Consider the following 57,671-nt stretch of genomic DNA (forward strand, 5'->3'; position numbering starts at 1 on the left):
ACATTTCTCCATTGGCATCTTTGCCCAATCGAAGATCCACCCTTCTGCTACCCGATAATTTGGAAAGAGGAACAGAAACTCCTTCATACTCGACTGTCCATTCATAAATTGGAGCTTGTTTGCCAATTTTAAGATCAGCAATATTCACATAAAACAGTCTACCTTTTGTAATATCTCCAAACAGGTATTTCCCCTCAAGACCCGGTACTTCAATACCTGTATATTCATAACCTCCGGAAATAGCATTGCCTTCATCGTGGTCATACATGGCTACCGGGTAAGAAAAGCCAAAAGATTTTTCATTTTCAGGCAAAGGAAAAACCATATTGGAATCATCTTCAGGTTTTAATTTAAAAGTACCCTCCCTGACAGGCCATCCATAATCAGCTCCCGGACGAAGCATATAAAGGGATTCTATTTGGCCTTGACCGATATTTGAAACGAGTATCTCTCCTGATTGGGTCCATGAAATTCTATGCGGATTTCTAAATCCTTGTGCATAAATTTCCGGCAACCAGCCCTTATCATTGCCTACAAACGGGTTGTCAGTTGGTATTCCATATTGCCCATTTTTGCTATTGTTTCCTTGCGGGTCTATTCTAAAAACTGAACCCCAGGCCTGAGTGCCACCATAAGATATCCAGGCATGTCCTCTTCCTTCCGAACCACCATCTCCAATTCCTATATACAGCAGTCCATAATCCTTTTCTCCTTTTTTGGCATAAGGGTTAAAAGTAATCTCTTGCATCCCATGAATCCCGGAGGCCATATCAATTCTAAAAAGCTCTCTTTTGCTTTTGGCTTGAAAAGGTACAGCCATGGGGTTTTCCGTTTTCCATTCGGTTACTACCCACTGAAGATCGCTTTTGATACTATCTCCAAAGGCAAAATCTGCAGGTTTTGTGTGGGGTTTTTCGGTATGATTGGTATAGAATAGGCCATTCTCACCAAACTCAGGGTGAAAGGCAAAACTACCAAAACCAGTAGCCAAGCCTGGTTCATTAATGAATTCGGGCATTTCCTTGGACATATCGAGGAATAACTTTGTTTTTGCCCCTTCCATAAGGTACATTTTACCTCTTAAATCCATCATGTACAACTCCTTGCTTACCGGATGGAAATCCATTTTCGCAATACGGGTAAGGGGTTTCTTTTCTGCGGAAGCAGGGATTGTACTGATTAGCTCTAATTTCACAACCAAATCTGACAAGGGAATTTTTTCAGGAATCGGGTTTCCTATGGAATCCAATACAACTTCTAAATTTTCTTGAGGAGCTTCATGCTGGTGCATGAAGGCAATTATATTGTCTATTTGACCTTGCTCTAGATGCTTAAAAGAAGGCATGTAGGTTTTGTATCGCTCAAAAACCTTACGGGCCCTTTCATCTCCATTGTCAATCATCTCAGCAGGGTTTTGGATAAAAGCGCGCAACCACTCTAAGGACTGCTCTCTGGTAATCCCACCCAAATGGGGACCAATACCATTTTTTTTGAAGGAATGGCAACTGCCACAATTGGTTTGAAAAAGGTCTTCTCCGGTCTTTAGGCTTGTTTGATCCATTGGTATTAATTCTTCCAATGGCTTGTCTCCGGATTTACATGACCAACAAATAGCAAGTACAAACAAGAGAAAAAAACGGTTGATATTTGGATTCATAGATTAATGGTACTGTCAAAATACAATTTATACAATTATAATAATGAAGCCAATCTACTTTATTCCTATTAAATAAAAAAAAACTTATTTATCAATGGTCAAAAAATATCATTTCTCGACTCCTTTTAATTTTAAATAAAAAAAGGGTGCTATTTACAACAGCAATCTTTCTAAATTTTATGGACAAAAATAATTACCAGCCCTTATTTTGCTCAATTCCTGAGGAGCTAACTACTCTTGTTGGAATTGGCCAAACACCCATAACATCGGCATCAAAATTTCTTGCAGGCCAGATTTCACCTATTACAAAGTCAGAATTCGGATCAATCCTAGCCATCCCCATTCTAACTCAAAGCTTATGTCTATCAATTAGATGGAACATTCATGTAAAAAAACAAACTTCCTTGCCCTCGATTTTTTATATTTGTCGCTATTTAATTATACCAAAATATCCACCATGAAAAACATTAGCCTATTAAGTCTATTGCTAACATTTTTAGCTTTCCAGCCTGCTTTTTCACAATCTTCCAATTATGGAGAAATCCAAGGAAAAGTGATCGATGAGGATGGGGGCAGCCCGCTAGGGTTTGCTACCATCAGTGTTTTTTCTCTGGAAACCGAAGACAAAAAGTTAATCAATGGGGGTATCACCACAGAAGACGGCAGCTTTTCAATCGGACTTCCACAAGGCACCTTCAATGTATTGGTTGAATTTATGGGCTATAAGGCTACCGAATTAAACCAAATCACCATCAATAAAGAAAATAGAAAATTAAATTTAGGTGAAATTGGGTTATCCCCAGACACTGAAAGTTTGGATGAAGTGGTGGTTCAAGGAGAAAAAACCATGATGGAATTGTCCTTGGACAAAAGAATATTCAATGTCGGAAAGGACTTGTCCAATGCAGGCCGCACGGCGAATGATATTTTGATGAATCTACCGTCAATATCAGTAGACCCGGAAGGAGGAGTTAGCTTAAGGGGCTCAAGTAATGTAAGGATTTTAGTAGATGGCAAACCATCCGGCCTGGTTAGCTTTAAAGGAAGTAGCGGTTTACAACAATTACCTGCCAGCATGATAGAAACAGTAGAGGTCATCACCAACCCTTCTGCACGCTATGAAGCCGAAGGTATGGCTGGGGTGATCAATATCATATTGAAAAAGGAAAACACCCAAGGTTTTAATGCTTCCTTTGAAGGCACCGTGGGGAACCCGGACAACTTTGGTTTGGCAGCCAACCTAAATTACCGCCACAAAAAGATCAACTGGTTTATCAACTATGGGGTAGCTTACAGAAAGGTGCCAAGAGAAGGCACCATCAACCAAGAAGTAAGCAATGAAGACACCACCTTTTATTCACATCAAACCACCACAGGCACCGTCAATGGTATCAACAACAATATTCGGGCTGGCTTGGATTACTTCTTCAATGAGAACAGTATTTTGACAGGGTCTTATCTCTGGAGACGGAGTGATTCAAGAAGATTAACAAATATTAGGTACAACGATTATGAGCTTGAAGGTGGGCCCTTACAAAGTTATACCCTACGTACCCAAGATGAGGATGAAAAAGAGCCTAATTCTGAATTTAACCTTACATATAAACGTAGTTTTGAACAAAGTGGGCATGAGTTAACCGGCGCCATTACCTACTTGGAATATTGGGAAAATTCAGACCAGGTTTATACCCAAGATGGATTTACACCGTCTGGAACTCCCATTGCCGGAGCATCAATTTACCAAACATCTGTAAACGATGAGTTTGACAGGCAGTGGCTCTTTCAATTGGATTATACTAAACCTATTGGCAAGGAGGGGAATTTCGAGACGGGATTCAGAAGTAGTTTCAGAAACATGGAAAATGATTTTATCGTAAGTCAAAGACTGGAATCGGGTGAATTTGAAGCCCTACCCGGATTGGATGACATCTTCCTTTATGATGAAAACATTCATGCTGCCTATGCCATCTTGGGCAATAAACATGAGAAATTCTCTTACCAAGGAGGGCTACGTGCGGAATACACTGATGTCACCACCACACTGGTAAACTCAAATGAAATCAACCCAAGAGATTACGCCAACCTCTTTCCTTCTGCTCACTTCACTTATAACCTCAGTCAAGACGATGCTTTTCAAATGAGTTATAGTAGAAGAATCAGGAGGCCCGTTTATAATGACTTGAGTCCCTTTATGACTTTTTCTGATGCGAGAAACTTTTTTAGTGGCAATCCGGATCTCAACCCTGAATATACAGATGCCTTCGAAATAGGCCATATCAAATACATGGACAAAGGATCCATTTTTTCTACCGTTTACTATAGGGATACCAAGGATAAAATTGAAAGAATAAGAAGTGTGGACGCAGAGGGAAATTCTACAACTATCCCGGAAAATTTATTAGGTGAGCAATCCATGGGTTTTGAATTCACTACAGATTACATCCCTGTGGATTGGTGGAAGTTAGATGCCAATTTTAACTTTTTCTATGCCAAAATAGATGGAAGTAATGTATTGGATACTTATACTACCGACACTTATTCTTGGTTTACCCGACTTACTTCTCGATTTACCTTTGCCAATGGCCTGGATCTTCAAGTTCGGGGAAATTATGAAGGCAGAAGAAAAGTGGCCCAAGGAGTACAAAAAGCCATGGCCTTTATGGACATATCGGCAAGCAAAGACATTATGAAGGGCAGGGGAACATTGATTCTTAATGTTTTGGACGTATTTAATTCAAGAAGGAGCCGATACATTTATGGAGGACCGGGTTTCAAAACAGTAGGAGATGTATTCCCTAGGAAAAGACAAATTAACCTTACATTGAATTACCGTATCAAACAATCCAAAGCTCAAAGTAAAAGCAAGCTTATGGGGGCTGAATAATTATTTTACCATTGGCCAATGGGTTCCTTGTTGGCCAATGGTAAATTTCCATTTTTCACCGGAAGGACACATTAGTTAGAGCATATAAAGGAATGCTATTTGGTTTAATGAACTACTTTGCCATTGCTTTCACTTCTAAATGCCGGAAACACTGGACCATGTGGTCATTCACTATTCCTGTGGCTTGTAAATGTGCGTATACAGTAGTACTTCCTAAAAATTTAAAGCCATAATTCTTCAGTTCTTTGGCCACTTTATTGGAAAGGTCTGTAGTGGACGGAACTTCTCCCATGTTTTTCCAAGCATTTTGTATTGGTTTTCCATCTACAAAATCCAGCATAAATCCGGTAAAGGTTCCATATTTCTCTTGAACCTCAATAAAGCGCTGGGCATTGTTTACAGCGGCTTCAATTTTCATCCGATTGCGAACGATACTTGGGTCGGCCGTTAATTTATCAATTTCTTTAGGGGTAAAACGTGCTACTTTTTGGTAATCAAAATCTTTAAATGCTTTTGCATATCCTGCCCTTTTCTTTAAGATGGTGGCCCAACTTAATCCTGCCTGAGCACTTTCTAAGATCAAAAACTCAAAGTGGGTTCTATCACTATACACCGGAACTCCCCATTCTTCGTCATGATACCTGATATAATCTTCAAACCCAAGACACCATGGGCAACGAAATTTTTGGGTCTGATTATGCATGTAATCGCTCATATGGTTACAGGATTTCTAAGAAATATAGTCAATTCCAAGATCAACATGGCATCAAATCCCATGAAATCATGCAATTAATAATTGGTATCAATAAAAACCAGACTCCGGAAATACCAAACCCTTAGCCGAAGAATTCAATACTGAAGCTAATTTCGTTAATTCATTCTTCCTATTCAATCCCTTTTACTACTTCTTTCTTAGGCATGGCAATGCTCCACATCCCTCTTAAATCACCCACTTGATAGTTAATCGCCTTGTCATCAGGGTAAAGATTTTTAATTTTTTCCACTGTCCCTTCTTGGATTTCCTTGCCGGGTTGTCCATGACAATTGAGGCAAAGCCCATTGGGTATGGTGATTGCCTTGGTAAATAGCAAGACCTGCCCATCTTCAATTTTCTGAATATTGGCTTGGTTTTCTATCTTATTTTCACTGTTATAAGCATAAGCATCCAGTAGTTCCTTTTCTTTTTCATTGGGAACATTTTTCGGATTGCGATTTTTCACAGAAACCCTCTTTATCGTCACTTTGTATTTATCTGCTACTTCTTTGGTTATGCCTAAGGCCTCCACATTACAAAAGCTTACCGCACCTTCCGGTCCTTTTTCCTGAATGGCTTTTTGCAAAGTCCCCATCAAAGCCTTCTGAGCTTCCATACTGATCTTTTCCCCCCACTTCATGGCATGCGTTGTAATTTCAGCTTCACTTAGTTTTTTCACCTCATTGGCTTTGTTTACCTCATCTACCAGTTTACGGTCAATTTTTTTTCCATCATTGCAACTGCTAATGCCAATGATCAAGGAAAGTCCTAAAATATACCAATTGTGTTTCAAACCCATCATCGTTGTAGTGTGTTTTATTATTAAATATAAGGACTTATCAAAAAAAAGACAACCTAATGAGCCACCTTTGCTGAAGAGCTTAAAACAGATCACCAATCCATTCTTAGCAATGTTAAATCTTAATTTCACTTTTACAAACTGCCTTTTTTGGCCCCTCAAACATATAAAATAAATCTGTGTCGGGTAATCATCAACATTATTGCTTAATTTTGCCTTCCAAATACAACAAGCATGCTGGACAAACTTGAAGCAATTAAAGATAGATTTGAAGAAGTTTCACAACTCATCATCCAACCGGATGTAATGAGTGACATGGGAAATTACACCAAATTGTCTAAAGAATACAAAGACCTGGAAAAAGTTGTTGCTGCATATGACAGTTACCGACTCACCTTAGAAAATATAGAAAGCACCAAAGCAATTCTGGATAAAGAGAAAGATCCGGAATTTCGTGAGATGGCTAAGGTGGAGTGGGAGGAATTGAAAAACAAAAAAGATGAGATGGAAGAAGATCTCAGAAAAATGTTAATTCCTAAAGACCCCAATGATTCCAAAGATTGTATCCTGGAAATTAGAAGTGGAACAGGAGGAGATGAAGCAGCCATCTTTGCGGGAGATCTGTTTAGAATGTACCAAAGGTTTAGCGAAAAGCAAAACTGGAACCTTACCATCCTGGATTTGACTTTTGGAACTTCCGGAGGTTATAAGGAGATCATTAGCTCCGTTTCCGGTGCGGATGTGTATGGAATGCTGAAGTATGAATCCGGCGTTCATCGGGTTCAGAGGGTTCCTGCCACAGAAACTCAAGGTAGGGTACATACTTCAGCAGCCACTGTTGCTGTTTTGCCTGAAATGGAAGAAGTGGATGTGGAAATAGACATGAATGAAGTTAGAAAAGACACCTATTGCTCCTCAGGGCCGGGTGGACAATCTGTAAACACCACTTATTCTGCTGTACGGCTTACACATGAACCTTCAGGTATTGTTGTGACCTGCCAAGACCAAAAATCGCAAATTAAAAACTTTGAAAAAGCTCTCAAAGTATTGCGGTCTAGGATCTATGAAATAGAGCTTGCCAAACATAACGAGGAAGTTGGAGCTCAAAGGAGATCTATGGTAGGAAGTGGGGACAGGTCAGACAAAATCCGAACCTACAATTACCCACAAAGTAGGGTGACAGATCACCGCATCAATAAAACCGTTTACAACCTCCCGGAAGTAATGGAAGGTAGTATTGAAGACTTTATAAGTGCTCTTAGATTCGCTGAAAATGCCGAAAAAATGAAGGGCGGAGGAATGGAAGATTAGTTGCTAATCAGCTTCCTTTGAAGTCCGATGATCAGAATTTATGTATTATAGCTTTTTTATTAGTTGCTACAAAACCTTGACGAGAAAACTGTCAAGGTTTTCTTTTGTGTTCAATCAAGCTCTTAAAGGACAAGAATTTTTCTTTTATACTCTTTTGTTCTGGTACGAATTACTAACACATGCAATCCTTTAGGCAGGTCATTGATAAAATAGACAAATTTCCCGGAAGAAGTGGCTACGTCTTTAATCTTCATTCCCATAGAATTGTATATGCCAATGTACTCCAACCCGGCTATTCCTTTTACAGAAACATGAATATCTCCGGTGAAAGAAGGGCTTGGAAAAACTTCAATATTCGCATCAGCTGCCTCTTCCTCTATAGAAGTGATAAGGTTAACATTTACCGAAAGGACTCTGCTGGGGCCTTGGTCACATGCATTTACCGGTGTCACTTGGATCACATGGTCACCAGGGCTCGTCCAGTTAACACGTAAGGAAGAGGTTCCTTGTCCGCTAATAATTTCTCCACCTCCGGAGATCGACCATTGATAGTTGATATCTTGTTCACCAACTACCTCATAATCTGCTTCTTGAAAACCGACCTTAACGGCACCTTGAATTTCGGAAGGTTGGTCAGGAACAGTTATTACACGGACAATCTTTTCGGTGGTAGGACCTTCACCGCAAGGGTTCCTACTTGACACTTTCACAATATGTTCATCTAAATTGGTCCATTCAATGGTGACTACAGCGGTACCTTGTCCCTCCCTTACTACTCCTCCTGTGGCTTCCCAGAAATATTCAGTACCCGGAACAGCGTCTACAAAATATTTTTCCAAAGTATTGACACAGACCACCCCTTCTCCTTGAATCACAGAGGTCTTCTTAGGCTCTTCTGAAACCACCACCTCCAATGCAGTGGTTTCTCCATTTCCACAATTATTAGCTCCCCTAACCATTACAGCATTTCTTCCCGGAGTATCCCATCTTATCACCACTCTGGTACTGCCTTGACCTTGAATTACGGTGCCTCCATCAACCCGCCAGTTGTATTCCACTCCTTCCAAGCCAAAGTCTTGAATAGAATAGATTTGCTGACTAATACAAATATTATCCTCCCCAAAAATGGTGGGAATAACATCGGGCACTTGACAGGTATATTGGTAAAGCAATCCATTTTCCCCAACTGCATAGCCTACATTCAAATCCCCAAAGCTAATACCGGTGAAATTTTGAAAAGTAGCTGTTTCCAATTGTTCCCAATTTTCGCCTGCATCAAAGGTGCGTAGAATCAAACCATTATCTCCGGTTATAAAGCCCACAGATTCGTCGAGAAATTCAATATCAGTTAAAGAGGTGTTGAAACCTGTTTGGATTTGTACCCAATTCAAGCCCTTGTCAACAGTTTTAAAAACAGCGCTTCCTGGACTTACGGCTATGGCAGTGTTTTCATCCAAGACTTCAAGGGCAATTAAATCTACACTGCTGCCTATGCTTACTTTCTGCCAATTTAAGCCGGCATCTGAGCTAATTAATACCATACCTTTTTCACCGATGATCAGCCCATCGTATTCATTGAAGAATGAAATATCATTCAGATTCACATCCTCGTAACCGGAAGATATTTCTTCCCAGTTTACCCCTTGATTATCGGTTTTAGTAATTAACCCTCTATCACCTACGGCAAAACCACTATTAAAATCGAAAAAGTATAGTCCATTTACATTCTTTATTGTACCGGGGTTCAGGGTAGTCCAGGTAACACCTGAGTTTCTTGTAGAAATAATATTCCCATTATTTCCCGATACAAATCCGGCAGTATTGGTAACAAAATACACAAAATTAAATGGCAAAGAAATAGGTCTGGAGCGATCTACCAAGCGAGATCCTCCGTTTGTAGTAGTTATTATCAGGCCATTTTCACCGACAATATAACCTTTTTGGTCTGTCACAAATTCTACCCCCTTATAATCGTTTGCATTTCCGAATAACCTCTGACTCCAGGTAGACCCGGTATTATTTGAAGAGATTAAGACCCCTCCTGATGCAACAGCCAAAACATTATTGGTTTCGGGCCGAATAGACAAGCGCTCGATATTTTCAACCGTCCTTGAGATAGCCCCTATAAAAGTAAGCCCTCCATTCGCTGTACGTAAAACAGTCCCCCCATCTCCACTTACAACCCCTATCTGGGGATATGAGGGATTGAAAATCACATCTTTAAGGTCTGTATCAATGCCACTATTTATAAATTGCCAAGTCTGAGCACCATTTTCTGTTTTGATAATGGCACCTTCATTACCTACAGCGTACCCGGTAGTGTCGTCCGTAAAATGTATAGCATTTAAAGGTACATCAAATCCGGAATCAAACAATTCCCAAGTCAGGCCGGCATTTGTTGTTTTAAGGATCTCCGAATCGGCGGTTACTGCATAACCAAGAAGTTCATCAACGAAAGACACTTTATTGATTGATGCTGCCGTTGGAACATTCACTGCCACCCATGTAGCCCCACTATTGCTTGAGCGTAAAATAGTACCGTTATCACCACTAATAACCATAATGTTTTCATCAACGTGAATAACATTATTTAATTCTTCCCCTTCAGTATAAGTAGGTTTTGCCCAACTAAGTCCTCCATCTGTGGATCTGTAAATGAGCCCTGCATCTCCTAGTAAGACCCCATTTTGGTCATCAAAAAATGAAACATCATTGACATTCATTCGTGCGGGGAGTTCCATTTCTATCCAGCTAAGCCCTCCATCTATTGACTTAAGCAATATGTTTTCTCCGCCAATATACCCCACATTTGTGTTTACCCATTGAATAGATTTGTAGTCATTTCCCCAGCTCCCTACTCTTCTCCAGCTTTGCCCAAACCCAATTTGAAAAAGTAAAAAAGTAAAAAAACATAAAAGTAAACCCCGCTTCATATAAATGCCTAAGTCTAAATAAATTATACTTACAAAAATAATATATAATTCAGCATATAACAGTAAAAAGAAACTTAATATGCTCTCTCTATCTGAAAGACCTTTTTCCTATTACAAAATCAAAAAATAAGGATATAAAAAAAAGGGCTAAAAAGCCCTTTTTGTAAAACTTAAAACAAGTTTCAATATTATCTATCTTTGCCTCCAACTGCAATCATGGCACATCTAAACCCAATATGGTTGGAAGAAGAATCTTGGTGCATGAATCTTCTGGTACCTGGAGCAAGCCAATAAGCTACATCTCTCCAAGATCCACCTTTAAAAACCCGGAAATTATCGTCAATCAAAGTGGTATTGTAAGTATCCTCTTCATCATTTGTTCCATCTTTTCTAATAGGGTTGAGGTCATCAAAATCTTGAAAGGAAAGCGGCCTGTAGACATCTTGTACCCACTCATTCATATTACCTGCCATATTGTACAAGCCAAAATCATTTGGAGGGAAATCATATACATTAGTAGGGATAATCTCTCCATCGTTTGAGACACTACCTGATAGACCTGCATAATCCCCTCGGCCTCTTTTAAAGTTGGCCAAGAAATCCCCTTGTCTGGATTTTCTTTTGATATTGTATGGGTTTCTAGGACCTCTTCCGTCCCAAGGATAAATCCTACCATTCTCTTGGTTTTCATCCATGTATTGTGTCCCAATCATCGCTTTGGCTGCAAATTCCCATTCTGCCTCATTCGGAAGTCGATAATTTGGAAATACCACACCTCGTTCTATTAACTGATCAAAAGAGAGTTCAGCAGTTTCTTCTTCGTCATCCTTTTTCTTTTTGCCTCCAAAATTTCTTTCCCGAGCCAGCTCGTTTACGTATTGAGTTCTCCAGGCACTGTACGCATTGGCCTGTGTCCAGCTTACACCTGCTACAGGATAGAAGTTAAATCCAGGATATCGGAAATAATAAGTGGAGTAAACATCATTGTAGGACATTGCATTTGCCCATACATTTTCATTTGGTTCCAGCTTTTTAAGAGAATCTGCACTGACACTGTCAGCTATATTAAAAAGAAATTCTTTATAATCTACGTTGGTAACCTCCGTTTCGTCCATATAAAACGAAGCAATTGTCACTGTTCTTTCCACATTATCGCGGAATCCCATTATGTCTTGTTCCTGCGATCCCAAGACTGCTCTTCCTCCTTGAATGAAAACCAATCGTGGTCCGATAACCTCTCTTGGCAGCCTAAATACCTGAAAAGCAGAATCCTCTTCATCAAAACTGTATTTAGCTCCGGTTGATGCACTTACACCCCCGGGATTGCTAGCTGTCCTTCTTGAGCTTTGTTGGCCACAAGATGACACCAATAATCCCAGTAAAGCGACTGCAACAAAAAAACTAAATTGAAAATTTTTATTCTCAAATTTCATGCGACAAGTTTTAAGTTTTGTCTTAATAAAACGCTAATATATGACCAATAATATATTTTAACAATATTCTTTTTTTTATCAAACCAAAGATTAAAACCGACTAGATCTTTTTTTTGTTAAAAACGACAAAAAAAATTGTATAATCTCAACAAACCTCCACACGAAATTTCATCTTAAATTTTAAAAAAAAGAAGGAGTTATTTTTTAATCATCCACTCTAACCCTTTGTTTATTAAACAAATCTAGATTTTAAGCTAAATAATTATTCATTTACTGTCATTTCAGCAAGCCAGTTTTGGGCTTTCTGAATAGTATCCACTCCTTTCACTATAAGGATCAAACGATCTTTGGTCTCCTTTATTTTGCAAAGCCTACTTTTTGATTGAATAAATTTAATAATATTCATGAAAACAGGAGAGCTAAAATAAGGATCTTCTTTTGATGAAACGAAGTAACATTTCATTTGTTCATTTTTCAAAGAAAGTTTTTCAAAACCAAGGTTAACGGCCATCCACCTGAGCTCAACTGTTTCAAGCAATGCCTGAACTCTTTCCGGAATCTCACCAAATCTATCTCGGATCTCTTTTCTGAATTTATCAAGGGATTCCTCTTCTTTAATATTATCCAATTTGGAATACAAGCTCAACCTTTCTGAAATATTGCTTACATAACTTTCGGGTATCAAGAGTTCCATATCAGTTTCTATTACACAATCCTGAACCAATGGTGCCACCACCTTTTTCAAGTCTTGCTCAAAAATCGATGCAAATTCAGTTTGCTTAAGTTCCTGTACAGCATCGTCAAGTATTTTATGGTACATTTCAAAACCCAAATCAGAGATAAAACCACTTTGTTCGGCCCCTAATAAATTCCCGGCTCCTCGAATGTCCAAATCCCTCATGGCTACTTTAAACCCGTCTCCAAGATCGGAAAATTCTTCCATGGCTTGTAACCTTTTCCTGGTCTCTGGGGTCAATGTAGAAGTTGGTGGGGTTAACAATATGCAATAGGCTTTTTTATTGCTTCTCCCTACTCTACCTCTCATTTGATGCAAATCACTCATGCCAAACATATTAGCCCGATTGATAATTATGGTGTTTGCATTGGGAATATCAAGCCCTGATTCAATAATATTGGTAGACACCAACACATCATAATTACCTTCTATAAAATCTACCATAATTTTCTCAAGTTTTTTCCCATCCATCTGCCCGTGAGCCCCTATGACCCTGGCATCAGGTACCAGTCTCAAAATCAAGTTGGCAATGGAGTCTATTTCCATGACCCTATTGTGAACAAAAAACACCTGGCCTCCCCGGCCTAACTCAGTGGCAACCGCATCTCGGATAACATCTTCCCTAAAAGTATGTATCTCGGTTGTGACCGGCTGTCGATTAGGTGGAGGAGTAGCAATGACGGAAAGGTCTCTGGCACCCATTAATGAAAAATGAAGGGTTCGGGGTATTGGAGTAGCTGTCAGAGTAAGCACATCCACATTGACTCGAAGCTGCTTTAGCTGATCTTTGACCTTGACTCCAAACTTTTGTTCCTCATCAATGACCAACAAACCAAGGTCCTTGAAACGCATTGCTTTGTTAACAATTTTATGCGTACCAATTAGAATATCTATTTCACCACTTCCTACTTTTTCTATGATTTCCCTAACCTCTTTGGCCGTTCTGAACCGGTTGATATAATCAATGGTGACGGGAAAATTCTCCAACCTTTCTTTGAAAGTCTGGTAATGTTGCATGGCCAAGATGGTGGTGGGTACCAATACCGCCACCTGCTTTCGGTCATTTACTGCTTTGAATACCGCCCTTACAGCTACTTCCGTTTTGCCAAAACCCACATCTCCACACACCAGCCTATCCATAGGGTAAGGCTTCTCCATGTCTTGCTTAACGTCAGCCGTAGCAGAAGCCTGATCTGGAGTATCTTCATAAATAAAGGAGCTTTCCAACTCCACTTGGAGCACACTATCTGTAGAAAATTTATGCCCGGAAGCAGCCTTCCTTTTGGAGTATAACTTGATTAAGTCTTTGGCAATATCCTTTACTTTGCTCTTGACCCTTTTCTTTTTATTTTCCCATTCCTGGGTACCCAGCTTAGACATAATAGGCATCGTGCCTTCCTGACTGCTGTACTTAGAAATTTTGTGTAAAGAGTGAATATTCACATAAAGCAAGTCATCGTCTCTAAACACCAATCGAATGGCTTCCTGCAACTTACCATTTACCTCCACTTTTTCTAACCCGGCAAAGCGACCGATTCCATAATCCACATGGACAATAAAATCTCCCGGATGCAGACTTTTAATCTCTTTTAAGGTAAGGGCCTTAGACTTGGAAGTTTTTTTGGTTGTTTTGTACCTGTAAAACCTTTCAAAGATTTGATGGTCTGTATAGCAGGCAATTTTCAAAGAATTATCAACAAACCCTTCCTTTAGGTTAATAGGCAATGTTTGAACCGATAGTGCGGGGTCTAATTCATGGAAAATATTGGTCAGGCGACTTACTTGCTTCTCGCTTTCAGAGCAGATGATATTCGCAATCCCTTTGGCCGAATTTTCATTGAGGTTTTGCACCAGGAGTTCAAACTGCTTGTTAAATGAAGGCTGCGGCTGTCCTTTAAATTGATATTCAGGAACACCTTTCCATTCAAACACATGACCAAAGGCTAGCAAGGTGAAAGGTTCTATTTGGGCTTCAAAAATCCTTTCCTCAAGAAACAGTTTTTCCGGTGCCATAAGTAAAGAACTATTCTCTCCGGAATCACCATAATGCTTACAAGCTTTTTCATACAATTGCTTGATGGTATTGGTAACATGCTTGAAGTCTTTGATCCAAAAACAAGTATCTTCAGGAAAGAAGTCCATGATGGATTGCCTAATTTCCTTTTCCATTGTGGTCTGGATATTGGGCAATATACTGATTTGATCCACAGTGCCTGTTGACAACTGGCTTTCCGGGTCAAAAGTCCTGATGCTATCTATTTCTTTACCGAAAAGTTCCAGCCGGTAAGGCAAATCACTGGCATAAGAAAAAATATCGATGATCCCTCCCCTAACGGCAAATTGACCGGCTTCATACACGAAATCAGCTTTCTCAAAACCATATGCACTCAATAGTTCTTCAATAAACTCCAGATCTACCTTTTCTCCCACCTTTACTGCAAAGGTGTTTTCTTTGAGGCTTTTTTTGTTGATAACCTTCTCATATATCGCTTCCGGGGAGGTGATCAGCACCTTGCCGGTCAAACTTTCATCAGACAGCCGATTGAGGATTTCGGAACGCATCAATACATTTGCATTCTCCACTTCTTCATGGTGATAGGGCCTTTTGTAACTGGCCGGGTAATGATAGGCGGTTTCACCGGCGAAAGTTTGCCAATCACTTGCCAGGTAAGCAGCTTCTTCCCGATCATTGGCCAAGACAAGATGAAAACCACCGTTGAGCTTGGTGATGGCATGAACGATCAACATGTCCATGCTGCCCGAAAGCCCTTTCACATTTATTTTCTTTTGTCCTCCGGAACCAATACTTAATGCAAGATTCTTTACAAATGGATCCTCTTCGTAAAGTGATAAAAACGATTGCTTGTCCAACTATTCTCCTTTATGATGCCCCGGGACGGGGCTATACTAATTACATTTTAAACAACTAATAATAAACCAATTAAAAGCAAGCCTTCTCTTCCTCTTCAGCATTTTCCACAGCCTCTAATAGACGACCATATCATTAAATCGTTTATTTATTTACAGCATCTATAAACCCATTTTAGATTTATAAATTAAGTGGATGCAATTTATTAAATATCATTGAAACCCCATTAGGGCTCAAAGGATATCTAGATTAACAAATGGTAAACATTGAAAAAAGTTTAACTTTTTACTTATTTGTGACAACGTTATCCCCTTTTCATTTGTTAATCCTATCATGAGCCTATCAAAAGAAAGGGAATCAACCCATTGGTTTAAAAAAATAGAGCAGTTACACCCCTACCGTATGCTAATTTATTTGGCGATGTTTAGTAGTGGGTTGGTCTTTTTTTTCTTGGCAACAGCATTTGTACTTTCTCAGACGACATCCAATTCCCTTGGACAATACCAAATGCCAAAATCATTTATTATTAGTAGTTTTATGATCATAGGGAGCGCCTTTATTTCGGCGCAGATCATTCCTGGTTTCTTGGCCCAGGATTTAAAGAAAACCAAACGTAACCTTGCCTATACACTAGCCTTGGGCATATTTTTTGCCCTATTCCAATTCAAAGGCTGGCAAGAGTTGGCTGCATCAGGTATAGATTTCACAGGTTTACCTTCAGGTAGTTTCCTCTATTTGCTTAGCGGTATTCACCTTTTTCACCTTGCCGGAGCCATGATTTACGCAATAATCTTATTGGTATCATTGCAAAATAGTGAACAAGACCAGGTGAAATCATTGTTAATTTTAACAAATCCTTATGAAAAAATGAGACTAGAATTGTTTAGCATTTACTGGAAATTTATGGACATTGTCTGGCTTATATTGTTTGGACTTTTCCTATGGGTATTTTAGCTTTGAAGAAAGAAGAAAAAGGGACTTAACCATTTTAATTTAAGTGGCTTAGGAATCTCTCTAAGTCAAAAAACTGCAATTACATCTAATATAAAAGTTTGGTTGCTCAAGCCTCAGGCCAACGAATCCATCCTTTATTATTTAATTGAGGAAATGAAAAATATTACGGAAGGTATTTCTATCAATTAATCGTAAATTGCAAAAAAAGTAAACTTATGTCAGAAAAACAATTTGAAATAAATATCGATCCCGACTGGATAAAAAAGTATTTGTCCAAAATCATCTTCGGATTGGTAGTAATTATCATGGTGTTTTCAGCTATTAAAACAGTGGGCCCGGAAGAAGAAGGTGTAGTGATTCAACTTGGTGAATACAACCGTACAGTTTCACCAGGATTAAACTTTATCATTCCTTTCGTGGAAACCATGTATAAGATACCGGTTCAAAGGCAATTAAAGCTGGAGTTTGGGTTTCGTTCCACTTCCACCTCAAATGGCCAGTCTCAATATGCTAAATCCGGCTTTATAGACGAGAGCATGATGCTGACGGGAGACCTTAATTTAACAGATGTGGAATGGGTGGTCCAATATCGAATTGTAGATTCTTACAAATATTTATTTAAAGTAAGGAATGCAGAAAAGACATTGAATGACATGTCTGAGTCTGCCATGAGAAAAATTGTGGGAGACAGGACGGTCAACGAAGTGCTTACAGTGGGTCGTCAGGAAATTGCCACCAGTGTAGAAGTTTTGTTGCAGGAAATGTGTGATGAATATGAAAATGGGATTAGGGTAGATCAGGTTGTATTACAAGATGTCAACCCGCCTGAACCTGTCAAACCAAGTTTCAATGCCGTAAATGAAGCCCAGCAGGAGAGGGAAACCTTGATTAATCAAGCAGAGGCGGATTATAACCGAATTATCCCCAGAGCAAGGGGGGAGGCTGAAGAAACCATACAATTGGCAGAAGCCTATGCATTGACAAGGGTAAATGGAGCCAGAGGTGAAGCTGAAAGATTCAATTCAATTTTCAAAGCTTATATCAAATCTCCCGAAGTGACCAAGCAAAGAATTTATTTGGAAACGCTTGAAAAAGTGCTGCCAAAAATTGGCAATAAAATCATCACTGATGAAAAAGGAAGCAATGTATTGCCATTATTAAACCTAAATAAAGCTGCAACTCCTACTCAGTAAGTTTTCAAAATAACCTCATCTAAGCATGAAAAAGAGCAATTTATTCTATATAATACTGGTAGTAGTCGCAATCATTTTATCAGCTCAAAGCGTATTTATACTAGACGAAACCCAACAAGCCATTGTTACACAGTTTGGCAAACCTGTAGGTGAACCAAGAACCAGCCCTGGAGTAAATATTGTCGTTCCATTTATACAAAAAGTACAGTTTTTTGACAAACGATATCTTGAATGGGATGGAGACAAAAACCAGGTTCCAACCAAAGACAAAAAGTACATTTTTGTGGACACCTATGCCCGCTGGGAGATTACCAACCCACTTCAATTTTTTATCCGACTAAGAGACGAAAGGTCTGCTCAATCAAGGCTTGACGACATTCTCGACGGAGAAACACGAAATGCAATTGCAAACCACAACCTATTAGACATCGTTCGCTCTACCAATAGAGAGCCGGAGGTAACCGAAGAATTTATGGAGGAGCTTGAAGTCCTTGAAGAAATTGAAGTAGGTCGAGACAAAATAGAAGAAATCATTTTACAGAAAGCCAATGAAAGGACTTCTGACCTAGGGGTAAGAATATTGGATTTTCGTTTCAAAAGAATGAACTACGTAGATGAAGTAAGAGACAGGGTTTACGACAGGATGATTAGTGAGAGAAACAGGATTGCAGACCAGTTCCGATCAGAAGGACAAGGGGAAGCCAGGAAAATCCTTGGTGACAAGGAAAGAGATCTAGCCCAGATTCAGTCAGAAGCCCAAAGACAAGCAGAGGAAATCAGAGGACGTGCCGACGCAGAAGCTACTGAAATATATGCTTCTGCCTATAATCAAAACCGTCAATCAATTGACTTGTACAAGTTCCTTCGCTCAATGGAAGCTCTCGAAAATTCCCTTGATGAAGAAACCAACCTGGTAATTTCTTCTGATAGTGACTTGTTCAATTACCTAAAACAAATGAATTAATCACATCTTTAGCGATTGATGAAAATTAGCCTTAGCACCAAGGTAGGCCAAAACTACCTGAAAGTAAAAGAAGGATTTAATGCCGAATTGTTTACGGCATTAAATCCCCCTTTTCCTCCTGTAAAATTGCTCCGCTTTGACGGGTCCTCTACGGGAGATCTGGTGAGTTTATCCCTAAATTTCATCTTTTTCAAGCAGGTGTGGACCAGTAAGATTACAGCGGATCATTTGGATGAAAAAGAATTTTTTTTCGTTGATGAAGGAATAAAGCTACCTTTCTTCCTCAAAAAATGGCGACATAAACATCGAATAGTGGCCGATGGTAGTGATCAAAGCATAATCATTGATGAAATAAATTTTTCATCTCCAAACCGACTCTTAGACTATCTTATGTTCCCGGTCTTATACTTCCAGTTTTCATTGAGAAAACCAACCTACAGAAAAACCTTTTCTAAAAAAATATAACTTGAGAACAAAGAGCTGAAAGAAATCCAGCTCGACGCCTTGATTAATGTACCGGCAAGTTTTCACAATTTCGAATCTGGCAATCTCCGTAGAGCACCAATGAATGACTGGTAATGTTTGAGGAAAAAGCTTTCCCCATATCTTCTTTAATCAGGTTAATTCTTTGGTCAGAAAATTCCAAAATTTTCCGACACTGATTACAGACGTAATGGTCATGGTGTTTATAAGTCAGCGCCTGCTCATACAGGGCAACTTTATCCTTAAACTGGTGTTTTACAGCCAACCCACATTCCACCAATAAATCTAAGGTATTATATATGGTTGCCCTACTAATAGAATAACCATTGTTACGCATTCTTAAAAATAAACCTTCAACATCTATATGCTCATCTTGAGGCAAAGCATATAGCTCATCTATTACAGAAAACCTTTCAGGGGTTTTACGGCTACCTTGTCTAACAAGGTAGTTTTCAAAAATTTTCTTCGCTTTCTCAATGATAGACTTTTCGGCCATGATTTATTTATGTAAAGAATAAAGATCAGCTATTTTTTAGATTTTTCAAACCATAAAACTTTTGAATCGATAAAAGACCAGTTATTTTCAATGGTTCTAAATTAGTATCGACTTAAATATTATATCAATATTTTATTTTAACCCATCCATTTCAGTGGATTAACACTTTTTCAAATTTCCAAGAGTAGTGGAGCTTCACTACTAAAGAACCCGTTAAAAATGAGCCTTAAAAACCTTTTCGCATAATTATTGTTCAACTTCCAGCACTGAGTCAGAAAAATCTAATACTCAACTAAGACAATTAAGAACTTCTTAAATCAAAATTATTTTATATATTAAAGGAACAATAAATCATCATGCATAATAGGAACCAGTGGCTTATCATTCTTCTTATTTGGTCTTTACCAGTTTGGCCTGTAAAGAGTCAAGTCCCTGGTTTTTATATGAAAAGAGCGAAAAAGAAAATAACCCTACCTTTTATAGATTCAAACAGTCTCATTATCCTTCCCGTATCCATCAATGGTGGACCACCGGTAAATTTCATTTTTGACACCGGTGTAAAATCAAATATTTTTTTTAGCAAATCTATAGCTGATGAATTGCAAATGCATTATACAAGAAAACTCAATTTGGTGGGTGCAGATGGACAAACCGTCTTGAGCGCCTCTGTATCTCCAAACAACCATTTTGACTTGGGCCCCATTGAGGGAATTTTTCAGGCCATTCTGGTATTGGATGAGGATTTTTTAGAGTTAGAGAAAGTCCTTGGCGTACCTATTTATGGGGTAATTGGACATGAGTTTTTCAAGAACAACCCAATAAAAGTTGATTATGATAATGGATGGATCACTTTTTATGAAAGGCAAGCATTAAAATGGAAACCTTTTTGGTATAGAGAAATCCCCATAGAATTAATTGGCAATAAACCTTATGTACTTACTAGTATAAAGCAGGCAAATGGACCTGATTTGGAAGCCAAACTACTCATTGATACAGGAGCTAACCATGGCTTACTTCTCAACCAGGAAACCAGTGAAGACATTGTTCTTCCAGAACCCAACCTAAAGAGCAGTCTAGGTAGATCTCTAGGGGGAGATTTAAAAGGTTTTGTCGGAAGGGTAAAGAAATTATCTTTAAATGGCTTGAACTTTAGAGGTGTGATCACCTCTTTCCCTGAAGAAAATGAGTTTTCTGAAGTTCTGATAAATACGGGAAGAATGGGTAGCCTGGGGTCTGAACTCCTCAACCACATGAAGATTATTTTCGATTATCCGAGAAACCGAATATTATACAAGAAAAGTGCTAAATACAAAACTCCTTTTAAATATGACATGAGTGGTCTTAGCGTTCGGGTAAGTTCTTTAGAAGAGAAAAGATACTATATCCACGAGGTTCGTGAAAATTCACCTGCTTACCGACAAGGTGCTAGAGAATTGGATGAGATTCTTACCATCAATAAAATACCAGCCATGTTTTGGGAGCTCTCGGATATTACAGAATTGCTAAGATCTAAGGAAGGGGAAGTGATTTCTTTGGAGCTTTTAAGAGCAGACCCGGAGGGAAATTCAAAAGACCGTATTCACAAAGTTACTTTTTTACTCGAGAAACAATTATAGGAAAAATAAAATGTAAGTATAATAACGAGTTTTATATAATGAATTATGAATTTGATATCTTTTTTTGTATTAAGCCCGTATTTTTTTATAAATTTAGTGAAGTTTTCACCTAGTTTTTAGTCTTTCACTCCACCAACCTGATGTTTGAAAATATTTTCAAATCCCAATTACTGACTTTTAAAAAATTACATGATGGTGAAATTGAGGTTCTTTATCAATCCAATGACACCATTCCCTGGGAGGACCGGGAGCTCAAATCCTTAAACAAAGATATACAGAATGATATTTATTCAACCCAAAATGTCTCCTTACTAATCGGTATATTTAATCAATTAAGGAAAAGTGATCATTTCGAAACTTTTCTTTTATTGGACAGACATTCTTTTGTAAAGGTAAAAATTGAAGGGTGTATTGTTCCTCATGGAGAAAATGAATTTTTGGTGAATGCCATGGTCAACCAAATACCTTGCAATTCCGGCAGGTCTTGGTTGATTTATACCGAAGGACAAAGGGTCCTTACAGAGCTAGGCAGTCCAAAAACTCATCCCTTATCCAAGGTAAATGATCTTGAACAATATTTATGGGCTGAATATCCTCAACTTAAAGAAAAATGTGGTAGTCTGTTGACCGCAAGAAACCCGGAAAACATCAAGATAGAATCTAAAGGTTTCAAATTCAAAATCAACAATATTTGTTCCAGCTATTATTTGATTTCCGTAGAAGAGCCCCGGACACTTAAGCCTTCTAGTAAAAAGATAAAGAAGCAGGGTAAAATTGTTGATTTCGAACAACATGAAAAGATTTACTTCAAATACCTAAAGAAAACCCAAGAAGTATTGTGGGCCGGTCCATTGTTTAACCTACTGGGCTATGAAGATGGGAATTTTCGAAGTTTTTATATTTGGGATTGGCTAAATTTGATCCACCCCGAGGACAAGCAAAAAGTAGAAGATTTTATATCCCAAGACCAATACGGGAAAAATTACTATTCTATTAATTATAGGGTCAAACACAAAAAAGGGCATTATCAAGAAGTGAAGAACAATGTGCGCTTTTTTCAAAGCCCATATACTTTTGAAGAAGGACTTACAGGTAACCTCATCAACATTTCTGCCCATCAATATAACCCTATCAAACCGAAGAGCAAGGAAGGCCTCATCAAAAAACTTTCCGAGAAAAAATTTATTCAGGGCATGCTGACAGAAGTGTCGGCCATCTCGAGTTTATTTAAAGGAAAAAACTTATTCGAAGAGATTAATTTTCTTATTTATAAAAAGTTAGGATTTAAATATTGCCTCATAGGAAATTTAAGCAACGGAAACAAGAAAATGGAGGTCTTGTCCCTTTGCGATGAAGGAAAAAAGCTTTCAGACAAAGATGGGAAATGGAGCGAAATCCTAAATAAGGAATTGCTATCACTAGACAGCAACAACAATTTTTTGATGATTAGTTCTGAAAATAGTGAGTGCTTAGCAAACATCTCCATCTTGGCTAAACAGCAAATCAGTTCCTTAATTAGGTTAAAACTATACGACACGGAAAGAAATGAAATCGGAACTTTGTGCCTGCTTCATGACCAACCAATAAAAAACAAAACCCATTATAGTGAGCTGTTTGGCATCTTAAGAGATTGGATTAGCAAAGAGCTATATCGTTTCCGATTCGAAACCATGCTTCAAGAAACCAATTATATGCATGATGCAATACTGAACGGTACTGCCTATGCCATCTTTTCTGTCAACCATCAATTTGAACCAATACTGATAAACAATAAGACCCTCCCACTATTAAATATAAAGGACAAAGAAGACTTACTGAAAACCATTCTAATAAAAGACAATAAAAGAAAATCACTTCGTCAGGTAATCATCAATTTTTTAAAAACCAATCGGAAAGTAGCCTACTTCCATCTCCCTTGTAAAGGTAGCCTTGATAAGGAGCTAAAAATATCATTTACCAGGGTCTTGTACGGAAAAGAAAACAAGGAGTCCTATGTAGTTTTTGTAGATGACATTACGGAAAGAACCCTCTCTGAAAAGAAACTTATTGCTTCTGAGCAGCTATATAGAAGTATTGCAGGAAATTTCCCCCGAGGAACAGTAGATGTTTTAGACAAAAACTATTGTTATTTATTCACCGATGGAGAAGAATACAAGTTATCGGGTATAGATCCCAAATCTTTCATCGGAACCAACTTATTAAAACAGTTTACGGGTAAAACATTGAAAGTTGTCAAGAGCAACCTTAGCAAAGTATTAGAAGGCCAAAGGGTTAGTTTTGAGACCGAGACAAAAAGCAATAAATACTTACAAAGTGCGGTACCTTTAATGAACGACGCCAATGAAGTAGACCGTATTTTATTGGTAAAACAAAATATTACGGAAGCCAAAAAACTTGAATCAGATCGACTCAACTTAATCAAAGACTTGAAATCTCATAATGAAGAACTTTTGAGATTTGCTTATATCGTATCACATAACCTGAGGGCTCCTATAGTCAATATTTCATTATTACTAGACTTGTACAATGAGGATGATCCTTCAGATCCAGAAAATCAAGAAGTTTGGGAAAACCTTAAAATCTCAACCAATTTACTAGACTCCACCCTTCAGGATCTCATAGAGGTGGTTTCCATTAAGAAACAAAAAATACCTAAGGTAGAACACATTGATTTTAAGTTGCTTCTCAACAATATTGAAAAAAGCTTATACAACCAACTTAAAGAATCAGGAATAGTCATCAATAAAGATTTTACAGCATTAAATGACATCAATTATATTTATGCACATCTGGAAAACTTTTTGATGAACTTTATGACCAATGCTGTCAAATATAAACATCCGGAACGAAATCCTATCGTCAATATCAAGACCTATAGAGATGGAAAATATTGTGTCATTAGATTTGAAGACAATGGTATAGGAATAGATTTATCCAGATATGGTGATCGTATTTTTGGACTCTACCAAAGATTTCATACCCATGTCGAAGGAAAGGGCTTGGGGCTTTATCTAGTTCGAGAGCAAATCAGGGCTCATGATGGTAAAATAGAAGTAGAAAGCAAAGTTGGCAAAGGAACCATATTTAGAATTTACCTTAGAAACCTAATCATCAATCAGCCTTAACTCTAAACACCGGTTCCTTATTATTCAACTGTTACAATATCATTCGGGTTTCAATAATGCAGCTGCTTCTTCATCAAGAAACAAGGTCGTATCCGAATGGTCTTGAAGAATTGATGCAGGCATCGACTCGGTTATGGGACCATTCACCATATCTCTAATGGCTGCAGCTTTTTTACTTCCGTACGCAATAAGCACTATTTTTTTGGCATCCATAATGGTCTGAATCCCCATGGTTACTGCCTTTTTGGGAACACTTTCCGCACTTTCAAAAAACCGTGCATTTCCATCAATGGTTTCTTTTGTCAATTCGGTCACATGCGTTCTCGTATCGAAAGGAGTTCCCGGCTCATTAAAACCTATGTGTCCATTTGTACCAATACCCAGTAATTGTAAATCAATTCCTCCTGTATTGGCAATTTTGGCCTCATAATCCTCACAAGTTTTATCGACATCCCCTGTCCCGCTAGGCACATTGGTTTGCCCCAAAGGGATGTTAAGCCCATTAAATAAAGAAGTGTTCATAAAATGCCTGTAACTCTGGGAATGAGAACCATCTAAACCGATGTATTCATCCAGATTAAAAGTAACCACTTCTGAATAATCGGTACCATTCTCTTGGTGGTCTTTAATCATGTTTTCATAGGTTTCCAAGGGAGAGCTTCCGGTGGCCAAACCCAATACAATGCTTGGTTTTGCCTTTACAGCATCAACAAACATTTGTGCAACAGCACGGTGTAAACTTTCCTTGTCTTGAAAAATCTGTATTTGCATAATTCAATAGTAATTAAATATAAATGGTTAATGAGATACTCAAATAAAGGTTAAATGACCATCAGTCGGTTTAAGAATTAAAAAAGAAATTAATCATTAATTGAGAATGGGTAAATTAAGCTTGAATCTTACGGCCACTAAGCGGATTATAATAATCAATGCAATAGAAACCAACAGATTTGTATTCCTAACGACACCAAAATAATCCAAAGAGAGATACAATACTGCCCCGGCCAAACAAGCTGAAGCATATACTTCTTTTCTAAATAGTATTGGAATTTCATTGGTCAGTGTATCCCTTATCACACCTCCCATAACGGCACTAAACATACCCATAATGGCTGCCACTTCCGGTCTAAAGCCCAAATTCAAACATTTTTCCACTCCCAGGATTGTAAAAAATGCTATCCCCAAAGTATCAAAGAGGAACAAAGTTTTCCTTAGTTTCGTCATGTGGTTAAAAAATAAAAAAGTTGTGATTAAGCCAGCAAAGATGGCATATAGAAAATTAACGTTTTCAATCCAAACCAAGGGGTAGGAATCGATAAGAATATCTCTCAAACTACCACCTCCAATGGCCGTGATAAAGCCCATAAACCCTACGCCAAAAAGATCTTGGTCTTTATTTTGAATTGCCAAAGCCCCTGAAATCGCAAAAAAGTAGGTTCCCACCAACTCTAAAGCATATTGCAAATCCATTATACCCATTATTTATTCTTGGCTTTTTTCTGAAAAACAAATACTCCCATGGCCCTTTTGTTATGAACCACAACCGATTTTGAAGGTTCAAGCAAACTAAGCAGATGCTCATTCATTATTTCCTTTATCAAGGGTTCCGTTAAAACAAATCGTACAGTTCCATCAGGGAGGTTTTGCACCAATTCTGAAGACTGACCCTCTAGGACAAAAGCACCTCCTGCATCTGTACACGTTCTCAACCAAAAGATCCCGCCTGGCTTTAACACACGCATATGCTCCCGAAATAGTTCAAGAAAATGAGCCTTATTTTTAGCAAAATGCAAAACAGCACTACTAAGTACCGCATCGAAAGCTTCAGAATGGAAAGGGATATCTTCCAAGTTGGCTACTTGAAACCTTAATGGGTCAAAACCTGGATCCATGGTTCTTCCTGAAACCCTGGCCATATTAATTGCTGATGAATTGCCATCCACCCCAACTATACGATATCCTTTCTGAATAAAATAATGTGTATTTCTTCCTTCTCCACAGCCAGCATCAAGGATCATCATTTCTTTGGTAAACCTTCCCTTTAGCAGTTGATCTAAAAGATAAAGGTCTATATTTCCTAGCAATTTATTTAGTTCATTTATCTCCATATTTATGCCTTAATTGCAGCAAATTTCACCGAAGTAAAACCTTTGTTTATTTCATTATGAAACTAAAAATAACAACTCTTAAAAAACAAAGGTCGTTCTTTTACTCGATAAAAGCTCATTCATTTGCGCCAAAGAAATAGAACTAAAAATTAAAAAATGACCACTGAGTTCAATTAAGACATAAAAGCCTCTACCTATACTTTACGCCTTGTCCTTCTAAATGAGAAAATAAGATAAACCCTGACTGGCAAACACGAAAGAGCGTAGCCAGAGCAACAAGAAATCATAATGTATAAAAGCGGATTTAAATAACTTCATATAACCCAGCCAATACTAGAACTCCACGATGACTCCGATAGTTGGCAAGACCGTACCGGCAGGATTTGCTACCTCTCGTATCAAATACCGGCTTGGGTCTTCAGGATCCACAATCAGTCTATCCTGATCATCACGATTGGGAACTAAATTTGCTTGCTGTTCGGCTTGAAAATTATACGCGTTTTGAATATCAAAATACCAATTGAGATTCCATTTACTGTAGTAATACTTTTTATCTACCCTCAGGTCTAACTGATGAAAACTTTTTAATCGCTCGCCATTTATCCTAGTAAAATCAAACCTTCCACTGTTGTACAAATCCCAATTGGAACGCAAAGAAGAGAATTCCAGATCATAAGGGGTGTAAGGAGTTCCACCCAAAAATCGCCAACGAGCTCCCAGTTCCCAATCTTTTTTAAATCGCTTTCCTGCTGTTAGGCTTACAATAAATCGATTGTCCCAAGAAGAAGGAAGGTATCCCGTATTTGGATTGGTAAACTCACTCCTCACAAGTGTAAGTGCCGCAATGCCATAAAAGCCCTTGTACAAACGCTGTTGGGCAAGAAGCTCCAAACCATAGGCCCGACCTTTGGCGTCAGAGGTAACGGGCTCGTTTCCTATCACGCCAAAATCAGCTCCAAGGTTTGCCAAGGCAATTCCATTTCTAATAGAACTGGGATAATTTGCATAACTTTTATAAAAGACTTCCGCAGAGAGTTTTCTGTTCTTTGCGGGAAATTGCCACTCAAAACCTGTGATATAATGTGTGCTCCGCATAAATTTCACATCATTTACCTGATTCTCAAATAACCCCTCATTATTTTGGAAGCCCAAAACGGTATAGGGTGGTTTTTGGTAGTAGATGCCTGCATTCGCATTCCAAAACAAATTGTCTTTTAATTGGTAACTGGTAGAAAACCTGGGACTAAGTTGGTTCAGGGGATTCTTAGCCGTTTCGCCAAAATCACTGCCATCCATACGAAGACCCAAATTCACTACCAACCGATCCTCAAAGTACTTTTTACTTCCCATCACAAAGGCTCCATAGCTATTGAATAGAGAGATGGATGAAACATCCCGGGGAAGCCCGTTTTGATCCGTAAATTTAGTGTCATAGTTTTCTATCAAATACCGACTAAATTCATAATTCACACCATATTGCAGGGTATATCCTTTTGAAAAAATACTGTTTTCTGCTCTAAATTTATTTTCGCTTTCCTGAGAGAGGTAATCGAATTGTAAATTGTCCTCACTGGATTCATCATTCCCCGAATACTTATAAGAACGATTGTTAAGCATATTTCGGCTTACAATAAAAGTCCAAAAGCCATTGTCTCTAAACTTCTTTAATTTAGCACCCATGGCATAGTTCCACTGGGTCGATATGGGCAAGTTGTCCAACAAGTAGAGCCTGTCGTCTCTTTCTTCTTCTGTTTCCTCATCTGGAACGTCAAAATTTAAGGCAAATTGATCGATGGCTCCAACCCCCAACACTGTCAATTCCGTTTTGTCATTAATTTTAGTTTTGGTTTTAAATGTAAAATCGTTAAAAGTAGGTAGGAAAGGTAGCCCAATCAATCTGAAAAGTCCTTGAAGATATGACCTTCTGGCAGAAAAAATATAGGTGGTTTTTTCTCCGATTGGCCCCTCATTGGAGAGGGTTACTTCACTGGCCCCTAAGGTGACCTGAGTGAGCATTTTGTCTCGTCTCCCATCTTTCAGTTGGAACTCGAAAAAAGAACTCAAAGCATTCATTCTATTGGCTGGGAAACCGCCACTTAGTACTTCAACATTTTGTATCAAATTGACATTCAAAATGCCCACCGGACCTCCCGAGGATCCTTGGGTAGCGAAGTGGTTGATTACGGGCACTTCTATTTCATCAATAAAAAATTTATTCTCATTGGGTGCCCCTCCCCGAATAATGATATCATTTCTAAAACTTGCAGAACTTGCCACACCCGGTAAGGATTGTATTACCCTACTTATGTCTCTATTGCCTCCGGGATAACGCTCAATCTCATTGGAATTGAGTTGGCGTGCAGATACGGGAGTTTCTTCCGTCCTGCTGAAGGTTGCATCGACCACCACCTCCTGAAGATTGGAAGCATCTTCTTCTAGTTCAAAGTCCAATTGAACAGCATTGGCTTTGGTAACCTGAACCTCAAATACAGTTTTTGATTTGAAGCCTACAAAAGAAGCCTTCACATTGTACAAGCCCGGCTCTAATCCACTAATGACATAATTCCCCTCCAAGTCTGAAACTGCCCCAACCTCTAGGCCTTGCACAATAATATTGGCAAAGGGTATGGGATCATTATTGATCGGGTTAAGGACTTTTCCCTGTATCACCCCTTCCTGTGCATATAATGTGAGGAAAGTAAAAAACAATAAAGTTGACAATAAAAACTTCTTCATAGCAAGGGAGTATATTAGCCGTCGAACGCGCTTTTGGTGATTTTTTTTAACTTAAATGTTAATTCGAAAGATTTTTGGTTTTCCAAAGCCGCCACCAAGGAGCATTGGGAAACTCATGATGTTCAAAATGATACCCAAAAAAATAACAGGACATAAATGCCCATAAATGGTTTTTTTTCAATGTTCCTGAATGATGTTTATTGAAATGCTTTCCTCTGTGCGGAAGGAAGGTGCCAAAATAAAACAATTGAAAGGTAGACAGAATAGCAGGCAACATCCAAAACAATATCAAATTCGGTACAGGAAAAATGAATTGCAATAGATTAAATGTTATTGCCATTAAAAGAAACTGCCAAATGGTAAGGTAATTCAAAATAAAGCTTAGGTACCAAACAATAAAATTATCTGAAGTATTGAAATCAGGATCTTCCTCAGTTGCCACATGTTGATGATGCTTGTGATGGTTGGGAAATAACCTCCAATAAAAATTAAAAGAGAACAAAATGGCAGCTAACCATCCTATAAAATGGTTTAATTTTTTATGCTTCGAAACTACCCCATGCATGGCATCATGTGCCGTAATAAAAAGGCCCGTATAAAGGTGGGTTTGCACCAAGATACCTAAATACAAAATTGGACTAAAATAATTAACTGGAAAATGCAACAAAAAAATCAAAGACGTTGCCCAAAGCGATATGATCAAAAAAGCGATGAGCACACCTTTTGGATCAATGGAGGTCGACAACTGTCTTTTTGTAGAGTTATTCATTGGAGCTCCTAAGGTTTTTAAGGTCAAAAAATCAAAATGTCTTGATGGTTTCCTCCACCTTTTCCATCAGCCACATCGGAGTGGATGTGGCTCCACAAATCCCTACACTCTGCCCCTCTTTAAACCATTTGGGATCCACCTCTTCAGGACAAGAAACAAAATAAGTTTGAGGATTTTTTTCTTTACAAACATTGAACAGCACCTTTCCATTAGAAGATTTAGTACCGCTTACGAAAACGATATGATCGAATTGAGCCGCAAAGCCTCTTAGTTCCTTGTCACGGTTAGAAACTTGACGACAAATGGTGTCATTTGTATTGATGGTAATCCCATTGTCCGTCAAAATTTTATTGATTTCGTAAAATTTGTCTGTACTCTTGGTCGTCTGACTGTAGAGGGTTATGTTTTTAGGAATATTTTTTAGGTCCAATTCATTGATATCTTGGAAAATGATCGCCTTATTTCTGGTTTGTCCCAAGAGTCCGATCACCTCAGCATGGCCATGCTTTCCATAAATGTAAATGTTTTCATCCTTGTCAAAGGAATTTTTAATCCTATTTTGAAGCTTTAAAACCACCGGGCAACTGGCATCAACCAAGGTAAGATTATTTTTAATGGCCAATTCATAGGTGGCAGGAGGCTCTCCATGAGCCCTAATCAAAACCTTTTCGTTGGTTAAACCTTTTAACTCTTCATGATTGATGATAATTAGTCCTTTCTTTGTTAACCTTTTTACCTCCTCATCATTGTGTACAATGTCTCCCAAGCAGTAAAGATGCCCTTCTTCATTTAAAATGTCTTCTGCCATTTCTATGGCGTAAACCACACCAAAGCAAAAGCCTGAAAATTGATCAATATGTACATCGAGTTTTAACATATATAATAAACCGACTACTTATCCAAATGTTTGTCAATATGCCTATTTAATTTTATAATTTAGGTGAACTAAATCCCAATCCATTAACGCTTTAAGCTACAAAAACAGTTCCTTGAAAATTAGATTAAGAAATGCTTGCCTAGTTTAGGAAATCACTTTATTAACTTCTTAATTCCAGCCCACCTTATAACCAAAGTAGGTACTTATTAGAAGGGCAAATTTCCGGGCATTGGGAATCCTAATTCTCCTTTGGGTAATTGTTTCCGGAGACAAAGATTTAATTTTATAAAATAACTTCAAATAATAGAGATAAGCAATTTTTACTCCTAATTTGGCGCCTCTCGGAAGTTGGTTAATCCCCACCAATGCTTCTTCAAAGTCATGTTCAATATCGGACTCAATTTCCGATTTTACAGTATGGTCAAAAGTTTTGAAATCTACACCCGGAAAATATACCCTACCCCTGTCTTCAAAATCACTTTTTAAATCACGCAAAAAATTGACTTTTTGAAATGCAGAACCTAGTTTACAGGCTGCATACTTCAAATGCTCATATTTTTCTTTGTCTCCATCACAGAAGACCCGCAAACACATTAATCCAACTACTTCAGCAGAGCCATAAATGTATTCTTTGTACTTCGAATCATTGTAGGTAGCAAAATCCAAATCCATTGCCATGCTTTTAAGAAAAGCTTCTATGAGTTCCGTTTCAATATGGTATTTGTTCACAATAAGTTGGAATCCATGTAGCACCGGATTCATACTTATTCCCTCCTCTATTGCTTTATAAGTATCTTTTCTGAAATTTTCCAGCAACTCCTTTTTGTCTTTGTCATGAAATGTATCAACGATTTCATCTGCAAATCTCACAAATCCATAAATCCCATAAATAGGTTTGTGAAGCTCTTTACACAAGGTTTTAATTCCTAATGTAAATGAGGTACTGTAGCGCTGTGTAATTAATTTGCTACAGTCCAAGGCCGTATCGTCAAAAAGTTGCTTCGAATCCATCATAACATTTTCATTGATTGAAAATTTTAATTTTTAAAACACTTTAAAATCTCCTTAGCTACAACCTCACCTGAGATCAAAGATGGAGGGACTCCAGGCCCTGGAACAGTTAACTGTCCTGTATAATATAAGTTAGATAATTTTTTATTCCTAAGGGTTGGCTTTAAAATCGCCGTTTGTTTTAAAGTATTGGCTAAACCATAAGCATTTCCCTTGAAAGCAAAATAATCTTTTTTGAAATCACTGTGCGCATAGGAACGATTGTATACAATATGCGATCTAATTTCCTGACCTGTAATCATTTCCAGTCTATCCATGACTTTTTCAAAGTATTCATCCCTCAACGTTTGATTGTCATTTAGATCAGGGGCCAAGGGAATCAATACAAAGAGATTTTCCATTCCTTCCGGAGCTACTGAAGAATCTGTTACAGAAGGGGCAGAAACATAAAATAGGGGTTTTTCCGGCCATCTCGGATTGGTGTAGATAGCATCTGCATGTGGTTCCAAAGGCTCATCAAAAAACAGATTGTGGTGTTGCAAATTCTTTAAACGCTTGTCAACCCCTAGATAAAACAATAGGGAAGAAGGTGCCAATACCCTGCTATCCCAATATTTATCGCTGTAATTACTATACTCCGGGGCTAATAGGTTCTTATCCACATGATGATAATCAGCACTTGCCACCAGGACATCAAATGAAATTTCTTCTCCGGTAGCCAATTTTACGGTTTTTGCAGCACCACTGTGCGCTGTTATTGCTACTACTTCTGCTTTGTTTCTAAAAACTACCCCCTTATCTTTGGCCAGAGCAACCATTCCTTCAATGATTTTATGCATACCTCCCATAGGATACCAAGTACCTAAGACAATGTCTGCATAATTCATTAGGCTATACAATGCAGGAATTTTCTGCGCTGTTTCTCCAAGAAACAACACAGGAAACTCCATCAGTCTAATTATTTTCTCATTGCTGAAATACTTTCGAAGGTGTTTGGACATGGATTGAAAAATGTCCATTTTCAACACATCTCTAAACAACCTGAAATCCAAAAACTCCATCAGTGAAAGACTAGGCCTTTTGACCAAATCACTAATACCTCTTTGGTATTTGAAAGCTGCTTGTTCCAAAAAAGCATCTAATCTTTTTGATACTCCCGGCTCTAGTTTCTCTAGCTCAGTTTTAAATTCATCCAGTTTTGCAGGAACGTTAATGGTTTCTCCTTTGCCAAAAATAACAGCATAGGAAGGATCTAATCTGATCAAATCATAATAATCAGCGGCCTTTTTACCAAAATTGCTGAAATAATTTTCAAAGACATCCGGCATCCAATACCAACTTGGCCCCATATCAAATGTAAAGCCCTTGGCTTTGAATTTTCTGGCCCTACCGCCCAGAACCTCATTTTTTTCCAGCACGGTTACCCTATGTCCTGCTGCTGCCAGATGGGTGGCTGTAGATAGTCCGGAAAAACCGGAGCCGATTACAACAATCTCTTTTGGTCTCATTTAATTAGTTAACGGTGGTATAAACCTTAAGATCGTCTTTTAATAGCTTCCTTGCAATATGTATCCTATTTTTTACTGTACCAATTGGAATATTTAATTTTATGGCTATTTCATGGTACTTAAAACCTCTATAATGCATTAGGAAGGGAGTTCTATACACCTCATCCAATTGATTGATAGCTTTGGTAATGTCATTCATTGCAAAATCCCCATAAACATCATTTTCAATAATGGTTGCACCGGAATTGATAAAGTGAAGATTTTCGGTAGTATCCACAAAGGTTCCTCTCCTCACCATTCTTTGGTAATTGGTGATAAAGGTATTTTTCATAATGGTATACAACCAAGCTTTTAAATTGGTCCCGTCGGTAAACTTATCCTTGTTGGTAAAGGCTTTCACCATTGTATCCTGTAGCAAATCATTTGCATCATCCATATCCCTTGTCAATTTTAAAGCAAATGGCTTTAAGGAAGGACTGAGCTTTGTAAGCGAATAACTAAAATCTAAAGTTGTCATGGATCCTGTGTTTTGTTTAATCAAACTTACACATTGTTAAACATCATACCAAATATTTTGTGTAATTTTTTTATTTTTTTGTTAAACAAAATTATTAACTAGCTCAATTATAAACAATAAAACCCCTTTCTGAACTAGCAGAAAGGGGTTTTAAAAGCTTTTAACCATGAAAAGCTATATTTTTTTTTGTTTAATCTTTAAAATTAAAATTAAACAAAATGTGATTTATGACCAAGCTTTATTCAAAAATCGCAGCCAATTTTTATGCATTACCTTCTCAATATCTTCTTCTGTATAACCTCTTTTCAGTAACATTCCCGGAATTCTTGCGATATCAGCAATCGTTTCGAGGTCATAAGGACTTTGTTCTCTACCATAAGCACCGTCTAAATCTGTGCCTATTCCAATATGATTGGCATTGCCGGCAATTTGACAGATATGATCCATATGATCCACCACTTTCTCCAGATCGCAATCCATCTCCTTGGGCAAGGACTTCCCTCTAATCCAACCAGGAACCATCATCCAAGCATCTAGAGCACCCCCTATAACTGCCCCTCTATCTATAAGTGCTTTGATCATATCGTCGCTAAACTGCCTATTGTGGTCAACCAGCGCCCTGCAATTATTGTGACTAGCCCAAACGGGACCATTGAAATGATCCAATGCCTCCCAAAAACAAACATCACATAAATGGGTCGCGTCCAAAATAATATTTAGCCGCTCCATTTCTTTGAGCAAGGCCCTGCCATTTTCCCCAAGAGGACCGGAAGCATCGGTACCTTGCGCATACCTACCCGGCCCGTAATGTGCCGGCCCCAGAGCTCTCAATCCATTTTCATAGGCTTTTTCTAGATAGCTTAGTTCTACAATCGAATCGGCTCCTTCCAGGGAAAGAATGTAACCAACCGGTTTTTTATCATTCGGTTCTCCATTCATCCATAATTGGACATGCGCATTCAATTGCTTCTTATTTCTGATTTGAACCATCTCCCCTTTGGCCTCCATGGCCTGATACCAAGCCAGCTGCCCTTGGGTTTGAGCCCAGGCTTGCTCGGGACTGTTCCATCCCGGGAGCGGGTTGTCCGGCGCCACATACCTAGCAATTTGTGTTGCCACTACCAGACCAATATCTCCCTTTCTTAAGGTAGGCAAAGATACAGTAGCATTCCCACGGTCTGTTTTATCGGTCATCCCTTTTTCTCGGGTATTTATGGCTTCCACGGGCTGCGTAAGATCCCTGTTCCATTCAAGGGCATTCATACTTAAATCCAAATGGGCATCTATAGTAAACATCTTAATTTTTGATTTAATGTGGTAATTGAATTCACTTAAAAAGTAATTCTTCTGTCTCTGGCAAGGGTCTTCCAGCTTGCCACTTGTTCACCATCCTGAATAACCAGTGCTTCTTGATAAGAAGCAACTGTGGGACAGATGTGAATTGGAACAGCATATAAAACATCTCCTATTTTATAAGTATGTCCTTCTTTGGCTTCCAAGACCAAGTGTTCTTCACTATGACTTACCGGCTCCAAGTCCGAGGCATTTAGAAATTTCACCCTGTTATCTAAAGGGTTTTCGGAAGCAATTGATTTATAACCTAGGTCCACACAGATGTAGTTCGAAGTAGGCAAAGACACCACCCTACACAACAGCAACGCCGCATATAAGTATGATTGTTCTGGAAGTCCACTTGCATAACCTTCATCCCAATAAATAAATGTACCGGGCGCGCAAGTAACCCTTTCCCTTTTGGAATGAAAAGGGAAGGTGGTTGACCCTCCGGCAATAACATCTAAAGTGACTTGGTGTTTTTTCTCCAGTTTTTCTCGCATTTGGGCAATTGGAGCGAAGCCCGCATCACATGCTTCTTCCCTTATTTTAAGGTTCGGATCTCGTAAATGACCATCATACAAGTGAAACCCCACTGCCTGTATGCCTTTCATAGCTACCAGCGCTTCAAACAATTCCTCAGCAGCTGCTCCGGGAGCAATACCTGTTCTATTTGTCCCAGCATTCAGATCAATATAAACACCAATCGTTTGACCGGCTTCCAATGCTTTTTCATTCAAGGCTTTGGCCGCGTCCACATGGTCAATTAAACACTGAAACTTAACCTCCGGAAACCTGTCAATCAAAGTCAAAAATCGATCAATTTTAGGACCAACCGGCTGATAAGCCATTAATATATCCTTTGCTCCAACAGTAGCAAGCAATTCAATTTCAGCAATTGTCGCCCCTTTAAAGGCTTTAATTCCTGCATCCATCATAAGCTGGCAGGCCTCGGCAGATTTATTGGTCTTTATATGGGGCCTAAGCCGATCAGCCGTCCCTACCTCTTGGATAACCTTCTCAATGTTTTTTTTGGCCCTATCCAAATACACCAGCAAAGCCGGACTATCTATTTTTTCGGGATGGTTTAATTCAAACCAATTGTCATGCATATTGTTTCTATTCATTTAATTCAAATGTGGCCTCAATCTCTACGGATATATTTCCCGGTAAGGAGCCAAACCCTACCGCACTTCTAGAACCAAGACCATTGTCCTCTCCCCAAACATCGGCAAACAATTCGCTACATCCATTGATAACAAAAGGATGCTCTTCAAAATCCAGCGCACAGTTTACCATCCCCAATACTTTGACTACCCTTTTGATCTTATTAAGGCTTCCCAACTGGGTTTGAAGTGTTGACAACATGGTCAAGCCTACTTGACGTGCAGCTTCTTTTCCTTGCTCTTTGTCCAAGTCTATACCTATTTTCCCTCTGATCATGTCACCATTTGGTAAAACCGGACCATGTCCTGAAAGGAACAAAAGATTACCGGTGATAACAATAGGACGATATACACCACCTGGAGGTGGTGCAGGAGGCAATACTAAACCCAACTCTTTTACTTTTGCTTCTGCAGACATATTTTTTTTGTTTATGTTATATAAATAAATCCAAAATCAGCACCCCTAAAAGCCCCAAAATGGACAATACTGTTTCCAGCATGGTCCATGAGAGAAAGGTTTGCTTTATACTTAAATTAAAATATTCTTTCACCAACCAAAAACCCCCATCGTTGACATGAGAAAAAACCAAACTCCCGCTACCAATGGCCAATACCATAAGGTTAGGATCTCCTACTCCTGAAGCAACCAAGGGTGCAATTATACCAGCTGCTGTAAGTGCAGCCACAGTAGCCGATCCTACGGAAATTCTGATTACTGCAGCAATCAGCCAGCCCAGTAAAAGAGGGTTGATGGACAATTGCTGCAATGAAGCCCCAATCTCTCCACTCACCCCACTGTCTACCAACACTTCCTTATAAGCTCCTGCCCCTGCAATGATCAAAAGTATCAGTGCAATATCTTTTACCGCTGAAGCATAACCACTCATAATATCCGCCACTTTAATCTTCTTGAATACACCAAGACTAAAGGTTGCCCAAGTCAAAGAAATCAACATGACAATATTAGGATCTCCAATAAACATCACAAACCCATACGCAGGGCTATCTTTGTCCATTTCCAAGCTTACCAAAGACAATACTATTAGAAGGAAAACCGGAAGTAAAGCGGTAAAAAGGCTATTTGCTAAGCCCGGTAACTCGCTTTCTTCCTTCGGCTTAACATTAAATACATCCAATGGAGTGACCTGCATTTTGCGCAAATAGGGGAGCTTTCCCAACAAAGGCCCACCCAAAATAATCACCGGAATCCCAATAATAAACCCATAGATCAGTGTAGTCCCCATATTGGCCCCAAACTGGGCGACTAACGCTACCGGAGCCGGATGCGGAGGAAGAAGACCATGGGTGATAGACAAGGCAGCAAGCATTGGCATGCCCAAAATCATTACAGGGACTTTATATTGGTAAGCTACCGCAAAGACCAATGGCACCAACAGCACAAAGCCCACATTGAAAAACAATGGAATGCCCACAATAAATGCGGTAAGCCCTATGGCCCAATGGACTTGTTTTTGACCAAAACTGTTCATTAGAAATTGGGCAATTCGCTGAGCGGCCCCACTATCTGCCACGATTTTACCAAGCATGGCTCCCAGAACAATTACAATCACCAATGCTCCCATCAGGTTTCCTATTCCCCTCTGAACAGCAGTTGAAATCTCATCTAGAGGTATTCCTAACAATAGACCCGCTAGGATAGAGGTAATTAGGAATGCTATAAATGGCTCAACTTTGATCCAAACAATCAGTGCAACCAAGAACAAAATACTTGAGGCGACAATTACAAAAGTCATAGTGGTTTTTAAACTAAGCCAAAAATTACAGCATATTCTGCTAAATGCCTATTTCGCTATAAAAAACTTCCATAATTAATTTGACATTTAGCTAGAATGGATGAAGTAACTGTTTTTTGCTTTTGAGCAAACCTATGAAACCTAGGCAGGGACCAATGGCCAAAACTAGAAATATCGCATTGGAGTCAGTAAACGCCATCATTCCAGTGACCAATTGTATGCTAATGATAGATATGGTATATCCTATACTATTCACTAATGTAAGCGCCGTACCTTTGATATCCGCCGGCGCATGCTGTGCCACTAAGGTAGACAGTAATGGAGAATCTGCTATGACCACTATTCCCCAGAAAAAAAGAAAACCAACAAACAGTAATTCATTATTGCTGGAAAGGAATACGGGAGAAAAAAGACAACAAAGGCCTGATAATAGCAAAAAGAAAAAAGCTAAATTTTTAACTCCAATACTCGAAGCAAGAAAACCACTAAATACACAGGCCAAACCTCCTACACCAATGATCAGAAAGGAAAGCATCGGCACATTATAAGTCGAACCCAGATGTTCCGCATTAAATTTCAATAAAATCACAGGCACAAAAGCCCAAAAGGTATAGAGTTCCCACATATGACCGAAATACCCAAAGGCTACGGAGCGAAACTTTCTGTTTTCAAAAATTTTTATAAAAGCAGTGATTTTCGCAGGTTGACCGGCTTTGCGAAAAGGGCCATTCGGCACCAAAACCAACATCAATAAGCCACCCAAAAGGCTCAACCCGGAAGTGGCCACCAATACAGCTTTCCATGGGTAGGCGCCATTCATTTCTTTTAACAAATGCGGAAAAGCCGTTCCCATTACCAGTGCTCCTACCAAAAACCCAAGCGACTTTCCCAATCCTTTTTCATAGTAATCAGCCGCTATTTTCATCCCTACGGGATAAATTCCTGCAAGAAAAAAGCCCGTGAAAAATCGCAAAAAAATCAAACTCAGCAATTCATTGCCATCCCAAGTCACGCCTAAGTTGAACAAAGCTCCTATCAAGGCACTGAAAAAAAACACTTTCGAAGGAGAAAATCTATCCGAAATCGTTAAGAGTGCAAAAACCAAGGTACCTATAATGAAACCAAACTGTACGGCTGAAGTCAAATGCCCTAAAGCACTTGGTTTCAAGTCAAAATTGGAGACAAGATCATTGATCACACCATTTCCTGCAAACCAAAGTGAGGTACAGCAAAACTGAGAAAATACGATTACTGGAAGGATTAATTTAGCGTGTTTCAAATGCTGTTTATCAATGGATCCTTGGATGGCTTTATGGAAACATTTTACCTTGACACCAAATCCACTCCTTCTCTAACTTCTACAGCCCAGGTTTCAAGTTTCTTCAAAAGCCGATTACTTAAGTCCGGCTCTTTGGAATGCAAGTCATTCCGCTCTTGTAAATCCTCAGACAAGTTAAAAAGTTCAATTTTCTCACCTGTTTTATCTTCAATTACCACCAACTTCCAATCTCCACTTCTAATAAAACTTTTATTGCCATAAGCAAAGAAAACATCTCTTTCGGGTAGTTTTTTCTGTTCCAGTAGGTTCTCCTTAATACTAATCCCATCTATGGATGAACTGGGTTCTTTTCCTATAAAATCCAACAAAGTAGGTAGCAGATCCATGGAAAGGATCGTTTGATCATTGACTCCACCTCCTTCAATCTCTTTAGGGAAACTGAAGATCGCAGGAACCCTACTTCCACCATCATAAGCACCGCCCTTAAACCCCCTCAACCCTCCATTGTTTCCATAATGATTGGCCCCATTGTCAGAAATAAATACGATAATGGTGTTTTCATACTGTCCGGTTTCTTTTAGGGATTGAATTATTTTCCCAACACCTTCATCCATCACCTCCACCATTTCTTTATAAATAGACGCTATACTGTCTTGAATTACCTCTTGGGTACCTGCTGTTCCAACCTCTCTCAAAACTTTATCAATACGCCTTTGGTAAGGGGAGTGGGGTGCTTCATGTGGCAGGTAAAGAAAAAAAGGGCTTCCTCCCTCGTCCGGATTGTTATCTTGGATATACTTTACCGCATATTCAGAAATTAGATCCGTGGTATAGCCTTCTTCATTTTCAATTTCAGCACCTTCCCACCAGTCAAGATACCCTTCCTGGTCAATGTGCCCATGATAATCAACATTTCCACTAACAAACCCGACAAATTCATCAAATCCTTGAAGTGTAGGGTTGAAAGCTTTGTCATACCCTAAGTGCCATTTACCAAACATGCCTGTATTGTAACCATGCTGTTTCAACTCCTCTGCCAAAGTAACTTCATTTAAAGAAAGTCCTACCTCCCTATGACTTTTGGCCGTTACCACCCCTTCCACTCCCGTCCGCTGCTGGTACTTCCCAGTCATTAAGGCTGCTCGAGTGGGACTACAAACCGAGCCATTGGAATGATAATCCGTAAACAAAATCCCATTGGAGGCCAACAAATCGAAATTTGGCGTATGAATGAACTCATTCCCATAACAGGAGATGTCTCCATAACCTAAATCATCGGCCATTATTAACAGGATATTTGGCTGCATTGGCAAATTCTCTTTATCACCACTACATGATACCATCCAAGCACTTACCAACAAAAGGAATAGGTTATTTTTCATCTTATAAAGGTATGTTAAATTTGAGCAATTAAGGTTTGCCGAAAAAGGGGATATATGATCGGACCCCAAAAGAATTGTCCTTGAATAAAAATCCAACGCTAACCGGAACACCGACCAATGGACCAATCTTCAATACCCTAGCTAAGTTATGAATAGAAAAAACATTTCCTCCTTTTTGAAAATATTCAGTAATAGAATTCCCTATATATAACTTGCCTTCGCAGTTTTACTAAGATTATAACGCTGCTCAGCCCCTAAACTGCTAATACTAGCGATTATAGGGGCTGAGCATTTCCGAAAGTAAAAAGCATCTACTGATCAATAAAGCCTACCACCTCATAGGCCCTGGTCCCATCAATTTGAATTTTTTCATAAAGCACATTGGAAAATTCATAGTAGGTATAACCATCTATGGTGACCTTTTCATGGTCTTTGGGTAATTCATAAATTATTGTTCCAACTTCAGGCGCTACAACTTCATAGGCATTGTCTATCTGAATGTAAAAGATCCCATTGAACCAAAAATAATTTCTTTGCGGGTGTTTAACCCTAATATAACCTATCGGCAGGGTTTTTATACGAAACCATTTTTTAGGAGCAATAGCTATATACCTCCCCCCTGAATAAGTATAGAATTTATTATTGGCATAATAGTAATGAATACCTTTGTGCTTAATAACAGTTCTATCGGGCAAAGTTCTAACGGTAATTACCTTTTTATTGGGTTTTTTGTATACCACTTTTTTGCTTGGAGCCCTTCTATTTTCTTTATTTATGACAACAACTTTTTTTGATTCTCTAGATTTTTGAGCTGTGGCCATTTCGGGAATGGAGACAGAAAGAAGAAATATTAAAAGGCTGGAAATTTTAATTATATTTTTCATAATCTTAAAATTTTGACCCCGTATATGCAATCGTTTTTTTTTGGTAATCAGCCTAGCGTATTCTCAAAGGCAGCAATTCCAAAAGGCAATAAAAAAACCATTGCTTTTCTCGGTGTTAAACATATCCTTTTGACAGCTATTAGAGGGGATGGTTTAATGGGAATAAAAAAAACCTAACTGTCTTATCAAGAAAAGAAAGTAAAATAGGTGCGGTATATGAAAAAACTAACCAACAATGGAAGCATTCCAAGGCTGTCATTTGTAAATAAAAGACAATTAAAATCAATTAACTTTTATCCACCTTAATTTATACCATTTGTTGCGAGTGATAAACTGAATGAAATAACTCCCGGGAGGAAGGCCTTTCAATTCCTCCTCTAACTTAATCTTCCCAAACGAATCTAAGATATTTCCTTCTAAAAACAACAAACCTCCTGAATTCCACACCCTATAAGTGAAATCCCGATGATCCTGTAAGTCGAATAACTCCAAATGAACTTCACCACCTGTGTATGGCATGGGATAAATCCGTGGCTCTTGGTAGAGGAATCTGGGATTATCTACTCTCACAACCGGACTGAAGCTTAACTCTCCTTCTTCATCTTCTGCTTTGACCTGATAATACCAATAGGGTTGATCAAAAGTTAGAAAACCATCTTTAAACCTCACTTTTTCTCCATAATCCTGACTCGATATTACTTCTATTGGAAAAAACTCCATGCTTTGACCATCAGCTCTTAAAACAGTATAGACTGCAGGCAATTTGGTGTCATTCAGCCAAGCTATTTCTACCCCACTCCCTTTAAGCATGGCTTCAAATTCCAACCATTCCAAAGGCAATACACTTAATTCATTGATACTTGCAATAGCAAAGGCATTGTTCGACATTTCCTCCAAAGCCACCGTCCTTCCTGCCCATAATTTACCGGAGCGTTCACTCGCAGGTAAATGCAAGCCTGCTGCTGCCGCTCCATTCCCTGTCAACCTCAAATGATCAACATCTTGAATACCCAGATCATCTGACAAAACCCAGAGGTTGATCGTTGAAGAAGGTCCGGCCACAGCTGTTATTTCAAAATAACTGTCTAACTCGTAAACAATTCTTGTCCCATCTACATCACTAAAGCCGGGGTCATAGGTAACGCCGGGATTATTAAAATAACGAATACTAATACCATTCCCCTGTTCGGGAAGGTTTCCGTCCAATAATAAATGTCGCGGAAACCCTAGTTCATTGTCAAAAAATGGAAATAAGGCATTTTCTTGATCCGGAGATTCGGGAAGATTGTGATAAATTATTTCCGCCAAATTATGCCAATTCCCGCTACTGTAATTGTAGCTTCCTGAGGTCCCAAAATCCAATAAAAGCGAATTGTTTAAAAAATTTATATCTCCGGCGAGTTGCTCAAAGTTTTGAAGAATACTTAGATCATATTCAATAATTAGCATCCCGGAACCTTTATTCACATCCAGTTCAGCCAGTTCAAAAGATGGAATGGATAGCTGCTGGTCAGTAATTCCCTCAACAATCAGGCGGGTTGAGGTGCCGTTGACCATTCCTCCGTCCAAATACACTATGTCTCCTATTACCTTTAATAGTGGTGGCAATACCTTCTCGGCATTACCTGAAAAATACAAATGCTTGTAAACAAAGTCATGCTCAGATGCTGTCATGCTACTTTCTATAAAGCCTTGGGAACTCCCTTCTCCATTATAGATTATATTACCATCCAATTGCACGCTTACCGCATCAATTATGGGTTGCTCTCCCGAAAGCACCAGATTCCCGCCTTCCTCAAGTACAAAAGAACTCGCAGGCCTGCTTTCGGACCTGCGTATAATTTGATTGAAGGCCTTGGTCCCCTCAGAAATTAATGTGGCTCCTGACAATATCCTAAAATCCCCATAATCTTCAGCTCCAAACCCCTCTTGGGTATTGAATGAAAAAGTTGAAGTATAGAATGGAGTCTGTTCCTCGTTGAGGGTTTGCCTTACGGTACCACTTTCTACCACAAAGCTATTCGCTTTAAAAGCCGCATTAACTAGCAGGGTATCTTCCGCATCAGGGGCAAATACTACGCCAAACCGACTGTTTAAATTGCTGGCACTCCATGAATTCCGATCAACAATGGTTCGGCTATTGCCTTTAAAAACGAGGGTTCCTGTTTCCGGATAAATCCAATCTGTAATTCCTGATGTAGCATTATAATACTCAAAAATGCCGGCTTCCTCTGTTATGCTATGCAACTGCCCATAAATCCATAATTCGTAGGTTTGTAAATTAAGCTTTTTACCGGGGTTACTAGGTTCAATAGATTCAGCAAAAAGATATAAACTACCTACCTCTTCTGATTGGGTTAATCTCACTTCTTGTCTCTGCCCAATAAACACCCTGCTGAGCCGGTCCGGATAATTTGTCGCCGGTATCCACTCTGTTCCATTGTATTGTTCCCAAGTATTGGGATCGTCCCAATCTCCCACCCCATCTTCAGATAAATTGCTTCTAAAACAGTTGCTATCAAGGGGGATGGCAGCTAAGGAAGGAAAACTTAAGAATGAAAATAGCGTAGCAAGGATAATGGTTGTTACAAACCGTTTAGGATAATTAGAAATCGCTATTTTATAAAAAATATCCATAACAAAAATGAATAATTAATTAAAATAGTGAATTTATATAATTATTCAAAATATATAATTCAAATAAACTTATATAAACTTCTTTTATATCGCCTTGAACCGTAAAAACAAACGAATCAGTAATCCTTTTATTTAAAGAAAACGGATATCAGGATAACTCAAATATTACTTTAAATTTGTGAGGTAATCTGACATTTCCCTCATACTGCATTTAATATTATGCCATTAGAAATTCTCAAGCACAACTTCCGCAAAACACTCTATTTGGGTATCTTTTTATTTCTAGCTTTTTTTACCACAGTGCCGGCATCTGCTGCGACGTACAAAATTAGCCTGCTTACCTGTGACCCCGGAGATGAGTTGTACTCCACATTTGGCCACAGTGCCATTCGGATTGTAGAATTAGAAAGTGGACAGGATCTGGTTTTCAATTATGGAACCTTCGATTTTAACACGCCATTTTTCTATATTAAGTTTATTCGTCGCACCTTAGATTACCAATTGTCTTTGACTACCACAGCCAATTTTTTGAGGGAATACAATTATTTCAAACGAAATGTCAGGGAGCAGGAATTGAACCTCTCCCCTGAGCAAAGCCAGGCAATTGTGGCTTTTCTGCAAAACAACTACCAGCCTGAAAACAGGAAATACAGGTATGATTTCTTCTTTGACAATTGTGCGACCAGAATTACCGACATGATAGAAAGTGTTTTGGGCCAATCATTAAAATGGAATTACCCTGCTGAATCGGATGAAAAGACTTTTAGGAATTTAATTGATGAGTATGTTTACCCGCTTCCATGGTCCGATTTAGGCATAGATCTTGCTCTGGGTGCAGTGATTGACAGGGAAGCTACTGAGGCTGAAAAAGCCTTTCTTCCGGATTATTTGGAAGCATCATTCGGAAGGGCTACAATCATAGGAGATGGACCGGAAAGGCCATTGGTGAGCCGGACCAACACCATTTATGACTTCCCAAAAACAGCAGATAATCAGGTTAATTTATTTAATCCTTATGTGGTTTTTTGGGTATTTGCGATCCTTGTTGGTATTTTAACCTTTATTGGTTTTAAGAAAAAACGTTTGTTCAAAGGTTTTGACATCAGCCTCTTCACCATTTTGGGATTGTTGGGAGTATTACTTGTATTTCTCTGGTTTTTCACTGCGCATTCTCAAACCAAAAACAATTGGAACCTCTTTTGGGCGTTTCCGGGTCATTTGTATATCAGCTATTTATTGATCAAAAAACCCAATAAAGCGATTTTGAAAAAACTACTGTTAGCCGCAATGATTTTAGCCGATTTGGCTTTGGTGATTTGGTTATTAGGCTTTCAATCATTCCATCCCAGCATTCTACCATTATTGTTGATCGTTATTCTTAGGACAAATTTCTTATATTATAACATTGACCGGTTCAGCTATTTTAGGAAAAGAAACTAAATCATCAAACTATTCAATACCAATCAAGCGTTGTAGGTATATAATTAATAAAAACAGATGAGCTTCAATATTATTTCAGATTATGTCCCAACGGGTGACCAGCCTAAAGCCATCAAAAGCCTAGTAGAAGGCATCAATTCTGCCGAACCCTCTCAAGTGCTGTTGGGAGTAACCGGCTCAGGAAAGACCTTTACCGTAGCCAATGTGGTGCAGGAGGTACAAAAACCCACATTGGTACTGAGTCATAACAAGACATTAGCCGCACAATTGTATGGAGAATTTAAACAGTTTTTCCCCAACAATTCAGTAGAGTATTTTATCAGTTATTATGACTACTACCAGCCGGAGGCATTTATCCCCACCAGTAGTACCTATATAGAAAAAGACCTTTCGATAAATGAAGAAATTGAAAAGCTAAGGCTTTCAGCAACTTCTGCCCTTCTATCGGGTAGACGAGATGTGATCGTTGTAGCTTCAGTTTCCTGTATTTACGGTATAGGAAACCCTGATGAATTTGGTAAAAATGTCATAAGAGTTCAAGAAGGGGACAGAATTCCCAGAAACCAATTCCTGTTCAAATTGGTGGAAGTTCTTTACAGCAGGACCTCAGGTGAGTTTACCAGAGGGACTTTTAGAGTTAAAGGGGATACGGTAGATATTTTTGTGGCCTACGGAGATTTTGCCTATCGGATCTTTTTCTGGGGAGATGAAATAGAAGCCATTCAGCGAGTAGATCCTGTAACTGGGAAAAAACTATCTGACGAAAAAATCATTAGCATTTTCCCGGCTAATTTGTTTGTCACCGGAAGGGATGTGATAGACACCGCTATTCATGAAATTCAAGATGATTTGGTTGCTCAAGTGGCGGCCTTTGAACGGGACATGAAACTGATGGAAGCCAAAAGGCTTAAAGAAAGAACAGAATTTGACTTGGAGATGATTCGGGAGTTGGGTTATTGTTCTGGCGTGGAGAATTATTCTAGATATTTTGATAGGAGACTGCCAGGAACTCGTCCTTTCTGCCTGCTAGATTATTTTCCTGATGATTTCTTGATGGTAATTGATGAGAGCCATGTCACCTTACCTCAAGTAAGGGCCATGTGGGGTGGGGACCGATCACGTAAGACCAACCTGGTAGATTATGGTTTCCGACTTCCATCAGCTTTAGACAACCGGCCTTTAAAATTTGATGAATTTGAATCCCTTACCAATCAAGTCATTTATGTGAGTGCTACCCCGGGGGATTATGAGCTCAACAAGTCTGAGGGAGTGGTGATAGAGCAAATTATTCGTCCAACGGGCCTTCTTGACCCCATTATTGAAGTTAGACCTAGTGCTGACCAGATCGATGACTTGTTGGATGAAATCGACCAAACGATAAAAAATGGTTTCAGGGTATTGGTGACCACCCTTACCAAGAGGATGGCCGAGGAGTTGGACAAGTATTTGGCCAAGGTGGGTGTAAAATCCCGCTATATCCACTCTGAGGTAAAACCTTTGGATAGGGTAGAAATACTAAGGGAGCTTAGGCTGGGCGTTTTCGATGTATTGGTGGGTGTAAATTTATTGAGGGAAGGCTTAGATTTACCTGAAGTGGCCTTGGTCGCCATTTTAGATGCTGACAAAGAAGGCTTTTTAAGAAATGAAAGGAGTCTGGTTCAAACCATTGGCCGAGCGGCAAGGAATGCCGACGGGAAAGTTATCATGTACGCGGATAAAACCACGGAAAGCATGCGATTATCCATTGATGAAACCAACAGAAGGAGAGCAAAGCAACATGCTTATAATGAAGCCAATGGCATTACTCCAAAAACCGTCATTAAGTCACATGACAGGATTATGGGACAAACCAAAGTTGCTGACAGTAAGCGAAACGCCAAAGTATATGTGGAAAATAATCCGGAAGAGATGGATGTCGCCGCAGATCCGGTGATTCAATATTTGAGTAGGGAAAAGCTCGAAAAACTAATCACCCAAACTCAAAAAAGAATGGAAGCTGCTGCAAAGGAATTGAACTTTATGGAAGCTGCCAGGTTACGGGATGAATGGATGGGACTGAAGAAAAGACTGGAAACTATTAACCTTGGTAAATAAATGAAAATAATTAAATGCATTGTCCTAATTGCAGGAGTGTTAGTAATCAATACTGGGGGACTAAAAGCGCAGCAAGCAGGTGGTAGTTTTTTGGTTAGCATGGGAGTTGATTTAATAAGGACTGATTTGAATAAGGTATTAGAAAGGGCACAGTTTGGTGCTGAGGTCAATTATTTCTACTTGCACCAATTGTCTTTTTCCGGAGGTTATGAATACAATATCAACCATCCCAATCAGGTAACTGCCGGCTTAAGGTATTACCCTTTAGAGCCTGTATTTCTCCGTGCTCGAGCACTGCTAGGAAATGGAGCAGATTTTGGCCTTGGAGCGGGGTATACCTATAATTTAAGCTATAGGATGCGACTGGAAGGAATGACAGATTATTATGTTCAACGAAAAGCAATTGGCATTAGGGTTGGACTTGCAGTATTAATCAAATAAACAAAAAATGACCACCATACAGGACATCACAAAACTAGCTCAAAAAGGAGAAGGCCTGCATGTAGAATTCAAAAAGAAAGCAGCTCATCCGGAAAAGATCGTTAAAGAAATCATAGCGATGGCGAATACGGACGGAGGTCATCTATTGCTTGGTGTTGACGATGATGGAACCGTAAGTGGTCAACGGCACATTGAGGAAGAAGTATATGCAATGGACAAGGCCATCAAAGAATTGATTCATCCTCCTATACAGCTTACCTGCACCGTGAAGGCGCTCAACCAAAAAAAAGGTGTAGCTATTTACAAAATAGAAAAAAGTGCTTCAGCCCCCCATTATTTGCGCGAAGGAAAAAAGAAAAAAGCCTATGTCAGAGTAGCTGACAGAAGCATTCAAGCCAGCAGGGAAATGTGGGAAATTATGAAAAGGAAAAACAATTCGAACAATGTTATTTTCAAGTATGGAAAAAAAGAAGAGCTTTTGATGAAGGCCTTGGCCAATCAACCCTACATCACCTTAAAAGAATTTATGAACATGGCTAGGATTCCTGTTTATATTGCCTCTAAAACACTAGTAAAATTAGTTGTAGCCAATGTTTTGGAGGTAATGCCACAAGAATCAGGGGACAGGTTTAAAACTAAAGCTCATCTTTAGTTTTAAACTGTTCCAATATTTCCCATACAAGATCCGATTCAAAGCCTCTAAATATCAAAAATCGTCCAACTTTAGATTTCTTTTTATACAAATCGCTCTCATGGGTGAGCTTCCACTTCCTTTCTGCTAGGTGAAGCAAGGTATCATGGTATTCTTCAGGCTGCAATAATTCAAGTCCTTGCTGAACCAATTGGTCCGAGATCCCTCTCATTTTGAGTTCTTGTCGAATCCTCACCCTTCCCCAACGTTTCAAATTAAACCTCCCTTTAACGAAACTTCTCACAAAGCGCTGCTCATTGATGAAATCCTGCTCGATCAAATTTTGTAGAATTTTTTCTTTTTCATCTTCCTCTAAATCGATTTCATCCAGTTTGGTCACAACTTCAGAAATAGCTCGCTCCTGGTAGGCGCAATAAGCAGCTATTTTTTTTAAAGCTTTTGAATAGCTATTGTTCTTTTTTGAACCTGAAACCGAATTTCCTTTTTCTGGAACTGACATTTTACGTAATTTTAGCTTTTGGTATATTAACGGGATAATCCTGACCAAATATATAAATCTAAATAGAAATATCATGCGAAAAAAAATTGTTGCAGGAAACTGGAAAATGAACTGCTTACTTGAAGAAGGCCAAAAACTTACTTCTGAAATAGTAAACATGATAAAAGATGAGCCAATTAAGGACGTCAAAGTAATATTGAACCCTCCATTTGTACATTTATATGGCGTTAAAAAACTTATCGCAGGAGTGGACAGCATTGCTCTTGGTGCTCAAAATTGCTCAGACAAAGAGGCCGGTGCCTATACTGGAGAAACATCCGCAGCCATGTTGGGTTCATTTGGTGCTGAATATGTTATCATTGGCCACAGCGAAAGAAGATCAATGTTTAACGAAAGCAATGAATTGTTGACAGAAAAAACAAAGCAAGCACTTTCAAATAACTTAACACCAATTTTCTGCTGTGGAGAGCCTTTGGAAATCAGAGAAGCAGGTACACATGAAGACTATGTAAAAGCACAGCTTACCGAAAGTTTATTTGGGTTTAGTGAAGATGAAATAAAAAAATTAGTCATTGCCTACGAACCAATTTGGGCAATTGGAACAGGTAAAACCGCTTCATCTGAGCAGGCGCAAGACATGCATGCTGCTATCCGCAAGCATCTTTCTTCCAAATATGGAGAAGCTGTGGCTGAAGAAATTTCTATTTTATATGGTGGAAGCTGTAAACCCAGCAATGCAAAAGAAATTTTTTCTAAAGCAGATGTGGATGGAGGATTAATAGGCGGTGCTTCATTAAAATCCCGAGATTTTGTTGACATAGCAAAATCCTTCTAAGTACCAATCTTTATTCAAACTCCGATTATGCAATAGGGTTGATGATGCCTATACTGAGTTTTCTCAGGTAGGTTTACAATCGTAAAAAATCAGACTGTTTGGAGATTTTAGCATAGCATTGCTATGGTGAAACCCCCAAACAGTACCTATTAACCTGACTTTAAACACCTTCCGTTTGTTATTGTAGTTCTAGTGCATAATTTAAGTAAAGAGAAATTGCCCAGACATTGGTTTGTCAGGGCATTTTTATATTTTTCAAATTAAAAAAATCCAAGCAATGGAATACCTGGAATTTAAAATCAGCTGTAAGGAAGAGTATCGGGAAATTTTAATGGCAGAATTGGCAAATATAGGTTTTGATTCCTTTTTGGAAACAAATAAAGGGTTTGACGCCTATATACCACAAGAAGACCAGGAAGAGGAAGTGTGGCAGGAGGTCATTTCTAGGTATCAGGAGGAAGCAGCAATTAAAATTGAAGCAGGTATTCTTGCCAAAATTAACTGGAATGAAGCTTGGGAAAAGAACTATGATCCAATAGCTGTAGCAGACAAGGTATACGTGCGAGCTACTTTTCACCCATCCAAATCAAGGGAATTCAAAAATGAGATTGTAATCAACCCAAAAATGTCTTTTGGAACAGGCCATCATTCCACCACCTACCTGATGTTGGAATGGCAAAATGAAATCAAACATACAGGTAAAGTGGTAATGGATGCCGGTTCAGGCACAGGCATTTTGGCGATCATGGCAATGAAGCTAGGTGCAAAACGGGTTACAGCATTTGATATTGATGAATGGAGCGTGGAAAATGGAAAAGAAAACTTTGAAATCAATGGTTTTGACTCACTTGAAATGCAAACCGGGAACATCAGTTCTGTAAGGACCGAAGAAGCCTATCACCTGATTCTTGCCAATATAAACAAGAATGTACTATTAGATGAAATGGAAGCCTATGCCAAACACCTATTGGCCGGAGGGCAATTGCTATTAAGTGGGTTTTATGAATCAGACATTACTGACATTAGTGAAAAAGCCAAAAATTATGGCTTGAGCCTTGTAGGTAAAAAAGTACGAAATAAATGGACTTCAGTGCTGTTTAAAAAGGAGGGGGTGAAAAGCTGAAGGCAAGCAGCTCATTTACAATATTCCTTAAACCTTGATTATTTCTCAGGTTTCTATAAAGACAATGTAAATACATGTAGAAGAGGATATTCGGAGAGTTTAGCATAGCGTTCTGTTTGGTTAAATCTATCTACGCTCAGAAGGAAACTAAGCAGCAGAGAACCGACTACTATTAAGTAATATAAACAACTAATCGGTTACCAATTGAGGATAAAAACACTGATCCCCTTACAATTTCCTAGGGGAAAACATTTGCAAGGGGATCAGGAACAGGATTAATATTTACCTTATTCTCGAGTAATAAATCTTCAATTTCATCTGATCTTTATCCACGACAAATTCTTTTAGCGATCGTTTGAAAGCATCAAAAGTCACCACCCCACTTTCAGTATTGGGCGTATTTGGGTACAAAAACAAATCTGTCTTAACCAGACCCGAACGATACATGGCATCCACATATGAAGTGATCTGATTGGAATACACTCGCGTTTCAGTATTGAATGCCAAGCCATTTTGGTTGGAGGTGAAAGGAACAACATTCCCATCTTGGTCTAAGCCTGTTTGGGTATTATTTTCTCCTTGTACTGCCACCTTAACTCCATCAAACCTTCTATAATACTCACCACCTTCAGCAAAGTACATGACAAGCGCCCCGTAAGGATTTTTCCCTTCAGGGTATTCATCCACAGGACCTACTTCAAGCAATATTTGGTTAAAGGTGACATTTTCAAGAGTGTCCAAAAACTCATGTAAAGGACTCATGTCGAGTTTTGTCAACATACCCAATCCTGCTTTCACTCCCACTTTATCACCGGCTATATCATAGGCCACGTTGGTATCTGTAATTACTTCAGTAGGGGTTCCCTGAGGATCGTTTATCACTTGATTAAAGTGTCTGGACTGTATGGTATTAATGGGATAAGCTGTTGAAACAGTATCGTCTTCATAGTGGTAATACATGGTAATACCAGTTCCACTCCCAATGGCCAAAGAAATGGATGTATTTTGGGAAGGATCACCTTTGATAACTATACCGGGAAAGTATTCCCTAAAAGCAAATATATTATCAAATACAGGGTCCTGAGAGGTAAGCTTTCCAAATAGTTCTGCAGCGAAATCCTCCTTGAGATCCATGCTTACCTTATTGACCGTGTCAGGAGTCAATAGGAAAGAGCCTTCGGCCAAAATTTCCTCCTCATCAAAATCGAGTGAATTGAAGCTATAGTAGGTAGTATCCTCGATGGCCTCTAAAAGTCGATGAACCCTAAAATCTTTAGCTTCATCAAAATCTTCACCTATAAGGTCAACAATGTTAAAGTCAAATATGGCGGAATCAAATATGGCATTGTCTTCCGGCAAAACTCCATTGGGATTAAAGGACAATCTACTGTAACCAATTGATTCCGAAGTACCAAAAAGATCGCTATGATCCCCACCTACCACTAACCTACTCTGATTTGTTGTATTGAAAGAATCTTCCAACACCATAAAAGAAGAAAGGGGTATTTCTTCATAGAAAACCCCTATCTGGTTGGAGCCGGGATCCAGTACCAATCCAATTTCGGATGGGTCTGAACAAGCTCCTGCGAAAATAACAATTGAGCACAGGGCCCCGAGGAATTTAACCTGCAAGGTCTGTATAGATATTGTAATAGCTTTCAAAAAGCTCGTCTTGTTCATCACTATTAATTTCAAACTGTTTGTCTTTAGAAGATTCTTGAATCATGGCAGTCAGGCTCTCGGAAATATCCTCTCCTTTAACGACAACATCAGCATACTCCATCCCCAATTTCAAAAACCCTTCATAGTCTTTGGACTTCAATGGAGCCAGAAGCTGGTCGTCAATATCCACCATTTTTATCTTTTCGAATAAATCGTCCCCAAATTTATGACTAAATCCGTTATTATAAATAGCATATACGGATTTTGTTTCTTTGAAAAGGGGCTCATTCTTATAAGTTGTCTTCAGGTACAAAGGAATAAGGCTTGTCATCCAGTCATTACAGTGAACCACGTCGGGTGCCCAACCTAACTTTTTAACGGTCTCTAGCACTCCTTTGCAGAAGAAAATGGCTCTTTCGTCATTGTCTTCATAAAATTTATCCTGTTTGTCAAAGAAAACGCTTTTTCTCTGAAAATAGTCTTCGTTGTCAATAAAATATACTTGCAATTTAGCATTTGGAATTGAAGCAACTTTAATTATCAGGGGTTTCTCTTCTTCGCCTACGGATATATTGATACCTGAAAGTCTTACAACCTCATGCAACCTATTCTTTCTCTCATTAATCAACCCAAATCTTGGAACCAAAATTCGAATTTCCATTCCTTTTTCTTGCATTGCTTGAGGTAGTGCTCTCACAAAATTAGCGACCTCTGAAGTTTGAAGAAATGGATTAATTTCGCTTGCTACGTAAAGGATACGAAGTTTAGACATATCGTGTGTGTTTTATTAAGGGATATAACGGGACTACAAATTTACAAAAAAATCGCCAATTCCCATTGTTTTTATTCAGAATAATATACTTTTGCACCTATTTTCCTATTCCACTTCAAAACGAGCTTTGGAAATACTCAAAACGATATCTTCTGTAAAACAGCATTTAAGGACCTTAAAAACCCAAAATAGGGCCGTTGGATTGGTGCCTACTATGGGAGCATTGCATCAAGGACATTTGGAATTGATACGGCAATCGAAAAAACAAACAGACATCACATTTGTATCCATTTTTGTCAATCCTATTCAGTTTAACAACCCAGAAGATCTTCAAAAATACCCCAGAACTTTATCCTCCGATTTGGAAATATTAGCCAATGAAGGTGTTGACATGGTATTTACTCCTTCTGAAAGCGAAATGTATCCCCATGCAGTAATGATGGAATTTGATTTTGGTTCCATGGAACAAGTATTGGAAGGCCGTTTTCGCCCGGGACATTTCAATGGAGTGGCTATAGTCGTTTCTAAACTGTTCCATATTTTGCAGCCGGATATTTCGTTTTTCGGGCAAAAAGACATTCAGCAAGTTGCTGTGATTCAAAGAATGGTCAACGATCTCTCCTATCCTATAAAAATCGAAGTGGTCCCCACCATGAGAGAGGCAGATGGACTGGCCATGTCTTCGAGAAACCAAAGGTTAAGTAAAGAGGGAAGGGCCTTGGCTTCAATTCTCTATAAGGTTTTATCCAAATGTAAAGATGAACTTTTAAGGGGTGAGCAATGGTTACACATAAAAAATAAGGTCATTCAGGAAATGCTTGAACCACTTGATATAAAATCAGAGTATTTAGAACTCGTAGAACTAAGTAGTTTTTCTCCTGTCAATAATCTAACACCAGAAAAGCCATATGCTGTTTGTATAGCGGCACATATTGAAGAGGTACGATTAATAGACAACATCATTATACGTACTGACCATATATAACTAATGACATGCAAATTCAGTTATTAAAATCAAAAATCCACAGGGTAAAAATTACCCAAGCAGAACTACATTATGTTGGTTCTATCACCATTGATGAAACATTAATGGAGGCAGCGAATATAATTGAAAACGAAAAAGTTCAAATTGTAAACATCAACAATGGCGAACGCCTGGAAACTTATGTAATCAAAGGAGAGCGGGATTCGGGACAGATTTGTCTAAACGGACCGGCCGCAAGAAAAGCGCAGGTAGGAGATGTAATCATCATTATTTCCTATGCAACGATGGATTTTGAAGCAGCAAAAAAATACAAACCAACCATTGTTTTCCCGGATGACCAAAACAAATTGATTTGAGCAATAAGTTAAAAAACGGTTTACGCGTAACCGTTTCTTTGGTGGTTGCACTTTTGATTTTCTATTTCCTTTATAAGGATATAGAAAGCGAAGTATTTTTGGAAGCCCTCAAAGGCACCAACATTTTTTTGTTTGCCACTGCAATGTTTATTGGATTAATTGGTTTCTGGTTAAGGGCATGGAGATGGAAAAGGCTAATTGCCACCAACGAAACCATTTCATTGAAGACAAGTCCAATTTTTTGGTCCTTGATGTTTGGCAATGTGGTCAACCTAATCTTTCCAAGAGCAGGTGAGGTGGCCAGATGTGGGGCGGTTAGAAAAAACTACCCCATAGATTTTGGGAAAATTTTCGGCACTGTTGTTTTAGAAAGAACAATAGATATGCTCTTTATGCTATTGATGATGGCTTTGGCCTTTATTTTTGAAGGGAGGATATTTTTAAAAATTCTGAAAAAATTGGTTTCCATTTCTGCACTCAAAAACCTGGTCTCAGACTACCTCTTTTTGGCCATCTTACTTTTTTTAGGCACAATGGCCCTGGCTTTTGTCCTCTATCAACAATTTAAAAAAACTGCCTTTATAGGTAAACTCATCCAGTTTATCAGACATTTTGTCAGTGGGCTAAAAACCCTTTTTCAAATGGAAAACAAAGTCGGGTTTTGGCTAGCCACATTCTTAATTTGGATCATTTACTTTTTAATGATGTACTGGATGGCCTTATCAGTACCTTCAACAAGCTCATTGTCAGCTACTTCTATCTTAATGGTACTGGTAATGGGAAGCATAGGTATGATCGCACCTGTTCAGGGAGGCATAGGTACATTTCACGCCATGGTGGCTTTCATTTTGTTATTCTATGGTATACCTGAAACTCAGGGCAAGGTATTTGCGATGTTGGCTCATACCTCTCAAATGATAATTGTTTTAATTTTCGGAGGAATTAGTTTTCTTTACCTTTTTAGAAAAAAGCAAGAAACATTATAAAAGTAAAAACGTAATAGAAGGAAAATAAGCAATATAAAAAATGGGAATCATATTAATAGTAGTTGTATTCGCAATTCTCGGTTATGTGGTAAGTAACAAGCTGAAGAATAAGTTTAAGAAATACTCACAGGTTTCTTTGAAAGCAAATCTTTCCGGTAAAGAAATTGCAGAACTCATGTTGGCGGATCACAATATCCACAACGTTTCTGTAAATTGTGTGGAAGGACAACTTTCTGACCATTATAATCCAATGAATAAAACCGTAAACTTAAGTACGGATGTTTACTATGGACGAAATGCCGCCGCAACAGCTGTAGCCGCCCACGAATGTGGTCACGCTGTTCAACATGCCAGTTCTTACGCTTGGTTAAAACTGAGGTCAGCGCTAGTACCTATTCAAAATATAAGTGGTAAAATATTGAACGTAGTGTTGATCGCCTCTCTTTTTGGAGGAATAGCCTTGTTTGGCTTGCCGTATGAGGCTGTTGGTGTGGTGGTAGTAGGCGCTTATAGTATGCTTACTTTGTTCAGTGTAATCACTTTACCGGTGGAATTTGACGCAAGCAACCGAGCACTTGCCTGGGTCAAGCAACGCAATATCGTGACACCTGAAGAGTACGGAATGTCCAAAGATGCATTGAAATGGGCTGCGATGACTTATGTGGTTGCCGCTTTGGCTTCTATGGCCACACTAGCCTATTATATGTTTATCTTTTTTGGAAATAGAGATTAATAAACTAAAATTTATTTAAATTTTTAAAGGGGCAGCGTTGCCCCTTTTTTATTTTTTGAGTATAACTATATAAGAGAAAAGGGTTTGTGAATAATTCGCCTTGTAAAAAAGTGAAATTACTACTAATAAAGGTTTACTATTTGTTTATAGGTAATTGTCAAAACATTTAGCAAAACGCTCCTGTGAACAGGTCTTAAACTACTAGAGGTCAGGGAAAGGCATTCAATTAACCTTTTGGGAATTAGTTTCTTTTTCTCCTAATGAATGGATTTGTAACTAGAAAAATTCAGGAATATGGATTTCAAACTAAATGAGGAACAGCAGGCCATCAAAGAAGCTGCTTCGGCTTTTGCTAAAACAGAACTATTACCGGAAGTCATAGAAAGAGACATTAAGTGCAAATTCCCGAAAGCACTGGTAACAAAGATGGCAGACATGGGGTTTATGGGCATGATGGTTTCCCCAACCTATGGAGGAGGTGGTATGGACACCCTGTCTTATGTAATTGTTCTGGAGGAAATCGCCAAAATAGATGCCTCTGCAGCTGTGATCATGTCTGTTAATAATTCTCTTGTTTGTTGGGGTTTGGAAAAATATGGAACTGAAGCTCAGAAAAAGAAATACTTAAACCCACTGGCTTCCGGAAAATCCTTAGGTGCTTTTGCTTTGTCAGAGCCGGAGGCTGGCTCAGATGCCACCTCACAAAAAACCACTGCTGTGGACAAAGGAGACCATTACCTGCTAAATGGGACAAAAAACTGGATCACCAATGGTTATTCTGCTGATTACTATCTGGTCATTGCACAGACCAATAAAGAAAAAGGCCATCAGGGAATATCTGTATTTATTGTAGAAAGAGATTGGGAGGGATTTGAGGTAGGTAAAAAGGAAGACAAACTAGGGATAAGAGCTTCTGACACTTGCTC

The 57,671-nt window shown here is 38.8% G+C and carries 46 protein-coding genes (2 of these 46 running past the window's edge); 19 read left to right on the top strand and 27 right to left on the bottom strand.

Going from position 1 to position 57,671, the window contains the following annotated elements; translation table 11 throughout:
- Positions 1-1,657, bottom strand: the 5' portion of a protein-coding gene (locus ACYVHJ_RS13990; RefSeq protein WP_460515757.1) for a PQQ-dependent sugar dehydrogenase. Its footprint begins 56 nt before the window's first position; the window shows 1,657 of its 1,713 coding nt (coding positions 1-1,657); it begins with the start codon at positions 1,655-1,657; its stop codon lies off the left edge, out of view.
- 457 nt (positions 1,658-2,114) lie between these two features.
- On the opposite strand from ACYVHJ_RS13990, the gene ACYVHJ_RS13995 reads away from it, so the two are divergent.
- A complete protein-coding gene (locus ACYVHJ_RS13995; RefSeq protein WP_460515759.1) occupies positions 2,115-4,541 on the top strand; it encodes a TonB-dependent receptor in 2,427 nt (808 codons plus the stop codon).
- A gap of 112 nt (positions 4,542-4,653) precedes the next feature.
- Here ACYVHJ_RS13995 and ACYVHJ_RS14000 read toward each other — a convergent pair whose 3' ends face one another.
- Entirely contained in the window at positions 4,654-5,256 is a 603-nt protein-coding gene (locus ACYVHJ_RS14000; RefSeq protein WP_460515761.1) for a DNA-3-methyladenine glycosylase I, read from the bottom strand.
- 169 nt (positions 5,257-5,425) lie between these two features.
- Positions 5,426-6,097 (bottom strand): Tll0287-like domain-containing protein, encoded by a 672-nt coding sequence (locus ACYVHJ_RS14005; RefSeq protein ID WP_460515763.1) that lies wholly within the window; start codon positions 6,095-6,097, stop codon positions 5,426-5,428.
- 231 nt (positions 6,098-6,328) lie between these two features.
- Between ACYVHJ_RS14005 and prfA the strand changes: the two genes are divergently transcribed.
- Positions 6,329-7,405 carry a peptide chain release factor 1 gene (prfA, locus tag ACYVHJ_RS14010; protein ID WP_339903614.1) on the top strand — a complete coding sequence of 359 codons (1,077 nt, stop codon included), beginning with the start codon at positions 6,329-6,331 and terminating at the stop codon, positions 7,403-7,405.
- Between the two features lie 122 nt (positions 7,406-7,527).
- Here prfA and ACYVHJ_RS14015 read toward each other — a convergent pair whose 3' ends face one another.
- The 3 genes from ACYVHJ_RS14015 to mfd form a co-directional block, all read right to left on the bottom strand.
- Entirely contained in the window at positions 7,528-10,338 is a 2,811-nt protein-coding gene (locus ACYVHJ_RS14015) for a YCF48-related protein (protein WP_460515766.1), read from the bottom strand.
- 188 nt (positions 10,339-10,526) lie between these two features.
- A complete protein-coding gene (gene gldJ, locus ACYVHJ_RS14020) occupies positions 10,527-11,771 on the bottom strand; it encodes a gliding motility lipoprotein GldJ (RefSeq protein ID WP_460515768.1) in 1,245 nt (414 codons plus the stop codon).
- 262 nt (positions 11,772-12,033) lie between these two features.
- Positions 12,034-15,378 carry a transcription-repair coupling factor gene (gene mfd / locus ACYVHJ_RS14025; RefSeq protein ID WP_460515770.1) on the bottom strand — a complete coding sequence of 1,115 codons (3,345 nt, stop codon included), beginning with the start codon at positions 15,376-15,378 and terminating at the stop codon, positions 12,034-12,036.
- Between the two features lie 331 nt (positions 15,379-15,709).
- On the opposite strand from mfd, the gene ACYVHJ_RS14030 reads away from it, so the two are divergent.
- The 4 genes from ACYVHJ_RS14030 (at position 15,710) to ACYVHJ_RS14045 (ending at position 18,952) form a co-directional block, all read left to right on the top strand.
- Positions 15,710-16,330: a cytochrome c oxidase subunit 3 gene (locus ACYVHJ_RS14030; RefSeq protein ID WP_339900934.1), complete on the top strand. Its 621-nt coding sequence runs from the start codon at positions 15,710-15,712 to the stop codon at positions 16,328-16,330.
- Between the two features lie 215 nt (positions 16,331-16,545).
- The gene (gene hflK / locus ACYVHJ_RS14035) at positions 16,546-17,523 is read left to right on the top strand and encodes a protease modulator HflK (RefSeq protein ID WP_460515772.1); all 978 of its coding nucleotides are present in this window, start codon (positions 16,546-16,548) and stop codon (positions 17,521-17,523) included.
- A 25-nt stretch (positions 17,524-17,548) separates the two neighbouring features.
- Positions 17,549-18,487, top strand: coding sequence for a protease modulator HflC (hflC, locus tag ACYVHJ_RS14040; protein ID WP_460515774.1), 939 nt, complete (start codon positions 17,549-17,551; stop codon positions 18,485-18,487).
- Positions 18,488-18,505: 18 nt separating this feature from the next.
- Complete coding sequence (locus ACYVHJ_RS14045) at positions 18,506-18,952, top strand: SRPBCC family protein (protein ID WP_339900930.1); 447 nt, start codon at positions 18,506-18,508, stop codon at positions 18,950-18,952.
- A gap of 43 nt (positions 18,953-18,995) precedes the next feature.
- On the opposite strand, the gene ACYVHJ_RS14050 is transcribed toward ACYVHJ_RS14045, so the two are convergent.
- Entirely contained in the window at positions 18,996-19,466 is a 471-nt protein-coding gene (locus ACYVHJ_RS14050; RefSeq protein ID WP_339900929.1) for a Fur family transcriptional regulator, read from the bottom strand.
- 443 nt (positions 19,467-19,909) lie between these two features.
- Between ACYVHJ_RS14050 and ACYVHJ_RS14055 the strand changes: the two genes are divergently transcribed.
- Entirely contained in the window at positions 19,910-21,082 is a 1,173-nt protein-coding gene (locus ACYVHJ_RS14055) for a pepsin/retropepsin-like aspartic protease family protein (protein ID WP_339900928.1), read from the top strand.
- Between the two features lie 140 nt (positions 21,083-21,222).
- A complete protein-coding gene (locus tag ACYVHJ_RS14060; protein WP_460515777.1) occupies positions 21,223-24,207 on the top strand; it encodes an ATP-binding protein in 2,985 nt (994 codons plus the stop codon).
- 39 nt (positions 24,208-24,246) lie between these two features.
- Here ACYVHJ_RS14060 and nagB read toward each other — a convergent pair whose 3' ends face one another.
- The 17 genes from nagB to ACYVHJ_RS14145 form a co-directional block, all read right to left on the bottom strand.
- Entirely contained in the window at positions 24,247-24,978 is a 732-nt protein-coding gene (gene nagB / locus ACYVHJ_RS14065; RefSeq protein ID WP_339900924.1) for a glucosamine-6-phosphate deaminase, read from the bottom strand.
- 96 nt (positions 24,979-25,074) lie between these two features.
- The gene (locus tag ACYVHJ_RS14070; protein ID WP_014019352.1) at positions 25,075-25,677 is read right to left on the bottom strand and encodes a trimeric intracellular cation channel family protein; all 603 of its coding nucleotides are present in this window, start codon (positions 25,675-25,677) and stop codon (positions 25,075-25,077) included.
- 8 nt (positions 25,678-25,685) lie between these two features.
- A complete protein-coding gene (locus ACYVHJ_RS14075) occupies positions 25,686-26,315 on the bottom strand; it encodes a class I SAM-dependent methyltransferase (RefSeq protein WP_339900922.1) in 630 nt (209 codons plus the stop codon).
- A 333-nt stretch (positions 26,316-26,648) separates the two neighbouring features.
- Positions 26,649-29,051 carry a TonB-dependent receptor gene (locus ACYVHJ_RS14080; protein ID WP_460515781.1) on the bottom strand — a complete coding sequence of 801 codons (2,403 nt, stop codon included), beginning with the start codon at positions 29,049-29,051 and terminating at the stop codon, positions 26,649-26,651.
- 58 nt (positions 29,052-29,109) lie between these two features.
- Positions 29,110-29,820 (bottom strand): fatty acid desaturase, encoded by a 711-nt coding sequence (locus ACYVHJ_RS14085; RefSeq protein ID WP_460515783.1) that lies wholly within the window; start codon positions 29,818-29,820, stop codon positions 29,110-29,112.
- 31 nt (positions 29,821-29,851) lie between these two features.
- Positions 29,852-30,697, bottom strand: a complete 846-nt coding sequence (locus tag ACYVHJ_RS14090) for a 4-hydroxy-3-methylbut-2-enyl diphosphate reductase (protein WP_460515785.1) — start codon at positions 30,695-30,697, stop codon at positions 29,852-29,854.
- Between the two features lie 168 nt (positions 30,698-30,865).
- Positions 30,866-31,708 carry a phytoene/squalene synthase family protein gene (locus ACYVHJ_RS14095; protein ID WP_460515990.1) on the bottom strand — a complete coding sequence of 281 codons (843 nt, stop codon included), beginning with the start codon at positions 31,706-31,708 and terminating at the stop codon, positions 30,866-30,868.
- Between the two features lie 26 nt (positions 31,709-31,734).
- Positions 31,735-33,216, bottom strand: a complete 1,482-nt coding sequence (locus ACYVHJ_RS14100) for a phytoene desaturase family protein (protein WP_460515787.1) — start codon at positions 33,214-33,216, stop codon at positions 31,735-31,737.
- A gap of 4 nt (positions 33,217-33,220) precedes the next feature.
- On the bottom strand, positions 33,221-33,733 hold the full coding sequence (locus tag ACYVHJ_RS14105) for an RNA polymerase sigma factor (protein ID WP_339900913.1): 513 nt from the start codon (positions 33,731-33,733) through the stop codon (positions 33,221-33,223).
- Between the two features lie 225 nt (positions 33,734-33,958).
- Complete coding sequence (locus tag ACYVHJ_RS14110; protein WP_460515790.1) at positions 33,959-35,029, bottom strand: dipeptidase; 1,071 nt, start codon at positions 35,027-35,029, stop codon at positions 33,959-33,961.
- Positions 35,030-35,064: 35 nt separating this feature from the next.
- Complete coding sequence (locus ACYVHJ_RS14115) at positions 35,065-36,192, bottom strand: D-TA family PLP-dependent enzyme (protein WP_339900908.1); 1,128 nt, start codon at positions 36,190-36,192, stop codon at positions 35,065-35,067.
- Entirely contained in the window at positions 36,185-36,649 is a 465-nt protein-coding gene (locus ACYVHJ_RS14120; RefSeq protein ID WP_303615051.1) for a RidA family protein, read from the bottom strand. Before ACYVHJ_RS14120 ends, ACYVHJ_RS14115 begins: the two co-directional genes overlap by 8 nt.
- 16 nt (positions 36,650-36,665) lie before the next feature.
- Positions 36,666-37,985 (bottom strand): GntP family permease, encoded by a 1,320-nt coding sequence (locus ACYVHJ_RS14125; RefSeq protein WP_460515792.1) that lies wholly within the window; start codon positions 37,983-37,985, stop codon positions 36,666-36,668.
- A 91-nt stretch (positions 37,986-38,076) separates the two neighbouring features.
- Positions 38,077-39,264, bottom strand: coding sequence for an MFS transporter (locus ACYVHJ_RS14130; RefSeq protein WP_460515794.1), 1,188 nt, complete (start codon positions 39,262-39,264; stop codon positions 38,077-38,079).
- A 44-nt stretch (positions 39,265-39,308) separates the two neighbouring features.
- Positions 39,309-40,646, bottom strand: a complete 1,338-nt coding sequence (locus ACYVHJ_RS14135) for a sulfatase family protein (RefSeq protein ID WP_460515796.1) — start codon at positions 40,644-40,646, stop codon at positions 39,309-39,311.
- 311 nt (positions 40,647-40,957) lie between these two features.
- Positions 40,958-41,530 carry a DUF6515 family protein gene (locus ACYVHJ_RS14140; RefSeq protein WP_460515798.1) on the bottom strand — a complete coding sequence of 191 codons (573 nt, stop codon included), beginning with the start codon at positions 41,528-41,530 and terminating at the stop codon, positions 40,958-40,960.
- Positions 41,531-41,812: 282 nt separating this feature from the next.
- Positions 41,813-44,167 (bottom strand): hypothetical protein, encoded by a 2,355-nt coding sequence (locus ACYVHJ_RS14145; RefSeq protein ID WP_460515800.1) that lies wholly within the window; start codon positions 44,165-44,167, stop codon positions 41,813-41,815.
- 219 nt (positions 44,168-44,386) lie between these two features.
- Between ACYVHJ_RS14145 and ACYVHJ_RS14150 the strand changes: the two genes are divergently transcribed.
- The 4 genes from ACYVHJ_RS14150 to ACYVHJ_RS14165 are packed head-to-tail and all read left to right on the top strand — an operon-like array spanning position 44,387 to position 48,794.
- Positions 44,387-45,607: an Lnb N-terminal periplasmic domain-containing protein gene (locus tag ACYVHJ_RS14150; RefSeq protein ID WP_460515802.1), complete on the top strand. Its 1,221-nt coding sequence runs from the start codon at positions 44,387-44,389 to the stop codon at positions 45,605-45,607.
- A gap of 57 nt (positions 45,608-45,664) precedes the next feature.
- Entirely contained in the window at positions 45,665-47,701 is a 2,037-nt protein-coding gene (gene uvrB / locus ACYVHJ_RS14155; protein ID WP_460515804.1) for an excinuclease ABC subunit UvrB, read from the top strand.
- The gene (locus tag ACYVHJ_RS14160; protein WP_339900977.1) at positions 47,702-48,142 is read left to right on the top strand and encodes a hypothetical protein; all 441 of its coding nucleotides are present in this window, start codon (positions 47,702-47,704) and stop codon (positions 48,140-48,142) included.
- 7 nt (positions 48,143-48,149) lie between these two features.
- Complete coding sequence (locus ACYVHJ_RS14165; RefSeq protein WP_339900976.1) at positions 48,150-48,794, top strand: AlbA family DNA-binding domain-containing protein; 645 nt, start codon at positions 48,150-48,152, stop codon at positions 48,792-48,794.
- Here the strand turns inward: ACYVHJ_RS14165 and ACYVHJ_RS14170 are convergent.
- A complete protein-coding gene (locus ACYVHJ_RS14170) occupies positions 48,778-49,293 on the bottom strand; it encodes a regulatory protein RecX (protein WP_460515807.1) in 516 nt (171 codons plus the stop codon). The genes ACYVHJ_RS14165 and ACYVHJ_RS14170 overlap by 17 nt on opposite strands.
- Before the next feature lie 73 nt (positions 49,294-49,366).
- Between ACYVHJ_RS14170 and tpiA the strand changes: the two genes are divergently transcribed.
- A complete protein-coding gene (gene tpiA, locus ACYVHJ_RS14175; RefSeq protein ID WP_460515809.1) occupies positions 49,367-50,128 on the top strand; it encodes a triose-phosphate isomerase family protein in 762 nt (253 codons plus the stop codon).
- A gap of 277 nt (positions 50,129-50,405) precedes the next feature.
- Positions 50,406-51,251, top strand: coding sequence for a 50S ribosomal protein L11 methyltransferase (prmA, locus tag ACYVHJ_RS14180; RefSeq protein WP_460515811.1), 846 nt, complete (start codon positions 50,406-50,408; stop codon positions 51,249-51,251).
- A gap of 282 nt (positions 51,252-51,533) precedes the next feature.
- On the opposite strand, the gene ACYVHJ_RS14185 is transcribed toward prmA, so the two are convergent.
- Together ACYVHJ_RS14185 and ACYVHJ_RS14190 are read right to left on the bottom strand one after the other, a co-directional pair.
- Positions 51,534-52,931: a hypothetical protein gene (locus ACYVHJ_RS14185; protein ID WP_460515813.1), complete on the bottom strand. Its 1,398-nt coding sequence runs from the start codon at positions 52,929-52,931 to the stop codon at positions 51,534-51,536.
- Positions 52,873-53,685 (bottom strand): glycogen/starch synthase, encoded by an 813-nt coding sequence (locus ACYVHJ_RS14190; RefSeq protein WP_014019376.1) that lies wholly within the window; start codon positions 53,683-53,685, stop codon positions 52,873-52,875. Before ACYVHJ_RS14190 ends, ACYVHJ_RS14185 begins: the two co-directional genes overlap by 59 nt.
- Before the next feature lie 127 nt (positions 53,686-53,812).
- On the opposite strand from ACYVHJ_RS14190, the gene panC reads away from it, so the two are divergent.
- The 5 genes from panC to ACYVHJ_RS14215 form a co-directional block, all read left to right on the top strand.
- Entirely contained in the window at positions 53,813-54,670 is an 858-nt protein-coding gene (gene panC, locus ACYVHJ_RS14195; RefSeq protein WP_339900967.1) for a pantoate--beta-alanine ligase, read from the top strand.
- 8 nt (positions 54,671-54,678) lie between these two features.
- Positions 54,679-55,026, top strand: coding sequence for an aspartate 1-decarboxylase (panD, locus tag ACYVHJ_RS14200; RefSeq protein ID WP_339900966.1), 348 nt, complete (start codon positions 54,679-54,681; stop codon positions 55,024-55,026).
- A complete protein-coding gene (locus ACYVHJ_RS14205) occupies positions 55,023-56,012 on the top strand; it encodes a lysylphosphatidylglycerol synthase transmembrane domain-containing protein (protein WP_460515817.1) in 990 nt (329 codons plus the stop codon). Before panD ends, ACYVHJ_RS14205 begins: the two co-directional genes overlap by 4 nt.
- Before the next feature lie 40 nt (positions 56,013-56,052).
- Positions 56,053-56,745 carry a zinc metallopeptidase gene (locus ACYVHJ_RS14210; protein ID WP_339900962.1) on the top strand — a complete coding sequence of 231 codons (693 nt, stop codon included), beginning with the start codon at positions 56,053-56,055 and terminating at the stop codon, positions 56,743-56,745.
- Between the two features lie 294 nt (positions 56,746-57,039).
- Positions 57,040-57,671 carry the 5' portion of an acyl-CoA dehydrogenase gene (locus tag ACYVHJ_RS14215; RefSeq protein ID WP_339900961.1) on the top strand. Its footprint extends 508 nt past the window's final position, so only the first 632 of its 1,140 coding nucleotides appear in the window; its start codon is at positions 57,040-57,042; its stop codon lies off the right edge, out of view.

The organism is Cyclobacterium sediminis (assembly GCF_054781075.1).

Bases quoted from the DNA above. Each gene is read 5' to 3' on its own strand.
- ACYVHJ_RS13995 (WP_460515759.1), top strand. From the start codon at position 2,115: ATGAAAAACATTAGCCTATTAAGTCTATTGCTAACATTTTTAGCTTTC.
- ACYVHJ_RS14000 (WP_460515761.1), bottom strand. From the start codon at position 5,256: ATGAGCGATTACATGCATAATCAGACCCAAAAATTTCGTTGCCCATGG.
- ACYVHJ_RS14005 (WP_460515763.1), bottom strand. From the start codon at position 6,097: ATGATGGGTTTGAAACACAATTGGTATATTTTAGGACTTTCCTTGATC.
- prfA (WP_339903614.1), top strand. From the start codon at position 6,329: ATGCTGGACAAACTTGAAGCAATTAAAGATAGATTTGAAGAAGTTTCA.
- ACYVHJ_RS14015 (WP_460515766.1), bottom strand. From the start codon at position 10,338: ATGAAGCGGGGTTTACTTTTATGTTTTTTTACTTTTTTACTTTTTCAA.
- gldJ (WP_460515768.1), bottom strand. From the start codon at position 11,771: ATGAAATTTGAGAATAAAAATTTTCAATTTAGTTTTTTTGTTGCAGTC.
- ACYVHJ_RS14030 (WP_339900934.1), top strand. From the start codon at position 15,710: ATGAGCCTATCAAAAGAAAGGGAATCAACCCATTGGTTTAAAAAAATA.
- hflK (WP_460515772.1), top strand. From the start codon at position 16,546: ATGTCAGAAAAACAATTTGAAATAAATATCGATCCCGACTGGATAAAA.
- hflC (WP_460515774.1), top strand. From the start codon at position 17,549: ATGAAAAAGAGCAATTTATTCTATATAATACTGGTAGTAGTCGCAATC.
- ACYVHJ_RS14045 (WP_339900930.1), top strand. From the start codon at position 18,506: ATGAAAATTAGCCTTAGCACCAAGGTAGGCCAAAACTACCTGAAAGTA.
- ACYVHJ_RS14050 (WP_339900929.1), bottom strand. From the start codon at position 19,466: ATGGCCGAAAAGTCTATCATTGAGAAAGCGAAGAAAATTTTTGAAAAC.
- ACYVHJ_RS14055 (WP_339900928.1), top strand. From the start codon at position 19,910: ATGAAAAGAGCGAAAAAGAAAATAACCCTACCTTTTATAGATTCAAAC.
- ACYVHJ_RS14060 (WP_460515777.1), top strand. From the start codon at position 21,223: ATGTTTGAAAATATTTTCAAATCCCAATTACTGACTTTTAAAAAATTA.
- nagB (WP_339900924.1), bottom strand. From the start codon at position 24,978: ATGCAAATACAGATTTTTCAAGACAAGGAAAGTTTACACCGTGCTGTT.
- ACYVHJ_RS14070 (WP_014019352.1), bottom strand. From the start codon at position 25,677: ATGGATTTGCAATATGCTTTAGAGTTGGTGGGAACCTACTTTTTTGCG.
- ACYVHJ_RS14075 (WP_339900922.1), bottom strand. From the start codon at position 26,315: ATGGAGATAAATGAACTAAATAAATTGCTAGGAAATATAGACCTTTAT.
- ACYVHJ_RS14080 (WP_460515781.1), bottom strand. From the start codon at position 29,051: ATGAAGAAGTTTTTATTGTCAACTTTATTGTTTTTTACTTTCCTCACA.
- ACYVHJ_RS14085 (WP_460515783.1), bottom strand. From the start codon at position 29,820: ATGAATAACTCTACAAAAAGACAGTTGTCGACCTCCATTGATCCAAAA.
- ACYVHJ_RS14090 (WP_460515785.1), bottom strand. From the start codon at position 30,697: ATGTTAAAACTCGATGTACATATTGATCAATTTTCAGGCTTTTGCTTT.
- ACYVHJ_RS14095 (WP_460515990.1), bottom strand. From the start codon at position 31,708: ATGGATTCGAAGCAACTTTTTGACGATACGGCCTTGGACTGTAGCAAA.
- ACYVHJ_RS14100 (WP_460515787.1), bottom strand. From the start codon at position 33,216: ATGAGACCAAAAGAGATTGTTGTAATCGGCTCCGGTTTTTCCGGACTA.
- ACYVHJ_RS14105 (WP_339900913.1), bottom strand. From the start codon at position 33,733: ATGACAACTTTAGATTTTAGTTATTCGCTTACAAAGCTCAGTCCTTCC.
- ACYVHJ_RS14110 (WP_460515790.1), bottom strand. From the start codon at position 35,029: ATGTTTACTATAGATGCCCATTTGGATTTAAGTATGAATGCCCTTGAA.
- ACYVHJ_RS14115 (WP_339900908.1), bottom strand. From the start codon at position 36,192: ATGAATAGAAACAATATGCATGACAATTGGTTTGAATTAAACCATCCC.
- ACYVHJ_RS14120 (WP_303615051.1), bottom strand. From the start codon at position 36,649: ATGTCTGCAGAAGCAAAAGTAAAAGAGTTGGGTTTAGTATTGCCTCCT.
- ACYVHJ_RS14125 (WP_460515792.1), bottom strand. From the start codon at position 37,985: ATGACTTTTGTAATTGTCGCCTCAAGTATTTTGTTCTTGGTTGCACTG.
- ACYVHJ_RS14135 (WP_460515796.1), bottom strand. From the start codon at position 40,646: ATGAAAAATAACCTATTCCTTTTGTTGGTAAGTGCTTGGATGGTATCA.
- ACYVHJ_RS14140 (WP_460515798.1), bottom strand. From the start codon at position 41,530: ATGAAAAATATAATTAAAATTTCCAGCCTTTTAATATTTCTTCTTTCT.
- ACYVHJ_RS14145 (WP_460515800.1), bottom strand. From the start codon at position 44,167: ATGGATATTTTTTATAAAATAGCGATTTCTAATTATCCTAAACGGTTT.
- ACYVHJ_RS14150 (WP_460515802.1), top strand. From the start codon at position 44,387: ATGCCATTAGAAATTCTCAAGCACAACTTCCGCAAAACACTCTATTTG.
- uvrB (WP_460515804.1), top strand. From the start codon at position 45,665: ATGAGCTTCAATATTATTTCAGATTATGTCCCAACGGGTGACCAGCCT.
- ACYVHJ_RS14160 (WP_339900977.1), top strand. From the start codon at position 47,702: ATGAAAATAATTAAATGCATTGTCCTAATTGCAGGAGTGTTAGTAATC.
- ACYVHJ_RS14165 (WP_339900976.1), top strand. From the start codon at position 48,150: ATGACCACCATACAGGACATCACAAAACTAGCTCAAAAAGGAGAAGGC.
- ACYVHJ_RS14170 (WP_460515807.1), bottom strand. From the start codon at position 49,293: ATGTCAGTTCCAGAAAAAGGAAATTCGGTTTCAGGTTCAAAAAAGAAC.
- tpiA (WP_460515809.1), top strand. From the start codon at position 49,367: ATGCGAAAAAAAATTGTTGCAGGAAACTGGAAAATGAACTGCTTACTT.
- prmA (WP_460515811.1), top strand. From the start codon at position 50,406: ATGGAATACCTGGAATTTAAAATCAGCTGTAAGGAAGAGTATCGGGAA.
- ACYVHJ_RS14185 (WP_460515813.1), bottom strand. From the start codon at position 52,931: ATGAACAAGACGAGCTTTTTGAAAGCTATTACAATATCTATACAGACC.
- ACYVHJ_RS14190 (WP_014019376.1), bottom strand. From the start codon at position 53,685: ATGTCTAAACTTCGTATCCTTTACGTAGCAAGCGAAATTAATCCATTT.
- panD (WP_339900966.1), top strand. From the start codon at position 54,679: ATGCAAATTCAGTTATTAAAATCAAAAATCCACAGGGTAAAAATTACC.
- ACYVHJ_RS14210 (WP_339900962.1), top strand. From the start codon at position 56,053: ATGGGAATCATATTAATAGTAGTTGTATTCGCAATTCTCGGTTATGTG.